This is a genomic window from Sphingomonas sp. (genome assembly GCF_017304615.1).
Classification (GTDB): domain Bacteria; phylum Pseudomonadota; class Alphaproteobacteria; order Sphingomonadales; family Sphingomonadaceae; genus Sphingomonas.
On the sequence record NZ_JAFKLZ010000001.1, the window covers coordinates 673862 to 729574 of the forward strand.

Here is a 55713-nt window from a genome sequence, read left to right on the forward strand (position 1 = left end):
TTCAAGTTCGCGGACGGGCTTTCCTGGGCGATGGGCGGCGAAAGCGGGCGCATGCGGACGGAAACCGACTTGCAGCGGTGGCGGACCGCGCGTGGCGCCGCCGGGCAGATGCCACCCACCGGTTTCCCGCGGGACAACAAGTTTTAAGTCGCTGATTTCCCAAACAAGCTTCAGGCCGCTTTAACTAATCTGCGCTAGCGCGGCGGGAATGGTGCTCGGATTTTCCCGTTTGAAAACCAACCCCCGCATTTCCGCCGAGCCCGCGGAGGGTGCGCTGCACCCCGGCGACATCCCTGGTATCGCCACGTCGATCGAACTGATACCGGTGGCGCTGGCGCTGATCGGACCCGGCACCAAGGGGGTCGTGATCGCCGCCGCCAATAGTGCTTTTCGGCGGGCGGGGCTGGGCAGCGGCGAGGGCCAATCGCCACTGATCCAACACCTTGGCGACCGGCTGTCGCAATTCCTCGCCAGCGACAACGACCGCGAGGAATTTTCCTGGGAGTTCGGCAGTGCGGTCGATTGTCGGCACTTTCGAGTCGTACTCGCGCGCCGCTCCGCCAAATCGACCCATTGTTTCATCACCTTGACTGATCACACCGGCGAACTGCGCACGGAACGCAATTTACGCCGCGAAATGATGACCGATAGTCTGACCGGGCTGCCCAACCGCGCCTCGTTCAGCGAACGGTTGGAAGAACGGATCTCGGCGGGCGGCGGTGCGACGCGCTATGCCGTGCTGGTCATCGATCTCGACCGGTTCAGCCGGGTCAATGCGTGTATGGGCTCGATGGCCGGCGACGAACTGCTGATTACCGTAGCGCGTCGCGTGAAGGGCGCGTTGCGTGCGGTCGACGTGCTGGCGCGGACCGGCGGGGACGAGTTCGGTATACTCCTGACACTGGAACAGGGGGCCGGGGAAGCCGACCAAGTTGCGCAGCGGATCGAGACGGCGCTGGCGTCTCCCTTTCGGATGTCCGACTTCGAGATCCGCGTCGCGTGTTCGATCGGTATCGCGTTCGGCAGCGATGAGATCGACGATCCGGAAGACTTGATCCGCCACGCACAGTTCGCGGTCAAGCGTTCCAAGGCGTCGGGCCATGCCGAGCGCTATCAGACGCTGGCGTTCGACGCCGAACGCGCGGCGTTCGGGATCGAGACCGAATTGCGCCGCGCGATCGAACAGGGCGGGCTGCGGCTGACCTATCAGCCGATCTGCGATCTCGCATCGGGCCGGATCGTCGCGTTCGAATCGCTCGCGCGCTGGACCGGCGAGAACGGTCAGGAATATTCGCCGAACGACTTCATCCCGGTCGCGGAGGAATCGGGCCTGATCGTGCCGCTCGGCCGTTGGGCGCTGAACGAAGCGGCGAGGACGTTGCGCGAATGGGATATTCGCGCGGGCGGCGGCTGCGGGGTCAAGTTCGCGGTCAATTTGTCGGCAATCCAGCTTCATCGGGACGACGTCGCTCCCGCCGTCGAAAGCGCACTGATGGCACACCGGCTTGCGGGCAGCCGGTTTACGCTCGAACTCACCGAAAGCGCGCTGATCATGGATCCGCAACGCGTCGCCGATACGATGCACGCATTGAAGCAGCTGGGCACCACGCTGGCGATGGACGATTTCGGGACGGGCTATTCGAACCTCGCCTATCTGCAGAAGCTGCCGATCGACGTGCTCAAGATCGACCGTAGTTTCGTGACCGGCATGCTGGCCGACCGCGACAAGATCGCGATCGTCCGCGCGATTCTTAGTCTCGCCCAGGCGCTGGGACTGGATACGACCGCGGAAGGGATCGAGACCAACGAACTTGCCCAGACGCTGACGGCGCTCGGCTGCACCTTTGGTCAAGGCTATGCTTATGCCAGGCCACTCGAGGCCGATGCCGCCTACGATTTCCTGATGGCGTCCAACACCTGAGCGACCTCCTCGTCGGCGATGACGGCGACGCGGTCGATGTCGGGAAAACCTTCCGCGATCCAGCGTTCCTCGATCCGGTGCAGCGTCCGCGCGACATCGGGGCCTGCGGTGAGACCTTTCGCGACGAGCTGGCCGCCCGAGATCAGCAATCGCGGCGGCGTCCAGCCCCGCAACGCCTCCAGGCTGTTACCTGACAGCAGCAGGCGATCGACCGCTTGTTCCATGCCCAGCCGATAGGCGAGTTCACGAGGCGACGCATCGACTGGCAACACCGCACTTTCGAGGCGGCGGCGCTGCAAATTGGAAAGCTTGAGCCGCGCGCCAACGGCGGTCGCCGCTGCGGGGTCATCGAGCAGGAGCGAGGCGAGCCGGCGGACCGGGTCGGGCTCGATTTCCGCCGCCTTTTCCCGGTTTGCCAGCGCCTCAAGCCGCGCCGCATCGCCGATCTCCGGCAGTACAGGCGCGAAAATTCCATGCTTCAGCATTAGCGCGACGACTTCCGGCGCGCGCGGTGCGACGAGCAGGCGGAGCAATTCGTTGGCGATCCGTTCCCGCGACAGCGCCATCAAGTCGTTGGCGCGATCTGCACACGCCGCCAGCCCCGCCGGATCGGGTGTATCTCCGAACCGCGCGAGGAAACGGAAGAAACGCAGGATTCGGAGGTGATCCTCGGCGATGCGCTTTAAGGGGTCGCCGATGAACCGGACGCGACGCGCCGCCAAATCCGCGATGCCGTCGAAATAATCGAATATCTCGCCGCTGACGGGATCGGCATAGAGCGCGTTGATCGTGAAATCGCGACGCGCCGCATCCTCGCGCCAGTCGTCGGTGAAAGCGACCGTCGCGCGCCGGCCATCGGTATCGAGGTCACGTCGGAGCGTCGTGACTTCATAGACGCCGTCGCTGGCGACCGCGGTGATCGTCCCGTGTTCGATCCCGGTCGGTACTGCCTTGATCCTGGCCGCTTCCAACAGGTCGATGATGCGATCCGGGGCGTGTGTCGTCGCAAGATCGATGTCGGCCGTGTCGATCCCGAGTATGGTGTCACGGACCGCGCCGCCGACGATCCGCGCATTGCCTGGCCCGAGCGCATCGACCAGGCGCTGCAGCCCCGGATGATCGCGCCATGCGGCGGGGGGGAGGATCACGTCGCCCATCGCAGCCGCCTGGAGAGATTGACCAGCATCGCCGCCGTCGCGCCCCAGATGCGGCGATCGCGCCAGTTGATTTCGTAGTAGGTGCGCATTCGGCCCTGCCATTCGGTGCTGACCTGAATCTGATTCATCGAATCGAGCACGAAGGCGAGCGGCACTTCGAACACGTCGGCGACCTCGGCTTCGTTCGGACGATAGGTGAGGCCCGGCGCGATCACGCCGATGACCGGCGTCACCGTATAGCCGGTGACGGTGAGGTAAGGGTCCGCCGCGCCTACCAGATCTACCGCACCGCGGGGCAAGGCGATCTCTTCCTCGGCCTCCCGCAGGGCGGCGGCGGCGGCATCTGCATCCTCCGGATCGATGCGCCCGCCGGGGAAGGCGACCTGCCCGGCGTGGCGGCGGAGCGTATCGGTGCGCTGGGTCAGGATCACGCCGGGTTGCGTCTGATCGGTGATTGCCACTAGCACGGCGGCCGGCGCCGGCGTCCCTCCACTAAACGACCCTCCATCGCCCGGCAGCAGCACGGGGGCGTGATCGTCCGCCGCCAGCGCCGCGCGCAATCGATCGGCCAGCGTCATTCGGCTGGCTCCAGCGGAAAGAAGGCGCCGTCGCTCCACACGCCAAGGGTTTCGTCGTTGCCGGCCAGCGCGCGTTCGGCGATGTCGTAATAGACGCTGCGCACCACCAATGCCTCGAGCCCACCGCGCACGCGGAGGTACGGGCGAGGGCCGTCATCGGCCTGGACGAAACGCAGGGGATGCTCCGGCCCGGCGGTCACGAGGTCACCGGTGTTGAGGCGGAATGCCAGGCTCGCGTCGCGGCCCTCGCCCTCCGCTTTCATTTCGACCGCGACGAACGGCGCATCCTCGACCGCGATGTCGAGCTTTTCGACCGGTGTGACGAGCACATAGCCGCCATCGGGTTCGCGCCGCAGGATGGTCGAGAACAGCCGGACCATTTCCTGCCGCCCGATCGGCGAGCCCATATGGAACCACGTCCCGTCGCGCGCGATCCACATGTCGCTGTCGCCGCAATGCGTCGGGTGCCACTTGTCTACCGGCGGGAGCCGCTTTTCGCTTGCCAGCTGTGCAATGTCGGCGAGCGACAGGCTGGCGAGGTCGGGCGGCGGCTCCATCGGCATGGGCCACCGCTAGGCGAGCCGACGTTACGCCGCAACCGCCACGCGCGGGCCGAGAATGCCGCCGATCGCGGGAACATCCGAGCCGCGCGCGAGCAGGCGATGCCGTTCGACCGGCCCCGGCAAGCGCCAACCGTGAGTCGCGTCGGCGCTGAATCCCCAGAAGCGGCCGTAATATTCGGGATCGCCGATCAGCATCATCGCGCCGTCGAGATCGAGTTCTACCGCGGCGTCGAGCGCCTGGTGGACCAGTTCCTTGCCCAGCCCGCCGCGCTGCCGCGCCGGCTCGACCGCGACGGGGCCGACCAGAACGATCGGGTGAACGCTGCCGTCATCGCCGTTGATCTCGACCGGCCAGCACTGGATCGTGCCGGCCAGCGCGCCGTCCTCGACCGCCGCTAAGCTCAGTTCGGGGATCGGCGTGACGCCAGCGCGCAGGCGATAGGCGGTCCTGCCGTGCCGGTCTCGGCCGAACGCGCGGTCCAGCAACGCCTCGACGGCGGCGGGATCGACGGTCGCGATCGGCACGAACTCCAGCACTTCGGTCTCCTCTGCGCGGACGGAATGTCCGGGGCGGGCGCGTTTAACGGCATCGCGACTTAACGCAAGGAGAACCGGGGTTGATCGCGCGGGGCGGGCAGGGCAGGGGCGCGAGCGATGACTGACCGCTTGCAACTGCACGTCCACGATCTCGAAGTGATGGTGCTGACCGGAATCTATTCCGAGGAAACCCACTTGCCGCAGCCGTTGCGGATTTCGGTGACGGTGGATCTCGATGTGCCGGACCGATTCGGCCCCGAATCACCGCTGACCGAATCGAAGAATTATCTCGACTTGAAGCACGCGGCGACGACCGCGCTGCCGGCAGGCGTGCATTTCAAGCTGGTCGAAGCGGTCGCCGAGCACATTTGCGAAACATTGTTTCTGCAGGACAAGCGAGTCGCGCGGGTTGAGGTCGGCATCATCAAGCTGGCGATCGCCGAGGCCGGCGAATCGATCGGCATCACGTTGGTTCGCATCCGCCGCTAGCTGCGGCAGTTCCCTAAGTCCTTCTGCACCAGTGCATAATCGTCCCGGGCCGCGGCGGCGTCGGCGGGATCGAGTCCGGCCAGCATCTCGGTGGGCAGCATGCGCGGCAGACCGCATGCGAGGCGATACCAGAGGAACGTGTCGCGCCGTGGCGGGGGCAAGGCGTTATCCACTACTTCGCTCAGCGACACCGTCCACACAGGCGGCTGGTCCTGCTTGCGGATGATCGACAGCGAAATCGGATGCCCGCTGGTCTTGAGGAATATCTGCGTTTCCCCCTCGCCGGGCAAGGTGCCGGCAGCGTGGAAGGCATTGCTGATGCCGGTAATGGCGGGCGGAGAATCGGCGCCGGATAGATCGGTTGCGATGCCGCGCGCGGTCGCCTCGGTGGCCGGACTCCAGACGAGCTGCGCGTCGTTCGAAACGAGCTGGATCTGGTCGGCAGCCGTCGCGACCGGCCGCGCGAAAAGCAGCACGCGCTGCTTCTTCAGGTTGGGCACGCTGCCGCGCAAATCCAGTTTGACATCATAAAGATAACCGACGCGTGGCGGCACCGCACCCGGTCCGCGGATCAACGCGATCACGTCGACCGTGACATACAGCCGGGCATAGCCCACCGGCACGTTGGCAGCCTCCGCTCCCTTGATCTTCACGACGCTCCGGATTGCGCCGTCGATTACCATCGGTGCAGTGATCACGAGATCCGCGATGGTGGCGTAGCGATAGGAGGGCGCTGGCGCGGTCGCAGCCGCGGGCGTCGCCGTCGCTTGCCAGGGAAACGCTATGGCCAACGCCAGCGAGGCGGGGAATCGTATCATGGGAACACTCGACATTGCGAAAGGGTTAGAGGAAGGCATCGTCTCGAAACAGAAATAATTCTGCGGCAGTGCGTTTGATAGTTTGTTGCGTCCGACAAAGCGTTTGCGTCGGTCATAACGTGGCGATAGAGACTCGCGTTCTGCCCGGTCTGGCGTTAGCCGAAGGGTTCGTTGCTGGCCGGTTAACGGTCCGCGATACGAGGGTCGGGTCTAGGGAGTTGGTTTTCTGAATGGCATATGCTGATCGTGATACTACCGGCAGCCGCATCGTAGCGATCGTTATCTGTTCGCTGATCGTTGCGGCGTTCGGCTACGCCTTCGTGACCGGTCTGGCGTCGAGTGTCGCCAAGAAGGTCGCGGAGAAACTGAACACATTCGACGTGGCGCCGCCGCCGCCGCCGCCGCCGCCAGACAAGCCGCCGCCCCCGCCGCCAGACCAGCCGAATCTGCCGCCGCCGCCGACGGCGCCGCCGGTGTTCAATTCGCCGGTGCCTGCGCCGGTGACGTTCCCGCCGCAGCCGCCTCAGCCGCCGACGCTGGCTCCGCCTGCGCCGCCGGCCCCTCCGGCCCCGCCCGCGCCGCCGGCCCCGCCGCGTATCGCGACGCCGGTGAAGCCTAGGGGTTCGATCGGCAATTGGTTCCCGCAGGATTCGTACCCGGCGGCTGCGAAGCGCGCAGGTGCCCAGGGTCGCGTGTCGGTACGCATCGTGATCGGGACGAACGGACGCGTGACGAATTGTCAGGTGACGGCATCGAGCGGCAATTCCGATCTTGATGATACGACCTGCCGTCTCGCCATACGCAACGGTCGATTCGACCCTGCGAAGGATGCCGAAGGCAATCCGATCGAGTCGACGTATCCGATCCCGGGCGTCCGCTGGGAATTGAAGGACGAATAAGCCATTGCCGGGCGCGGCTTTCCGCGTCCGGCCCCATTATGATTTGACGACGATTTATAGAGGAAGCATCGAATGAGCATTTCCATCCTTAATGCTGGCGCCTCGGGGAGCGCCGCTGAACAGTTCGGCGTTTGGAACGCGCTCCAGCAGGGCGGTTTCATTTCGTGGGCGGTCGCATCGATCCTGACGATCATGCTGTTCTTCTCGCTGTTCATCATGTTCACGAAGCTGTTCGAACAGCAGAAGATCATGAACCAGGCGCGCCGCGTGAAGGCGAGCTTCTGGAACGCGAATTCGCTGCGCGAAGGCGCAGCGAAGCTCGAAAAGAACTCGGCTTACAAGCAGCTCGTCGACGACGGCCTGGCCGCTCAGGAACAGCACAGCCGCTTGACCGATCCGGTCGAGGCGCACGATTGGCTGCACGGTTCGCTGCGTCGGTCGGAAGACACGATCAACTCGCAGCTCGGCGGCGGTCTTGCCTTCCTCGCGACGGTCGGCGCGACGGCACCGTTCATTGGACTGTTCGGTACCGTGCTCGGCATCTACCGCGCGCTGATCAAGATCGGTGAAGAAGGTCAGGCTTCGATCGACAAGGTCGCCGGCCCGGTCGGCGAGGCGCTGATCATGACGGCCTTCGGTCTGGTCGTCGCGGTTCCCGCGGTGCTTGCCTACAACTGGCTGCAACGTCGTAACAAGGCGATTTCGGAAGACCTCAGCTCGTTCTCGAACGACGTGCTCGGCTATCTCGCCTCCAACGGTGCGGTCCGTCCGGCGTCGCGCGCGGTGAAGGCTGCTCCGGCGGCGAAGCCGGCGACCACGACGGCCGGCCAGACCGGCGGCGTGCCCGTCAAGCCGGGTTCGTGATCAGCGGGAGGAGTTGCTCCTCCCGCCCCGACACCCCGCCGGTATGGCGGGGTGACAAGAATTAAGGATAGGAAAGCTAAATGGCGTTCAGTTCTGGAGGTGGGTCCGACGACACCCCCATGTCGGACATCAACACCACGCCCTTGGTGGACGTGATGTTGGTCATGCTCATCATCTTCCTCATCGCCGTTCCCGTGATCGTACAGAACGTCAAGTTGAAGCTGCCGGACGTGAAATACGACCCGACCACGACCAAGCCCGAAAACGTATCCCTGTCGATCACGACCGACGACAAGGGCGAGTGCGCGGTTTATTGGGGCATGACCCGGATGGGTCACCAGGAACTGTTCGACAAGGCCAGCAAGAAGATGAAGGCCGACATCGAGCGGCTGGAAGCGGCCGGCCCGATCGATCCCGACAAGATCCCGGAAGTGCACATCCGTGGCGACGTCAACGTTCCCTACAAGTGCGTCGGCGGGGCGATCTACACGATGCAGAGTGCGGGCTTTATCAAGGTCGGCTTCATTTCGCAGCCGCCGCCCCGCGGCGGTCCTGCTTCCTGACGCCTTCCCCCGCGACATTACGGAGTTTTGAATCATGGCAATGAGTGGCGGCAGGGACGATGGCTCGCCGATGATGGACCTCAACATGACGCCGATGATCGACGTCCTGTTGGTGCTTCTCATTCTGTTCATCATGAGTATCCCGATGCAGACGCATGCGGTGAAGGTCGATCTGCCGGTCCAGAATAAGGATAACAGGCCGCCTCCGGTCGAACCGCAGAAGAACAAGATTATCATCTACGCGGATGACCGGATGACCTGGAACGGCACCGAGATTGCGAACGAACAACAGCTTGCACAATATCTCGAAGCGACCAAGCAGATCGTGCCCGAGCCCGAACTGCACTTCCAGCCGTCACCGGACGCGCGCTATGAGAAGGTCGATAAGGTGCTGGCGGTGATCAAGCGGTCGGGCATTACGAAGCTCGGCTTCATCGGCAACGAATATTACGCCAACGAATTCTGACGCTTCCTCGTCGGATGAAGAAAAAGGGCGGTCGCGCGAGCGGTCGCCCTTTTTCGTTTTCCGCCGGCCTTTTGCTGCTCCGCGCGAACCAGCCTAGCAATCGCGCTTTTTTCCGGATGGCTTCGTTGCGCTCGCAAGATCGAACTTGGGCTTCGGCGCTTACAGCCTCGGCAGCGTCACCCCGCGCTGGCCCATATATTTCCCCGCGCGGTCGGCATAGCTCGTCTCGCACGGCTCGTTACCCTGCAGGAACAGGAACTGGCACGCGCCCTCATTGGCGTAGATCTTGGCGGGCAGGGGAGTGGTGTTCGAAAATTCGAGCGTCACGTGGCCTTCCCATTCGGGTTCGAGCGGAGTGACGTTCACGATAATCCCGCACCGCGCATAGGTCGACTTGCCGAGGCAGATTACCAGCACGTCGCGAGGCACGCGGAAATATTCGACCGTGCGGGCCAGGGCGAAGCTGTTGGGCGGGATGATGCAGACGTCGGTCTTGCGATCGACGAAGCTGTTCGCGGCGAAATCCTTGGGATCGACAGTCGCCGAATCGACATTGGTAAAGATCTTGAACTCGTCCGCCACGCGCGCGTCATAGCCGTAGGAGGACAGGCCATAGCTGATGCACCCTTCGCGCCGCTGCGCCTCGACAAACGGCTCGATCATGCCGTGTTCGGTGGCCTGTCGGCGAATCCAGCGGTCGGAGAGGATGGACATGCGTTGATCGTTCCCTTCGCGCGACGATGCTGCCTGGCGGCGTGGCGGGCAAGGCGGCCTTGCGTGAAAAGTTGTGGACGGCGTCACGCCATCCCGAGGTTCGCCGGGCCGAAGGCGTGGGGCAGGAGGTCCGATAGGCGATATTCGGCGATTGGCCCGCCGGTCAGTCCCGAACAATAGATTGCGAGGTCGCGCTTGCCGAGCTGTGCGGCCTCGTTGAGGATCTGGCGGCAGCGGCCACATGGAAGGATCGGTTCGACGCCGCCTATCTCCCTCATTCCGCCGACGATCCCGACCGCGACGATCTCCGCCAGCCGCCCGGCGGCGCTGGCGGTCGCCGTGGCGACCGTCTCGGCGCACAGCGACAGGCCGTAGCTCGCATTCTCGAAATTCGCGCCGCCGATGACCGAGCCGTCGCTCATCAGCAGCGCGGCGCCGACCGAAAACCCCGAATAGGGCGCGTAAGCGTTCTTCGCCGCCTCGCGCGCCGCCTCGATCAATCGTTCACCGTCACTCATTTCGCCACCACATCCCAATTGACCGGTTCGCTGACGCCGTCGATCCGACGCATATCGCTCGCACGCCACATCCGCCATGGCCGTGCGGCATAATCGGGCGCGAAGAAGTTCTGCGCGCTCCACACCGGGCGGTCGATTGCCTCGGTAATGTGGTACCGGGAGTCGAACGCGCGGCTGACGAACAGGATGACCGGCCGCCGAGTGTTCGCCTCGACGACTGCCAGATAGCGGCTCAGGGCGGCAACGAGGGTTTCGCGGTCGGGGCGCGTGTCGCAGCCCGCTGCGAAATCCAGCGATACGGCCGACGGTAGGGCGGCTGGGTCCTTAGGCACGGTCGTATTGAAATTGTTCGCCTGCTCATCGGCGCCTCGGCACAGCGACCAGACGTGAACAGCGCCGCGCCGCATCCCGGCGGCCGCCGCGCCGCGCCAATTGTCTTCGAACGCCGCGTCGCGGTCCGTTCCCGATGTCGCGGCGATATAGCCGAATTTCGCGCCCGCCGCTTGGACCGCAGCCCAGTCGATACTGCCGTTCGCCGCCGACACGTCGATCCCCTGAAGATCGTAGTCCGCATCGGACGGACGCCAGTTGAGCGCGTACAGATACAGCGTCCCGGCAAAGACCACCGTAATCGCCGCCAGTACGGCCCACCATCGGACACGCGCCACGTCTCAGGCCCGGATGTGCAGCACGCAGATCAGCGTGAACAGCCGCCGCGCAGTGTCGAAATCGACCTCGATCTTGCCGGACAAGCGCTCCCGCAACAATTCGGCGGCATCGTTGTGGATGCCGCGCCGCGCCATATCGACCGTCTCGATCTGCGAGGGGCTAGCGTGACGAATCGCGTCGTAATAGCTGTCGCAGATCGCGAAATAGTCCTTGATAGGGCGGCGCAGCGTACCGAGCGACAGGATCAGCGTTTCGAGCCGCGACCCGTCCTCGCGCGCCAGGTCGAGCACCAGACGCCCTTCCTCGACTCCAAGGTTCAGGAGATATGGCCCATCATAACCGTCAGGATAGTCGCGATGCGGTCGAAAGCTGTTTTCCTCGATCAGGTCGTAGATCGCGATGCGGCGTTCCTGCTCGACATCGGCGCTGCGCCACACGATCGTGCGCTCGTCGAGCTTGATGTCCTTGATGCGATGGTTGGCCACGCCCACGCCCTATCGCTATCTCACGGCTTTATCCACACGGGCGTTGACCGGGCCATCGCAACGCAGTTGATGGTGGCATCAACCGGCGTAGAAGCGGAGTGATGGCCACCGCGATTCATTCCCTGACGACGACCGAACCCCAAACGCTCCCGCAAAATGTGGAGGCAGAGGCGGCGTTGCTGGGCGCGATGATGATCGACAATCGCATCGCCGACGACACCGACCGGCTGACCGCCGATCATTTCTTCGAACCGCTGCACGGGCGAATCTTCGCCGCGATCAAGAATCTGCGCGAACATGACATGACGGCGACGCCGGTCACGTTGCGCCCGATGTTCGAGGCCGACCCGGCGATGAAGGAACTCGGCGGGCCAGGCTATCTCGCCCGGCTGACCGGCTCGGGCGCGGGCCTGATCGGCGCGCGGCAGTTCGCGCAGCAGATTTACGACCTGGCCATGCTCCGCACGCTGATCCAGGTCGGGCGCGACTTGGTCGACAATGCGATGGACACCTCGCAGGAGGTCAATCCGCGCGCGCAGATCGAGGCAGCCGAAGAGGAACTGTTCAAGGTCGCGGCCGATGGCGGCAGCGAATCGTCGGTCAAGACTTTCGCCCAAGCCAGCACCGCGGCGATCCAGATGGCCGATCGGGCGCTCAATTCGGGCGGCGGCGTGTCGGGCGTCACCACCGGCCTGAGCTCGGTCAACGCCAAGATGGGCGGGTTTCACCGGTCCGACCTGATCATTCTCGCCGGGCGCCCGGGCATGGGGAAGACCTCGCTCGCGACCAACATCGCGTTCAACGCGGCGCAGCGTTACATGCAGGACGAGATGGACGGGATCGATCCGAAACAGCGGATCGGCGCCAAGGTCGCGTTCTTCAGCCTGGAAATGTCCGCCGACCAGCTCGCGACGCGCGTTCTGGCCGAACAGTCGCGGATTTCGAGCCAGGACCTGCGCATGGGCAAGATCAGCCAGGCTGAAATGGACCGGCTGGTGGTGACGTCGGGCGAATTGCAGAACCTGCCGTTCGTGATCGACGATACCGCGGGCCTGACGATCGGCCAGCTCCACACGCGGATGCGCCGCCTGCAGCGGCGGCATGGTGCCGATGGCATCGGGATGGTCGTCGTCGATTATCTCCAGTTGCTGACCGGCAGCGGGTCACGCGCCGGCGACAATCGCGTGCAGGAGATTTCGGAAATCAGCCGCGGGCTGAAAACCCTTGCGAAGGACTTGAACGTCCCGGTGCTGGCGCTGTCACAGCTCAGTCGTGCGGTCGAACAGCGCGAGGACAAGCGGCCGCAGCTTTCCGACCTCCGCGAATCAGGCTCGATCGAACAGGACGCCGACGTCGTGCTATTCGTCTATCGCGAGGATTATTACATCGCGGCGAAGGAGCCGAAGAAGCCGGTCGACGGCGACGACGTGAAGGTGTTCGAAGATTACGCCAAGTGGGGCCAGGACATGGAACGGGTCCATGGCCTCGCCGAACTGATCGTCGCCAAACAGCGTCACGGATCGACCGGCAAGGTAATCCTGAAGTTCGAGCCGCAATATACGTTGTTCAGCGACTATGCCGGGGATTATACCGGGCCGGCGTACGAATAAGCTTCGCACCCGAGCGCTATTGTGTCTGTCACCCCGGTTGTTCGAGCGGCTGACGTAGCGGGACCCCGGCTCAAGGCCGGGGTGACGAAAACGAGATGCCGACTGTCAGAAAACCGGTTCTTCGCCCGGTTTCTCAGGGACGTGGATGCCGCATTCGGTCTTGTCCCAGCCGCGCCAGCGGCCCGCGCGCGGGTCTTCGCCGGGCTGAACTTTCGAGGTGCAGGGCTGGCAGCCGATCGAAGGATAGCCATCTGCCTCAAGCGGGTGGCGCGGCAGATTGTGCTCGGCGAAATAGGCGTCGAGATCGCCCTTCACCCAATCTCCGAGCGGGTTGACCTTCAGGCGGCCGTCCTCGATCTCGAACCGCGCGATGTTCTGGCGAGTCTGCGACTGAAACGCCTTGCGTCCCGAAATCCAGCTATCCAGCCCGGCCTTGGCGCGCTTGAGCGGCTCAACCTTGCGGATTTCGCAGCAGCCGTCGGGGTCGTAGGACCAGCGCAGCTGCTGGCTATCCTTCGCCGCCAGCACGACCGGATCGGGGGTGATCGTGCGGCTGTCGCTGAGCCCAAACGCCGCCATCAGTGTGTCGCGATACGCCAGGGTCTCTGGAAACATGCGGAGCGTGTCGACGAAGATCACCGGCGTCGCGGGATTGGCGCGCGCTGTCAGGTGGAGCAGCACTGCGCTCTCGGTTCCGAACGACGACACGACCGCGGTGTTGCCGAGCGTGCCGTCGGCGAACAACGCCTTCAGCATCGCCAGCGTATCAACGCCCGCGAAGCGCGCGTTCAGCGCGTCCGCATCGGCCTGCGTAAAGGCGGGCGCGGTGTCGATGACGTCGATCTTTCGCGCCACGCTAGCCATGCCGCAGCTTCCACACCGGCACAGCAGCGTCAGCGGCGGCCTGATAGTGAAATTCGTAGCGATCGAGCGAGGCCTTGAGCACGACCGGGTCGATCGGCGCTTCGGGTGCGAAGCTGTCGAAGCCACAGCGGCGCATGAACGGCACCTGGTCGACCAGGACGTCGCCCGCCGCGCGCAACTCGCCAGCATAGCCCGCTTCGCGCAACACGCGCGCCGACGAATAGCCGCGCCCGTCGCGATAAGCTGGGAACGATACTTCGATTAGCGCGAGGCGGTCGAGGAAGGGGAGTAGCGCGCGCGCATCATCGCCTGACTCCAGCCGCACCGCGGTCGCGTTGGTCTGGTCGGCGAGGAATGCGTCGAGCGTCACCGCGGGTTCGTCATGCGGCGCGTCGTCGCGGAAGCGCAGGAAATCGGCATCAGCCATAGATCGCCTCCTTGAACGGCTCGAACCCCACGCGGCGATAGGTGTCGAGGAAGCGTTCCCCCTCCGCGCGCACCGCGAGATATTTGTCGGTCACGCGCTCAACCGCATCGACGATGCCGTCCTCGTCGAAACCGGGACCGGTGATCTTGCCGAGGCTGACATCCTCCGCGCCCGATCCGCCGAGCAGCAGCTGGTAGTTTTCGGTGCCTTTCTTATCGACCCCCAGGATGCCGATATGCCCGGCATGGTGGTGGCCGCAGGCGTTGATGCAGCCCGAAATCTTGAGCTTGAGTTCGCCCAGTTCGCGCTGGCGGCCAAGATCGGCGAAGCGCGTCGCGATCTTCTGCGCGACGGGGATCGAGCGCGCGTTGGCGAGGCTGCAATAATCGAGCCCCGGGCACGCGATGATGTCGCTGATCAGGTCGAGATTGGCGTCGGCGAGTTCGGCGTCGTTTAGCGCCTGCCACACCGCATACAGATCGGCCTTGCGGACATGCGGCAGGACGATGTTCTGCGCGTGGGTGACACGGAGTTCGTCGAACGAATAGCGCTCCGCGAGGTCGGCCATCACGTCGATCTGGTCAGCGCTGGCGTCGCCGGGGATGCCGCCGACCGGTTTCAGGCTGATGTTGACGATCGCATAACCCGGCGCCTTGTGGGGTTTGACGTTCTGGTCGAGCCACACCGCGAAATCGGGATCGCTGCGGTCGATGTCATCGCTTGCGCTTGCTTCGAACGCAGGTTCGCCGAAGAAGGCGGTGATGCGGTCGAGTTCGGCCTGTGGCGGATCGATGCCGAGCGCCTTCACCAGCGCAAACTCTTCCTCAACCTGGCGGCGATATTCGTCGGCGCCGAGTTCGTGGATCAGGATCTTGATCCGCGCCTTGTAGATATTGTCGCGCCGGCCGTAGCGATTGTAGACGCGCAGGCACGCCTCCAGATAGCTCATCAGATCGTCGGCGGTGACGAAGTCCTTGATCAGCGGCGCGATCATCGGGGTGCGGCCCATGCCCCCGCCGACATAGATCGCGGCGCCAAGCACGCCGTCACGCTTCACCAGCTGGATGCCGATGTCGTGAAGCCGCATCGCCGCGCGGTCCTCATCGGCGGCGATCACCGCAATCTTGAACTTGCGCGGGAGGTAGCTGAATTCGGGGTGGAACGTGCTCCACTGGCGGAGCAGCTCGGCCCAAGGGCGCGGGTCCGCTACTTCGTCAGCCGCCGCACCGGCGAACTGGTCGGACGAGATGTTGCGGATGCAATTCCCGCTGGTCTGGATCGCGTGCATCTCGACCGTCGCGAGGTCGGCGAGGATGTCCGGCGCATCCTCAAGCTTGATCCAGTTATACTGGATGTTCTGGCGCGTCGTGAAATGCCCGTAGCCGCGATCGTACTTGCGCGCGATATGGCCGAGCATCCGCATCTGGCGGCTGTCGAGCGTGCCGTACGGCACCGCGACGCGCAGCATATAGGCGTGAAGCTGGAGGTAGAGGCCGTTCATCAGCCGCAACGGCTTGAACTGATCCTCGGTGATCTGTCCGGCAAGGCGGCGACGGACCTGGTCGCGGAATTCGTCGACGCGCGCATCGACGATCGCCTGGTCGTAGGTATCGTATTTGTACATCAGCGAAATTCCACCGTTCGCCCTGAGCTTGTCGAAGGGCGTGCCAAGTTCACGTGCGTAGACAGGCTCAGCACGAACGGGTTGATGAGCGACATCAAATCACCCAGCTGCCGGCATTGGGATCGCTCGGCTTCAGCGTGAGGTCGGGGCGCACGGTCGGGCCGAGCGCGCGGATGCGGTCCTTGATATGCGCGGGGCGGGGGCCGTCCGGCGTCGTCTCGGCATCGATGACGTAAGCGCCATTGACGCGCTGCGCGCCGGATTCGGTCTGCAGGATCGCTTCGCCCTTCTCGCCGACGTCAGCTGCGTCCTCGACATGGCGCGACCACCCGCTGCCGGTCCACCAGGTCACGTCGCCGGTTGCGAGATCGTTGCCGGTCAGCAGCTTCATGCGGCTGCCTCCGCCATCCGTGCCCAGCGTGCGAGCTTGTCCTCGGCGTCGGACAGTTCGACCACCTCGCCGACAACGATGATCGCGGGACTCTGCACTTTCTCGCGTTCCACCATCGGGCCGAGATCGGCGAGCAGGGTCTTCATGGCGCGGCTACCCGCAAGCGTGCCCTTTTCCAGCACCGCGACCGGCATGTCCGGCGCGACGCCGTCCGCCATCAATTTGTCGGCGATGTCGGGGCAAGTCGCGACGCCCATATAGATGACCAATGTCCGCCCCTTGCCGGCCAAGCCGGACCAGTCCTGATCGGCGAGTCCCTTGCACTGGCCGGCGACAAAGCTGACCGCCGATGAATGATCGCGGTGTGTTAGTGGCAACATCGCCTCAGCCGCACAACCGAGCGCGGCAGACACGCCGGGGATCACCTCGACCGGCAGGCCGGCGGCACGGACCGCTTCGACCTCTTCGCCCCCGCGGCCGAAGATGAACGGGTCGCCACCCTTCAGTCGGACGACGATCGCGCCAGTTTTTACATGAGCGACGATAAGGGCGTTGATGCCGTCCTGCGGTACCGTGTGCTTCGATCGCGACTTGGCAACCGAAATGCGATGCGCGTCAGGCGCAAGGTCGAGCACGCGCGGGTCGATCAGCCCGTCATGAACGACGACGTCGGCGGACTTCAACGCCTCCACCGCACGCACGGTGAGCAGGCCGGGATCGCCCGGACCGGCGCCGACCAGGATGACGCGCCCGCGCGCCTGCGGATCGAGTATGCTTGCCATGGTGGCGCAGATGCGCCCGCCGACGCGCCGCGGCAACCGATGGATGCTTGGCCGTGGCCTAGCGAAACTTTCCGCGGTCGTTCGCCGCGGCGGCCAATTCCCGCGCGCGGCGCTCGAGCCGGATAGCTTCGTCGATCAAGTCGGCGGCGAAGGCGGAATCTTCCTTGCCCATCGCAATATCCAAGCAGTTTCCGGCTTCGATATGGAGGCGAACGGCGCGGGGCGGGGCAGTGATTGTGGCCGGTTTGGTAATCATATCAGCGTCTTTGCGGACCACCATAATGCCGCAACGCACCGGGAGTTCCCGGGCGTTGCGACAGCGTGTTGGTTCGCTTTTATTCCTCGCGCTGACCCATCAGGCCGAGGAGCAGCTGAAACATGTTGATCAGGTTCAGGTAGAGCGACAGCGCCCCCATGATCGCCATTTTGTCGAGCGCTTGATGTCCGCGATATTCGACGAACTCGCTCTTGAGGCGTTGCGTGTCCCAAGCCGTGAGTCCGGCGAATACGACGACGCCGACGATCGACACCAGCATCTGCAGCATCGACGAGCCGAGGAAGATGTTGACCAGGCTGACGCCGATCACCGCGATCAGCCCGACCATCAGGAACGATCCGAGTCCGGTCAGGTCGCGCTTCGTCGTATAGCCCCACAGGCTAAGCCCCGCGAACATCGCGGCGGCGGTGAAGAAGGCGCTGGCGATGCTGGTGCCGGTGAAGACGAGGAAGATGCTCGCCATCGATACGCCCATCACCGCGGCGAACGCGAAGAAGGCGGTGCGCGCGCCGGCGGTCGTCATCCGGTCTACCCGGAAGCTGAAGAACATCACGAACGCGAGCGGCGCGAAGATCGCCACCCACTTCAACGGCGTGCCGAAGATCAGCGCCGACAACGGCGGCGTCGCCGCGACCGCGAGCGCGACCAGGCCGGTCAGCGCAAGGCCGAGCCCCATGTTACGATATATGCCCAGCATGTAGCTGCGCAGATCGGCGTCGAACGCCGCGCTTGCCTGGTTGAGGCGGGAAAAGGGGGAAAAGGTTTCCATGTGTCCAGGCTCCAGGTCAGATGGTCGCGGGGCGGCGACTGAGCACCACCCGTGCGACGCGCCGCATTTCGGCGGCGTCGGGGATGTGACGGAACAGGCGATCCTTGATCGCCAGGCGGCGTTTCTTGAGGTCGCGGACGCGAAGGGTATTGGGCGTAATGCGCGCCAGTTCGCGGCGAATCTCGCGGTTGATGAGCTGGTGGGCGGCGATCAGCCGCTCGATCATATTGGACATGCAAGCCACTCCATCGATGGTTCATCGATCGAGGTTGATCCGGTGCTTTAGGTGGGGAGCCTTTGGGCCAAAACCGAACCTGCACCGAGTTCACCTCGATGCGGTCCGACATCACGAAGGCTTTACTAAGCCCTCGCCAGAGGGGCCCGGTCCGCAGACATTAAACTAGGGAAATTGCGGAAAGTTTCAAGCCGTATCGCGGTCAGGTGTCGTCCGGCTCATATTCGCGCAAGCCGACGCCGATCGACGCCCGTGCCGCGTCGGCTTCGTTCGACACGACCGGATAGGCGCAATAATCGGCGGCGTAATAGGCGCTGGGGCGGTGGTTGCCCGACCAGCCTATCCCGCCGAACGGCGCGCCCGAGCTGGCGCCGTTGGTCGGCTTGTTCCAGTTGACGATGCCGGCGCGGGCGTTGGCCCAGAACCGGTTATAGAGGTCGGGCGTCTGGGTGATCAGGCTCGCCGACAGGCCGTAGCGCGTGTTGTTCGCCTCGATCATCGCGACGTCGAAATTATCGGTGCGGATGACCTGGAGGATCGGGCCGAACAGTTCGATGTCGGGCCGGTCGTCGAGCGCGGTCACGTCGAGGATGCCGGGTGTCAGGAACGGAAGGTCAGGCTGCGGGCGCTGCATGTGGCGGATCGGTTTCGCACCGCGCAGCACCAGTTCCAGGAAACTCTCGCCGAGCATGTCGGCCGCCTCGTTGTCGATCACCGGTCCCATGAAGGGCGCCGGATTGTCATGCGGGGCGCCGACGATGAGCTTGTCGACGATCTTCCCCAGTTCGGCGATCAGCGGTTCGTAGAGCGCGTCGTCGACGATCAGGCGCCGCGCCGCCGTGCAACGCTGTCCCGCGCTCGTGAAGGCCGACTGCACGACCAGGATCGCCGCGGCGTAGAGATCGGGCGTATCCCACACGATGATCGGATTGTTGCCGCCCATTTCCAGCGCGAGGATCTTCTCCGGCCGCTCGGCGAACTGGCGATTGAGCGCGATCCCGGTGCGGGCCGAGCCGGTGAACAGCAGCCCGTCTATGTCGGCATGCCCCGCCAGCGCCTTGCCCTCCGCGGGGCCACCGATCAGCACGCGTGCGCAGCCTTCGGGCACGCCAGCCTCGCGCAGGCAGTCAATGAGGAACGCGCCCGACGCCGGGGTCTTTTCGGACGGCTTGAACACCACGGCATTGCCCGCGATCAGCGCCGGGACGATGTGGCCGTTCGGCAAGTGCGCCGGGAAATTGTAGGGGCCGAGCACCGCGAGCACGCCGTGCGGCTTGTGGCGCAGCGCCATGCGGCTGCCCATCGGCGCGTCCATCCGCCGTTGCCCGGTGCGTTCGGAATAGGCAGAGACCGAAATATCGACCTTGGCGATGACCGAATCCACTTCGGTCCTGGCTTCCCACAGTGGCTTGCCGGTTTCGCGCGCGATCAGGTCGGCGAAGGCGTCGGATTTCGCCCGGACGACATTGGCGTAACGGCGCAGCGTTTCGATACGGAAGGTGACGGGTTTCGCCGCCCATTCCGCCCAGCTTGCCCGGGCGATCGCGACCTCGGTGTCAGCATCGCCGATCGCGCCGCGCCACAGCTCGGCGCCGGTTGCTGGTTCGTGGGAGATGATCTCGGCTGGCATTCGCGTATCGTCCTAGCGAGTTGCCGGGGCCGCGGCTAGCGCCGCGCCCATCTCGCGTATGGCGTCGACCTTTACGTAGAGCGGGGACCAATCGTCGTTTTCCGCGATGGCGGCCCAGATCGCCTCGACTTCCTCGATCAGCATCGAACACGGTTCGCCTGCCCAATATGGGTGGCTCCGGTCGGTGCGGGGGGAATAGGCGGCCAGCGCCGCGCGTGCCTCTGCCCATTCTTCCCCGTAGCTTCCCGGTAATACGCGGCCGAACGAGTCGAAGAAGAATCGGTCGATCGGTGTCGAGGTCGATCGGAGAACAGGTTCGATCGTCTGGACGAGCGCGCGGTCGGTCTCCGCGTCGCGGGGAGCCAGACCGAGCCGCCACAGTATCGCGTCGCTGACCGCGCGCTGATAGCGGTCGCCGAACGTGTCGAGCACGGCGATCAGCGGCTCCGCGTCGCAGATCGGGCGCAGCGCCACGGCGAGCTGCATCGCGTCCCAGTGGATCGCCTCGGGTTGGCGTCCGAACGCGTAAAGCCCGGCATGGTCGAAATACGCGGCGGTGAAGGCGGGGTCCCAGGTCGGATTGAAGCGCCACGGGCCGTAATCGAAGCTTTCGCCCGTGACGTTGATATTGTCCGAATTGAGCACGCCGTGGACGAACCCGGCGGCCATATAGCTTGCGGCGAGCCTCGCGGTGCGCTGGACGACGAGATCGAGCAGGCGGATGGGTGCGTCATCGCCGGGCTCCTCTTCGTAGAGGTGGCATAGGACGTAGGCGGTCAGTGCGCGCAGGCTGTCGTCTTCGCGGAAATAGGCCAACCGCTGGAACATGCCGATGCGGATATGGCTGTGGCTGAGCCGGACCAAAACTGCGGAGCGCGTGGGCGAGGGTTCGTCGTTGCGATCGAGCGCCTCGCCGGTCTCGATCAGCGAGAAACTGCGCGAGGTCGGCACGCCAAGCGCTTCGAGCATTTCGGTCGCCAGTATCTCGCGCACGCCTCCCTTCAGCGTGAGACGGCCATCGCCGAATCGGCTGTACGGCGTTTGCCCCGATCCCTTGGTGCCCAGGTCCATCAACCGTCCCGCGCCGTCGCGCATCTGCGCGAACAGGAACCCGCGACCGTCGCCGATTTCCGGGTTGTACACGCGGAACTGATGGCCGTGATAGCGGAGCGCCAGTGGCTGCTGCAGCGTGTCGTGCAGGGGCTGAAAGCGTCCGAAATGCGCGGTCCATTCGTCGTTGTTGAGCGAATCGAGTCCGACCTCGGCCGCCGCGCGATCGTTGCGGAAGCGCAGGATAGTCTGCGGAAAATCCGCTGCCGCGACGCGATCGTAGAATGCGTCGCCCAGTTCGAGGATCGTGCTTTCGGGCTGATAAGCTTGCGGCGAGGGAGGCATGCGGCAATATGGCGGCGTCGCCCAACAGGACGCAACCATGCCAGCTTATGAAAATCGTTACTGGGAGTCCGACGACGAAGTGCGGCTGCACTATCGCGACTATCCGGGGCGGGAGGACCGCCCGCCGATCCTCTGCATGGCCGGGCTGACTCGCAACGCCCGCGATTTCGAGGATGTGGCGGAGCGGCTGGCGGGGGAATGGCGGATTATCGCGGTCAATTTCCGCGGGCGTGGGGGCAGCGGCGCGGCCAAGGATCCGATGACCTATGTCCCGACGACCTATGCCAGGGACGTCGAGGCGCTGCTCACGGAGCTAGGCATCGACAGTTACGTCGCGTTCGGCACCTCGCTCGGGGGGATCGTGACCATACTGCTCGCCGCCAACGCGCCGGAAAAGCTCGCGGGCGCCGTGCTTAACGATGTCGGGCCGGAGATCGAGGCGGCGGGACTATCGCGGATTCGCACCTATGTCGGCAAATCCAATGTCTGGCCGACCTGGATGCACGCCGCGCGCGCGGTGCGCGACGGGAACGCCGACGTCTATCCGAATTACGGGATCGAGGACTGGCTGGCGATGGCCAAGCGGCTCTATCGCCTCAACAGCGCGGGCCGCATCGTGCTCGACTATGACATGAAGATCGCCGAGCCGTTCCGGGTGCCGGGCAATGAAGCCGGCCCGGACATGTGGGCGGCGTTCGACGCGCTCAGGAAGGTGCCCACCCTGATCGTGCGTGGGGCGCGGTCCGATGTGCTGGGTCAGGCGACGGCGCAGAAGATGGTCGCGCGGCTCGACGACGCCGAACTCGTGACCGTCCCCGATGTCGGCCACACGCCGATGCTGACCGAGCCCGAAGCCGTTACGGGCATCGACCGCCTGCTGGCCAAGGTCGCGAAGGAGCGCGTCAGCGCCTGACGCCCTTGCTTGATCGTCGGCGCCGACGCTAGGGGGCGTGCGTGCCCGCGCCGCTCAACATCCTTCATATGCATTCGTCGTTCGATCTGGGCGGCAAGGAAGCGCGTGCGGTTCGGCTGATGAACGCGTTCGGCGACCGGGCGCGGCACACGATCGTGTCGGGCGTGCCCGATGCGCTGTCGGCGCGCGATGCGATCGCCAAGGGCATATCCTATGAAATCGCCCAGAACCCGCCGCCCTTGACCGGTCCGCCGACGCCCGGCCGGTTCGAGGCGATCGCCAAGTTCATGCGGCGTTTCGATCTGGTGCTCAGCTACAATTGGGGTGGTATCGACGCGGTGATGGCGAAGCGCGCCTTTCCCAAGGGCGCGCCGCCGGTCATCCATCACGAGGACGGCTTCAACGCCGACGAAGCGGTGCGCCTGAAGGCGCGGCGGACGGTCTATCGCCGGATCGCGTTCGGCGCGGCGCACGCCGTGGTGGTGCCGTCGGTGACGCTCGAGCATCTCGCCAAGACGGTGTGGAAGATCGACGCACCGCTGCTCCACCGCATCTCCAACGGCATCCAGACCTCGCTCTACGCGCGCCAGCCCGATCCCAAGGCGATCCCCGGTTTCGAGCGCAAGCCGGGCGAGATCGTGGTCGGGGCACTGGCGGGGCTTCGGGAGGTCAAGAACCTGCCCGCCTTGGTCCGCGCGGTAGCGGGGTGCTCGGCGCGGATAAGGCTCGTCATCGTCGGCGATGGGCCGGAGCGCGAGAAAATCCTGCGGACCGCAGCCAACATGGCGATGACCGATCAGCTCGTCATGCCCGGCTTCCTGCCCGATCCGCACCGTTACATCGGCCTGTTCGACATCCTGTCCAACTCGTCGCTGAGCGAGCAATTCCCGATCTCGATCGTCGAGGGCATGGCGGCCGGCCTGCCGATCGCCGCGACCAATGCCGGCGACATGCTGCATATGGTCTCTCGCGAGAACTGGCCGCTGATCGACGAGCACCGCAACGAAGTCGGCCTGCGCGACGTGATCCAGGCCGCGGCGGAAAATCCGTCGGGGCGAGCGATCGTCGGCAAGGCAAATCGGGCCAAGGCCGTCGCCGAATATGACGAAAAGGCGATGATCGCGGCGTATCGCACGCTTTACGAAGGCGCGGTGAATAGGCCAGGGGCCTTAACCTAGCTACCGTATTTACTCGCACGCATGGCACGAGACGCTATAGCGATGCGTTACTGTTCAGGAGATCGATGTGTTCAAGGGCGTGAAGCCGATCATCTATAACGGCCGGGAGGTCTGGCCGCTGGTGGAAGGCGGCAAGGGCGTCGCCGCGACCAACCATGCCTCGGCTGGCGCGTGGGCGGCGGCGGGCGGCATCGGCACGGTGAGCGCGGTCAATGCCGACAGCTACGATCCCGACGGCAAGATCATTCCCCAGGTCTATCGCGCGCTGACGCGGCGCGAGCGGCACGAGGAACTGATCGAATACGCGATCGAGGGCGCGGTCCAGCAGGTCAAGAAGGCGTTCGACATCGCCGGCGGCAAGGGCGCTATCAATATCAACGTGCTGTGGGAAATGGGCGGCGCGCAACGCGTGCTGCACGGCGTGCTGGAGAGGACGCGCGGTCTCGTCGCGGGGGTAACGTGCGGCGCTGGCATGCCGTATAAATTGTCCGAGATCGCTGCGTCCTACAACGTCAACTACCTGCCGATTGTCAGCTCCGGCCGCGCGTTCCGCGCGCTGTGGAAGCGGGCTTACTCGAAGGCGGCGGAATGGCTCGCGGCGGTGGTTTACGAAGACCCGTGGCTCGCCGGCGGGCATAACGGCCTGTCCAATGCCGAGGACCCGCTGAAGCCGCAGGACCCGTATCCGCGCGTCAAGGAACTGCGCGAGACGATGCGCGAGGGCGGCATTTCCGACGACGTGCCGATCGTGATGGCGGGCGGCGTCTGGTATCTGCGCGACTGGAACGACTGGATCGACAACCCGGAACTCGGCGCGATCGCTTTCCAGTTCGGCACGCGTCCGCTGCTGACGCAGGAAAGCCCCATTCCGGAAGGCTGGAAGGCCAAGCTGACGGACATCGAGCCGGGCGAAGTGCTGCTCCATCGCTTCTCGCCGACCGGCTTCTATTCGAGCGCCGTGCGCAATCCGTTCCTGCGCAACCTCGAAGCGCGGTCGGAGCGCCAGATCGCCTTTTCCGCGCAGGAAGCGGGTGACCATACCTTCCAGCTCGACGTCGGCGTGAAGGGCAAGAATTTCTGGGTGACGCGCAACGACCTCCTCCGCGCCCGCGAATGGTTCGGCCAGGGGTTCACCGACGCGCTCAAGACGCCGGACAATACTTTGGTGTTCGTGACGCCTGAGGAAAAGGCGATCATCCGCAAGGATCAGGCCGACTGCATGGGATGCCTCAGCCAGTGCGCCTTTTCGTCATGGAAGGACAGCGAGACCAACTCGACCGGTCGCCTCGCGGACCCGCGCAGTTTCTGTATCCAGAAGACGCTGCAGGACATCGCGCATGGGGGCGACATCGACCAGAATCTGATGTTCGCGGGTCACGGCGCGTACAATTTCAAGAAAGACCCATTTTATTCCAACGGCTTCGTGCCTACCGTGAAGCAACTGGTCGATCGCATCCTGACTGGCGACTGACCGCAGCGCCGCTATCGCGCGGCCAAGACATGGTTAATTGCCCGGCAACCATGAAGCGTTAGCCTTGGCGGGATGAAGCGCGCGCTCGTCATCCGCCACGTCGATCATGAAGGCATTGCCGGCTATCGCGAGCCCATCGAGGCGGCGGGATACGAAATCCATCGCGTCGCCGCGCATCACGCCGGGTGCGCGGCGCTCGACATTCTGTCGCCCGATCTGATCATCGTGATGGGCGGGCCGATGGGGGTCTATGACACCGATCGCTATCCCTGGCTGAACGATGAGATCGCGGTGCTGCGGCGGCGGATCGCGACGGAGCGGCCAGTGCTGGGCGTGTGTCTCGGCAGCCAGTTGATCGCAGCGGCGCTCGGCGCGCCTGTCCGCAAGGGGCCGGCGCGCGAGATCGGGTTCGCGCCGCTGACCCTAACAGACGCGGGTTCCGAGAGTCCGTTGCGGCACTTGGCCGCGACCGACATGCTGCATTGGCACGGCGATACGTTCGACGTCCCCGAAAGCGCCGACCTCCTCGCCACCACGCCGCTCTATGCGCAGGCGTTCGCGCGCGGACGCCATCTGCTCGCGCTGCAATTCCACGCCGAAATGGGCGAGGACGAGCGGTTCGAGCATTGGCTGGTCAACGACGCTGCGGATATTGCCGAGGTTGGAGAAACGCCGGAAACGCTGCGCGATGCACATATCGAGAAGGGACCGGCGGCAGTTGCCGCGGGCCGCGCGATGATCGCCGAATGGCTGGCCGGGTTGGGCTAGAGCCACCCCTCCAGCACCTGGTCCGGCGGGCGGTCCCCATCGGCCCATTGCTGGATATTGCGGATGACGCGTTCGCCGGTCGCGATGCGCGCTTCGTAGGTGGCCGACCCCATATGCGGCAGCAGCACGACGTTCGACAGCGCGAGCAGGCGCGCGTCGATTGCCGGTTCGTGCTCGAACACGTCGAGCCCCGCGCCGGCGAGTCGCCCCGCCTCCAGTGCGTCGATCAGCGCAGCCTCGTCGATCGCGGTCCCGCGTGAGGTGTTGATCAGATAGGCTTCGGGCTTGAGCAACGCTATGCGGCGCGCATCGATGACATGCTCGGTCTGGTCGGTGTGCGGCGTGTGGATCGTCACGAAATCCGATTCCGCCAGCATCTCGTCGAGATCGGCATGCCACGTCGCGCCGAGTTCACTCTCCAGCGCCTCCGGCAAGCGATGGCGGTTGTGATAGTGGATCGCCAGCCCGAACGCGCGCGCGCGCGCCGCGACCGCCTGGCCGATCCGTCCCATTCCGACGATGCCCAGCGTCTTGCCCCCGATCCGGTGACCCAGCATCGCGCCGGGGCTCCAGCCGCTCCACTGGCCCGACCGCGCGAGCTTCTCGCCCTCGGCCAGCCGGCGTGGCACCGACAGGATCAGCGCCATTGTCATATCGGCGGTGTCGTCCGTCAGCACGCCCGGCGTGTTGGTGACCAGGATACCGCGCGCGCGCGCCGCCTTCAGGTCGATATGATCGACACCGTTGCCGAAATTGGCGATCAGCTTCAGCCGGTCGCCCGCCGCCTCGATAATGTCCTCGTCGATCATGTCGGTCACGGTCGGGACCAGCACGTCGGCGTCCTTGACCGCCGCGATCAGTTCGTCGCGCGTCATCGCGATGTCTTCTCGGTTCAACTGCGTGTCGAACAGCTCGGCCATGCGGTCCATCACCGCGTCGCTCAGCTCGCGCGTCACGATTACTCGAGGTTTTCGTCTCGAATTGGCCATGCCCCAAGGCTTGGCGCTGGTTTTGGCGGAGGTCAATCGGTTGATACGAAACGGTGCTCCGCGATAGGATGGCGACTCGATCGGGCAACAGGGGATTCAGCATGCGGTACGCCGCGGCATTGGTGATCATGGCGGGGGTTCTGGCGGTGCCGGCGGTGGCGGCGCTGGTAGAAAAGAAGCCGCCTTACTTCGCCTCGCTTCAGGCGAAGGAGGTGCGGATGCGCACCGGGCCGGGTCGCAATTACCCGATCAGCTGGAAATATGTCCGTCCCGGATTGCCGGTGAAGGTGATCGAGAATTTCAAGGAAAAGGGCGTCGGCGCGGCGTGGCGCAAGGTGGAGGATCCCGGCGGCACGCAAGGCTGGATGCAGGCCAATCTGGTCAGTGACGCCCGTACCGCGATCGTGATGGGCGACACCGTCGACCTGCGCGAAAGCCCGAGCGTCGGCGGCAAGGTCAACTGGCGCGCGGCGCGCGGCGTGGTGGGCCGGATCAGCCAGTGCGGCAGGGGCTGGTGCTATCTCGACGTGAAGGGGCGCGGCGGCTTTGTCGAGATCAGCCACATCTGGGGCGTCGATCCGACCGAAGCGCTGGAATGATGCGGATCGAACGCGACAATCTGTCGCGGCCGCAAGTCGCGGCGCTGGTTGAGTACCACCTCCGCGAGATGCACGCGCACTCGCCTGCCTGCCAGGTCTTCGCGCTCGACAGTTCGGGGCTCAGCCGTCCCGACGTGACCGTCTGGACGGTGTGGGACGACGCCGACTTGCTCGGCATGGGTGCGATGAAGCGGCTCGACGACGAGCATGGCGAGCTGAAATCGATGCGGACCGCGCCGGGCGCGTTGCGGCGCGGCGTCGCACGGGCCGTGCTCGAACACATGATCGGCGAGGGCAGGGCGCGTGGCTATCGGCGGCTGAGCCTCGAAACGGGAAGGACGGAGCCGTTCGAGGCTGCGCATGCTTTGTATCGGTCGTTCGGATTTACCGAAACCGGTCCGTTCGCCGACTATAGCGACACCAGTTTCAGCCGGTATTTCGTGCTCGAGCTGTAACCGGACGGCTCGGCCGATCCGCCCACTGGCGTCGCGCGCTCCAATCTGGCAGCAATCGCCCCGTAAACTGGCGGAGAGACCGATGAAGGTTAGGCTGTTGAGTGCGGTTGCCTGTGTGGCGTTGGCGGCCTGCACGTCGTCCCTGCCCACGAACAATGTGACGGCGGCGACCAACACGGCGACGCCGGCGCCCGCCACCGAGCCTTGGGGTGAGTTCCGCGATGCCTTTATCGACGGCGTGTTCAAGCTCGATCCCGCCTTCGCGGTCTATCAGGGCAAGCACGATTATGATGGTGGCATCCCCGACTGGAGTCCTGCGGGCCTGAAGGCGCAGGCCGATTTCCTCCGGAAGGCGATCAGCGATGCGCAGGCGTACGACAAGGCCAAGTTGTCGAAGCAGGATGCGTTCGAGCGCGACTATTTGATCCAGGTCGCGCGTGGGAAGCTGTTCTGGCTGGTGGACGCCGACCAGCCGCACAGGAATCCGGCTTATTATGTCGGCGGCGGGCTCGACCCCAACGTCTATATCGCGCGCAACTATGCCGATCCGAAGACGCGGATGACCGCGATCATCAAGTTCCTGCGTCAGGTGCCGTCGGCCGCCGCCAATATCCGCACCAACCTCAAGACCCCGATGCCGGCGAGCTTCATTCAATATGGCGTCGCTGGGTTCAGGGGCTTCGCCGACTATTACACCGGAGACGCGAAGAAAGCGTTCGCGCGCGTGCACGACAAGCAGATGCAGAAGGATTTCACCGACGCATCGACCGCGGCGTCGAAGGCGATGACCGACCTCGCCAACTGGCTCGAGGGGCAGAAGGGTTCGGCAACGCAGGACTTCGCGCTGGGCGCCGACAAGTTCCAGCGGATGCTGCTGGAGACTGAAGGCGTCGATACCCCGCTCGACCAACTCGAGGCGGCGGGTCGCGCCGACCTGAAGAAGAACCAGGACGCGCTCAAGGCGGCGTGCGACAAATACGCGCCGCGCAAGACGCTGCAGGCGTGCATGGACAAGATGAGCGCCAACAAGCCGCCGAACCTTGATCCCGTGGCCGAAGCACGGCGGCAGATCCCGATGCTCAAGGCGTTCGTGCTGGCTCACGACATTGTCTCGGTTCCCGGGACCGAACAGGCGCTGGTCGAGGAAAGCCCGCCCTATAACCGGCAGAATTCGGCCTATATCGATCCGCCCGGGCCGTTCGATAAGGGGATTCCGTCGGTCTATTATATATCGCCCCCCGACCCCTCGTGGTCGAAGGAAAAGCAGCTCGGCTTCGTGCCCGGCAAGATGGACTTGCTATTCACGTCGGTTCACGAAGTGATGCCGGGGCACTTCGTCCAGTTCCTCCACGCCAACCGCTCGCCGTCGCTCTTCGGCCAGTTGTTCGTCGGCTACGCGTTCGCCGAGGGCTGGGCGCATTATGCCGAGGAAATGATGTGGGATGCCGGGCTCAATGACGGCGACCCGGAAACGCATATCGGCCAGATCAGCAACGCGCTGCTGCGTGACTGCCGGTTCCTGTCGGCGATCGGGATGCACGCGCGCGGGATGAGCCAGGCGGACTCGTACAAGATGTTCCGCGAGCAATGCTATCAGGACGAAGGAAACGCCGACCAGCAGGCGGCGCGCGGGACGTACGATCCGGCCTATCTTAACTACACGATGGGCAAGCTGATGATCCGCAAGCTGCGCGACGACTGGATCGCGACGCGTGGCGGGCGGAAGGCGTGGAAGGAGTTCCACGACCAGTTCCTGTCGTTCGGCGGCCCGCCGATCCCGCTGGTCCGCGCTGTGATGATGGGGGGAGAGGCGAAGGCGGTCTTTTAGCGCGTCGTCTTAAGTGTCGGCACTTCGTCCTGCACCTCGGTCCGCTGCGGGTTGCGGATCGAGGGGCGAAGGCGTGCGATGCTGCAAAGGCCGGCGACCACGCACAGGCCGACCGACACGAGCGGCGGCACGCGGCCCGAGCCGATCTGCATCGCCAGCAGCAGCGCGACGACGGTCGCGCCGGTCGTCTGCCCGGTCAGGCGGATCGTCGATACCAGGCCACCCGCCGCCGCCGCTCGATCGCGTGGGGCGCTGCCGATGATCAGCCGTGCATTGGGCGGCAGGAAGGTGCCGAACCCCGAGCCGCATAGCGCCATCCGCCACGCAATATCGAAATAGCTGGGATGCTCAGGCAGGAACGCGATCAACAGCAAAGCTGCGATGCTGATGCACATGCCGATCCCGCCTAGCAGCCCGGCGGGTATCCGGTCCGACAGCCACCCGGCTAGGGGCGCGACGATCATGTTGGTCAGCGGCCACGGCGCGATCGCCGCGCCGACCATCGCCGCGCTGAACCCGAATTCCTGCGTCAGACGGAACGGCGTCGACAGCAGCAGCGTCATCGACGCGATGAACGCGGTATAGGCCCCGATCACCGACAGCGCGATGACCGGCCGGCCGAGCAAGTCGAGCGGCAGGATCGGATTTGCATCCTCCTTCTCACGCCTGACGAAATAATAGCCGACCAGCGCGCCAGTCGCGACGATCGCGGCGGACACTACCGGACTGTTGCCATGGACCGCGCTTTCCGCCCCGCCAATGACGAGACCGAACATCGCCGCGCACATCACCGCGCCCAGCACGTCGAAATGCGCATGCCGCGGCTTGGGGTCGGGCAGAGCGCGACCGAGCATCAGGCTGAGCAGCGCGAACGGGATCGCGCAGGCGAATACCCACGGCCACGGCGCCACGGCCAGCACCAGACCCCCGATCGTAGGCGCGGCGGCAGCCGAGCTCGACACGATTACCGAATTGATGCCTAGGCCGCGCCCAAGCTGGCTCGACGGATAGGTCGACCGGATCAACGCCGACGACACGCTGAGCGCGCCCGCCGCGCCGATCGCCTGCGCCGCGCGGACGATCAGCAGGAACGGCAGGCTCTTGGCGAAGAAACAAAGCAGGGTCGCGACGGTGAAGATCAATTGGCCCGTTTGATACATCCGCTTGAGTCCGATCCGCTCGCCGAGACCGGCGAACGGCAGGAGCAGCATCACGAGCATCAACTGATAGATCGTCACGATCGACACAACCGAACTCGACTCGACGCCCAGGTCGCGCGCGATGCTGGGCAGCGCGACGTTGGCGATGCCGCCGTCGATGATGATCAGCGCGGTGCCGCAGCACAATGCACCGATCGCGCCGTAGCGGCGGGGCAGGGGCAGGCCGTCGCTTTTGGCGGGTTCGATCTCGGGATGCGCGCTCATGCCGGGGTCCAGTCCGGCGGCGCAAGTTCGAAGCCGCCGAAATCGAACCCCGGCGTCACCACGCAACTGACCAGCGCCCAGCCTTCACGCGGTTCGGCCGCCTGCCAGGCGTTGGCGGGCACCAATATCTGGGGATTGGCCGGGTCGAGCAGGTGTTCCACCGTGGTGTCGCCGTCATGGATCAGCAACGTCAGCGGATGCCCATCGTTCCAGATCCACAATTCAGCGGCATCGACCCTGTGCCAGTGCGATCGCTCGCCCGCGTCGAGCAGGAACAGGATTGCCGTCGCCAAGTCGCGTCCGCCGCGCGGATCGGGCTGTCGCATCGTCTCGCGATACCATCCGCCCTCGGGGTGCGGCGACAGCGCAAGCGCGGCGACCAGGGGATGTGCGGGCATTGCCTTCCCTCATGCCGATTTCGCGCGCGGAAGCAACGTCGGCGGATTAACTCGCATCAAGATCAATTTCGGGAACAGGTCGGGTCGCTCGGCGGTTGTGTCGCCAGCGAAACTAAATCTGAAAGGTGGCGATCATGGGTAAAGGCATTCTGTTGTGGCTGTTGGGCATTCCCATCCCCATCATCATCCTGTTGTTGCTTTTCTGGCATTGATCGCCTGCCGGCCGTCTTGGATTGAGGCGGCCGGCATGCTTTGATCGGGGGATGCTGAGCCAGACGCTGCGCCGCTTGCCCGCGATCCTCGCCGGATTGGGTTTGGTCCTATCGCCGATCGCTGCGGCGACCACCGTTATACCCCTGTCAGCCGTCGATCCGTTCATCGGAACAGGCGGGGAAGGGCATACCTTTCCCGGGGCGGTGGCGCCGTTCGGGATGGTGCAATTGTCTCCTGACACCGACGCGACGTGCGAGATCCGCAAATGCTACCCGCACGCTGCTGGTTATCGGTACGAAGATCCGACGATCCAGGGCTTCTCGATGACCCATTTTTCGGGCGCGGGACATTCGGATCTTGGCGATTTTCTGATGATGGCGGTGTCGGGCGATGTGGTGCCCCTGGAACCCGGCGACGCTGCAAAGCCGGGAAGCGGCTACCGCTCGCGCTTCAGCCATGACGGCGAAGTCGCGAGCCCCGGTTACTACGCCGTGACACTGACGGATGCCGGGGTCCGCGCGGAGATGACCGCGGGGACTAGGATCGGGGTCCAGCGCTACACGTTCGGCAAGGAAAAACCGGCACACCTCGTCTTCGACCTGCGTTCCAGCCTGTACAATTATCCCGGCAAGGTATCGTGGTCGTCGATCCGGCTGCGGCCCGACGGCACGGTGACCGGGGGGCGTGAGACGCGCGGCTGGGCGCCGGGGCGCAAACTGTTCTTCGCGATGCGCTTCTCGCGGCCCTTGCTCGGCCATGAGTTCAAGAACACCGAGACGAACGTGCCGTATCGCGGGTTCAAGGGACCGGGTCGGTCGGGTAGCGACATCGCCGAGTTGAAGGGCCGGGCGCTGGTCGTGCGGCTCGATTTCGGGACGCTCGACGCACCGCTGGAGGTGAAGGTCGGCATCTCGACGGTCGACGAGGACGGTGCGATCGCCAACCTCGCCAGCGAGCCGGGCGATTTCGATGCGATCCGCGCACGGACCGAAGCGGCGTGGAGCAAGGCGCTGTCGGTGCTCGACGTGCAGGCGAGCGGCAAGATGCGGCGCACCGTTTACACCGCGCTCTATCACGCGTTGATGGCGCCGAGCGTTCTGTCGGACGCGGATGGCCGCCATCGCGGGCCGGACGACCAGATCCACAAGGCGGAAGGCTTCACGTTCCGCTCGACCTTTTCGCTGTGGGACACGTTCCGCGCGGAGCATCCGCTACTGACGATCGTCCAGCCGCCATCGACCACCAGTGACGTCGTCCGCTCGCTGATCGCCAGTCGTGAGGCGAGTCCCTACGGCGTCCTCCCCGTCTGGCAGTTTCAGGGGCAGGAGACGTGGACGATGATCGGCTATCATGCCGTCCCCGTCATCGCCGACGCGTACCTGAAAGGGATTACGGGGTTCGATGCCAAAAAGGCGCTCGACGCGATGGTCGCTAGCGCAACCTATGCCCCTTACGGTGGGCTCGGCGACTATATGCAGTTGGGCTATGTGCCGATTGATGGCGAGCCGGAGGCGGCGTCGAAGACGGTCGAATATGCCTATGACGACTGGACGATCGCGCGGATGGCGCGGGCGATGGGGCGGATGGACGTCGCCGCGACGTTCGAGAAGCGTGCGGCCTATTGGCGCAATTCGTTCGATGCCAAGACTGGCTGGTTGCGCGCGCGCAAGGCGGACGGGAGCTTTCGCGTGCCGTTCGGTCCGACCGCGATCAACTATGGCTCCGATTATACCGAGGGCAATGCTTGGCAATATTCGTGGTTCATGCCGCACGATCAGGGCGGGCTGATCAAGCTGCTCGGCGGCGACGCGGCGACCGTCCGGAAGCTCGACGCGATGTTCGATTTCGACGTGTCGAAACTCGACTACAGCCATGCCGAGGACATTGCCGGGCTGATCGGTCAGTACATCCACGGCAACGAGCCGAGCCACCACGTCGCCTATCTCTATGCCTTCGCCGGCGCGCCGTGGCGGACGCAGGCCCGGCTGAAGCAGATCGTCGCCAGCCAGTATAACGATACGCCCAAGGGGCTGTCGGGCAACGACGACATTGGCCAGATGTCGGCGTGGTTGGTCTTCACCGCGCTCGGTTTCTACCCCGTCGCGCCGGGCAGCGGGCAATATGTCATCGGCCGCCCGTTCGTCGATCGCGCGACGATCGACCTGCCCAACGGCAAACGCTTCACGATCGTCGCGGACGGGCTGAGCGACGCCAATATCTATGTCGGATCGGTCACGCTGAATGGAAAGCCGTTGACTCGTGTCTATATCACGCATGACGAGATCGAGCGCGGCGGCGAGCTTCGCTTTACGATGAGCGCGATCCCGAACAAGGCGTGGGGCCGGAGCATCGCCGCGCGCCCCTATTCGATGAGTGGATATTGAGATGACTGACCGGCCCGTCCGCATTCCCGGCCCCGACCACCCGATCACGATCGAGCATAACCCGAAGCGAGTGGTCGTGACCGCGAACGGCGCGGTCATCGCGGATACCCGCAACGCGCTGATCCTGCGCGAGGCGAGCTATCCGCCGGTTCAGTACATCCCGCGCGGCGACGCGGTGATGGCGGCGCTCGCCCGGAGCGACCGTGCCACCTATTGCCCGTACAAGGGCGAGGCGTCCTATTTCTCCATCCCCGGCGTCGACCGCGGGGAGAATGCGGTGTGGACCTACGAAACGCCGTATGACGCGGTCGCCGCGATCCGCGATCACTTGGCTTTCTATCCCGATCGCGTCACCATCGAGGAAATCGACTGACGTTCTTGCTGCACCGCAACATGAATGCTATATCAACTTACATGTACCTGACCGAGAAAGCCGAGCCGATGCCGAGCGGCGCGACGCCCACGATCCTTCAGGCGATCGTCACGAAACATTGCGTGACCGCGACGTACAACCGCGCGCCGATCGTGCTCGCGCCGCACGTCCTGTTCATGAAGAACGACGCACTGCATGTCGGTGGGGTGACGCTGGAGCGCGACGGCATACCGCCCAAGGAATACAAGATGGGCGTGTTCAAGCTCGACGGGCTGGGCACGATCGCGATCACCGACCGCCCGTTCCAGACCAGCGAATTGTGGGACCCGGCCGACGAACGATTCGTCGCGCAGCCGCTGATGACGGTCGAGCGCTAGCCCAAGCGCTGCTCCCTGTGCCAAGGTCGCCGCGGTGACCGAGGACAGCTCCAAAACCACGCTTTTCCGCCCCTGGCTGTGGCCAGCGCTCGGCTTGCTCGTGGTGTCGTTGGTTGGGCTCGGCGCGTATCTGGCGGATGAGCTGATCGAGGGCGAAAGCTGGGCGATCGACCAGCGGCTGTTGATGGGCCTGCGCGTGCCCGGCGACCTGCAGCAGCCGATCGGGCCGCATTGGCTCCTGCAAGCAGCGATCGACGTTTCCGCGTTGGGTGGACCGACCTTGCGAATCCTGTTCGGCGGGGCGGGGCTTGCCTGGCTGCTGTATCGCCGACGGCGGGCGGAGGCGGGGTGGATCGCGGTGTCGCTGATCGGTGCGGCGCTCCTCAGTTCCGTCCTGAAATACGCCATCGGCCGTCCGCGTCCGGAACTCGTGCCGCACCTGGCGTACGTCACCGACCCCAGCTTTCCGAGCGGCCACAGCCTTGGCTCCGCCGCGCTCTATCTGACCCTCGCGCTGATGCTGGCGGAGGATGCCAAGAGCTGGGCGGCGCGCATCGCGATCGTCGGGTTCGGCGCGCTGCTCGTGCTGCTGATCGGGTGCAGCCGCGTGTATCTGGGCGTGCATTGGCCGAGCGACGTGCTGGGCGGGTGGAGCTTCGGCGCCGCCTGGGCGCTGGCGGTGTATGCGGCGAACCGGTGGCTGCGGCGGAGGCGGCAGGGGCCTAAGGTCACACCAGGGTCACACTGACGCGGTTTCCGGCTGAGGTCGCGCCCTTCGCACGGCGGCGAAAAATTTGTTGGATCGCCGCTTAACGCCGGGGGATGGAAAGCGGGGTGGGGCTGACGGAGGGGTATCCGAGGGCGCATCGGCCAGGGTAGAGCAGGGGAAATCCTACATTGGAAGCGGGACGCTACCAGGCGTCACCACGGCTGGGCCGCGCCGTCGGCGGAAATGGCGATCCGGTTCGAACAGGCGTTCGGGCTGAGCGCCGACACGCTGATGCGGAAGCAGCGGCGCACGATCTGGCGCGCGTGCGGGCGGAGGGTGGTGTCGTTGGGGTGGAGCGGGTGGCGGCTTAGGCCACGCTCGTTTATTGGCCTTAATCTAGAACTGAAACGGAGTCTGCGATGCAGGGTCAGTGGGTTGGAGCAACAGAAGGAGACACGATCGGAAATCTGATCGTGGATTTGGACGATGAGCATAACCACTTTCGTGGCACCGCTCGATTATTCGCCACTGGCGAGCCCGGGATTGTTTGCGAGATTAAGACAGCTGATAGGTCGCCTAAGCAACAACTAGATTTCGTTCCCTTGCTTTGGATGCCAGAGGGCCAGCCGCAAATTGTGACCAGGGAAGTTATTTCGGACCTCCTACCCGACGTTAGTTTTCCGCGGACCGCCGATGTTACCCTAGAATTGATTAGTAAGAATGAACTCGCCGTAAAATGGGTTAGCGATGTTGGAACTGCTGGCCACGCATCTCTAATAAAATCTCGTGCCGAAGACCCCTCTAAACTAGAACCGATAAGCGAGATTCTCACTTGGAAGGAGTTCAAAGATTTCGGGGTTAGCCAGGAACCCGGCAAATTTATATTTCGAGGGCAGCCGGAGGCTTTTAAACTAAGGACGGCGTTTCATCGAACGCATCGAAAAGATTTGGTTAGATTTGTAGCAGAAGACATTCCACTGGCTCGCAAGCTGCTGACTTCGCAAACTAAACACCTATTCGATCTTTCGAAACCAGAGCAGGTTGGCGCTTTTTATAATTTACTTCAGCATCATGGTTATCCAACACCATTGTTGGACTGGACCTATTCACCATTTGTCGCCGCCTTTTTCGCCTATCGCAGAAGGCCACGGGATGCGCCCAGCGATAAGGTGCGCATTTTCGTCTTCGATAAAGCCGCCTGGGAAAGCGATTTCAGACAGCTGCAGGCAGTAAATTTTGCTGAGCATCACTTCTCCATTCTCGATGCGCTGGCAATCGAAAATCAACGGGCTACACCGCAACAGGCCCTATCAACTCTTACGAATGTTGATGACGTCGAGAGCTATATAGCTTTTCGGGAAAAAGAACGCGGGAAGACATATTTATATGCAGTTGATTTGCCAGCAGATCTTAGACGGGAAGTGATGGTAGAGCTTAGTTTCATGGGCATTACGGCTGGAACGCTATTTCCTGGATTAGATGGCGCTTGCGAGGCCCTTAAGGGGCGCCTGTTTCACCAGCAGTTGGCCAAATAGAATTTCTCACCCTACCGTCACAAAACTATCCATCACGCGCTTCCGCCCGGCCGCTTCGAATTCGATTTCCAGCTTGTTGCCTTCGATCTCCTCGATCGTGCCGTAGCCGAATTTCTGGTGGAACACGCGCATCCCGATCGCCACGTCGGACCGGCCCTTGTTGCCCAGGCTCACCGCGCTGGCCCGGGCCTCCACCACCCGCGCCGGTTCGCGCGTGAAGGTGCGGCTGGTGAAGCTGCCCCCGGGTTTGGCGAAGTCCACCCCCGCGGCGCGCTGCCACCCCGGGCCGCGGCCCGTGCCGCGCGCGACGTCGGCGAAGGGGTCGGCGCGTTCGCTCCAGTTGGCGCGCCACAGGCTCTCGCCGCCCGCCATGCTGCTTTCGCTGTCGATATGCGCTTGGGGCAATTCGGCGACGAAGCGGCTGGGGATGCTCGACGTCCATTGGCCGTAGATGCGGCGGTTGGCGGCGTGGATGATCGTCGCGCGGCGGCGGGCGCGGGTGATCGCGACATAGGCCAGGCGGCGTTCCTCCTCGAGTGAGGCGAGCCCGCCTTCGTCGAGCGAGCGTTGCGAGGGGAACAGCCCTTCCTCCCACCCGACCAGGAACACGGTGTCGTATTCCAGGCCCTTGGCGGCGTGGATCGTCATGATCGTGACCTTGGCCTCGTCGGCGGCGGCGTCATTGTCCATCACGAGGGAGACGTGTTCGAGGAACGCGCCGAGATTTTCGTATTCCTCCATCGCGCGGACGAGTTCGGTCAGGTTTTCGAGGCGGCCGGCGGCCTCGGCCGATTTCTCCGCCTGCCACATGGCGGTGTAGCCGCTTTCGTCGAGGATCTGGCGGGCGAGGTCGGGGTGGGGGAGTTCCTGCGCCATCTGCCGCCAGCGCGCGATGTCGCCGACCAGGTTGCCGAGCGCGCGGCGCGCCTGCGGGGTCAGTTCATCGGTGTCGAGGATGCGCGCGGCGGCGGTGGTAAGCGGGACGCCTTCCGCGCGGGCGAGCTGGTGGACCTTCGCCAGCGCCTTGTCGCCCAGGCCGCGCTTGGGCGTGTTGACGATGCGTTCGAAGGCGAGGTCGTCGGCGGGCTGGGCGACGACGCGGAGGTAGGCGAGCGCGTCGCGGATTTCCTGACGCTCGTAGAAGCGGAAGCCGCCGACGATGCGATAGGGCAGACCGATCGCGATGAAGCGGTCCTCGAACTCGCGAGTCTGGTGCTGCGCGCGGACCAGGATGGCGATGTCGTCGAGGTTGGTACCGTTGCGCTGCGCGGCCTCGATCTCGTCGCCGACGCGGCGCGCTTCCTCGGGGCCGTCCCACACGCCGAGCACCTTCACCTTCTCGCCCGCGTCGAGTTCGGTCCAGAGTTGCTTGCCGAGCCGCCCGCTATTGTTGGCGATCACGCCCGACGCCGCGCCCAGGATATGCGGGGTGGAGCGGTAATTCTGTTCGAGGCGGATGACCTTCGCGCCCGGAAAGTCCTTTTCGAACTTCAGGATATTCTCGACCTGCGCGCCGCGCCACGAATAGATCGACTGGTCGTCGTCGCCGACGCAGCACAAATTCTTGCGTTCCTGAGCGAGGAGGCGGAGCCAGAGATACTGGACGCTGTTGGTGTCCTGATACTCGTCGACCATGACGTATTTGAAGCGGCGCTGATAGTCGGCGAGCACCTCGCGGTGGGTGCGCAGGATCGTCAGCATGTGCAGCAGCAGGTCGCCGAAATCGCAGGCGTTGAGCGCCTTCAGCCGCGCCTGGTACAGCGCGTAGAGCTCCCCGCCGCGGCCGTTGGCATAGCGTTCGCTTTCGCCCGCCTGGATGTCGGCGGGGACCAGGCCCTTGTTCTTCCACTCGTCGATCAGTCCGCCGAGCTGGCGCGCGGGCCAGCGTTTCTCGTCGAGGTCGGCGAGCTGGATGATCTGCTTGAGCAAACGAAGCTGGTCGTCGGTGTCGAGGATCGTGAAATTGGGGTGCAGCCCGACGAGTTCGGCGTGGCGGCGCAGCATCTTCGCGCCGATCGCGTGGAACGTGCCGAGCCACGGCATCCCCTCCACCACGTCACCGACCAGCGCGCCGACGCGGTGCCGCATCTCGCGCGCGGCCTTGTTGGTGAAGGTGACGGAGAGGATCTCGGACGGCCACGCCTTGCGGGTGAACAGCAGGTGGGCGAGCCGCGCGGTCAGCGCGGCGGTCTTGCCCGTGCCCGCGCCGGCGAGGACGAGGACGGGGCCTTCGGTGGTGAGCACGGCGTCGCGCTGCGGCGGGTTGAGGCCGCGCAGATAGGGGGGATCGTCGGGCAGGGTCTGGGCTTGAGTCACGCGTGAACACTTAGGGAACGGGGGGCGGAGGGGCAACTGTCTGAGCCGCCGGCAAAGCCGTCGGCCGGATCGGCTTGCAGCCGTCCGCCGGCCGTGCGCGGTGCTGCGCTGCGCACACCGGCGCGGGCGTGGCCGCGCCTGCACCCGCGCATAAAAAACGGGGCGGCCCGGGAGAGCCGCCCCGCAGTTCGGGGAGGATCGGCAACGGGGGAAAGCCGATCCAAGTCGCGGCCGGCAAGGGAAAAGCGACCGCGCGACAGCTTAAATAGACCCCGTTCGTAACCGATCAATGTCGCAATTGTTGCAAATTGTCGCAGTGCCTGGCGGCTACCAGGAGTTGATCGTCGTGACGCTCCCTGGCTCTGGATCGTCCGGCGCGGTGACTTTCGGTGCTGGATGCTTTGCGACGCGTCGCGACGGTGCGAGCCGCAACGGCGGTTGCGGCACGGGAGCGGGCGACGGAGACGCGGTGGGCGTCGGGCGTGGGGCGATCGGAATCGCGGTGGCGCTGGGCGAGGCGGACGGCTTGGGCTGATCGGCGGGCATTGCGCACGATCCGATCGCCAGACCGATCGCGATCGCTCCCGTCAGGCCGACGCCTGCGACGATCCAGCCGCGCCTGACCATTGTGCGTGTCGCCCTGTCAGGAAGGGTCGCCAGCGGGCGGCGTAACGGGGAGCGGGGAGGGTGGCGCGTTAGCGGTCGACGGATCCGCAGCGGTGCCGGGCGGATCGCTGCTGGCCGGACCCTGCATTTCGGGCATCGGTTCGTTCGAGGGCGTCGGCTCGCCGTTCGTCGATCCGGCGTTGCTGATCTGCGGCGCGGCGTCGGGCTGGGCGTCGACTGCTACGTCGGCGGCGGACGGGTGCGGCGCGTTGGGATCGCCGCCGATCAGCTTCGTGCCCGCCGATGCCGTTGTGACCCCAGCGGCGCCATCGGTCGCGCGGAACGCGAGCAGGCCGATAAGCAGCCCCGCCGTTACGACGAGACCCAGCATGATCATGAACTGGCGATCGTTCATTCCATTTCTCACGGGAGCACTCATGCGAACACGATAGCGTCTAGTGGTGAAGATTTCGGCAATGTCGCGGCAGTGCGCGGAACCGGCGGCGCGCAGATCGGTTGTCGAAATCGTCGCTGCACTGCAAAAAAAGATTGCATGTTCGTTCGAACGAACTAATTGGCGATGCGTGGTTCAGCAGCGACTCCTGGACATTGCCATCGAGCAGTTCGGCCAGCACGGGCTGGAGGGCGTCAGCACGCGCGAAATCGCGGCGGCGGCGAACACCGCAATGTCGTCGATCACCTATCATTACGGCGGCAAGGAAGGTCTCTATCTGGCCGCCGCGGACGAAGTCGCCAAGCAGATGGGGTGTGACTGGCAGATCGACATGTTCGAGGCTGTGGTCGCGTCGGGCGATCCGGCGGCGGCGCGCGAAGCCATCGCTGATCTTACGCGCGGTTTCCTCCAGCAGCTGCAACAGCCGCAGAGCAACGATTGGGCGTTGTTCATCATGCGCGAGCAGCTTCAGCCGACCGAGGCGTTCGAGCGAATCTATGCCGGCACGATGGGCCAGACAGGAAAAGTGCTGGTCGACTTGATCTGTGTCGCGACTGGTGTTCAGGACGGCCAGGCGGCGCGGCTCGCGGCTATCTCCCTGTTCGGCCAGGTGCTGGTGATGAAGGCCGCGCGCGCGATGTGCCGCAAGATGCTCGAGCGTGAGACGCTGAGCGAAGAAATCATCGACGAATATGCCACACGGGTCGTGGCCAACATCGACGCCATCCTCGACCGGATGATCGCCGAGCGACAGGAGCAAGCATGAGCGAGGACAAACCCGCCGACGCGGCAGAAGCGCCCGGCACCGACGACGCGGCGGCCGCAGAAGCCAAGACGCCGATCTTCCGCAACCCGACGTTCTGGATCATCACGATCGTGGTCGTCGCGGCGCTCGCGATCGGTGGCTTCCTTTACTACCGGCATAGCCGCCAATTCGAAACGACTGACGATGCGTTCGTCGACGCGCATATCGTGCGGATCGCGCCCGAAGTGGCGGGGACGCTGATCCAGGTCGCCGATCTCGACAATCGCCACGTCAAGGCGGGTGATCTGCTCGCCGTGATCAAGCCGAGTGGTCCGCAGGCGCAGCTTGCCGAGGCGCAGGCCGGGATCGATCAGGCGACGGCGCAATTCAGCCAGGCGCAGGCCCAGATCGCCGCCGCAATCGCGACGCGCGACCAGACGCAGTCGCAGGCGCTCGCGCCGATCGCCGCCGCGACCAAGGCGGCGCAGGATTTGGCCCGCTACGAAAGCCTGGCGAAGATCGATCGGTCGGCGGTCGCCTCGACCCAGCTCGATCAGGCGCGTGCCAATGCACGCTCAACCGCGGGGCAGGCCGCCGCTGCTCGCAAGCAAGTGTCGAGCGCCGATGCGCAAATCGCGGTCGCGCGCAAGGCCGCCGACGCTGCCATGGCGATGATCGCCGCGCGGCGCGCGCAGGCCGATCAGGCGCGCGTGACGATCAACAACCTGCGCCTGACCGCGCCGGTATCGGGGCAGGTCGTGAACCGCTCGGTCAATGTCGGCTCCTACGTCGCGCCCGGCACGCAATTGCTGGCGATCGTCCCCGATACGATGTGGATCACCGCGAATTTCAAGGAAACCCAGCTCAAGGACATGCGCCTGGGCCAGGAAGTCACGATCAAGGTCGATGCCTTTCCCGACGTGAAGTTCCTCGGCCGAGTGGATTCGATCCAGCGCGGCGCGGGCCAGGCCTTTGCACTGCTCCCTCCGCAGAACGCGACCGGCAACTACGTGAAGGTGGTGCAACGCGTGCCGGTCCGGATCACCTTCCTGGTCGGCAAGGACGATCCAGACCCGCGCAACTATCCGATCGGGCCGGGCATGTCGGTGGTGCCCACGGTCAAGGTGCGCTGAGATGGCGAGCGCCGCCGCGACGGCGGACGACGCGCCGAGAAAAGAACCGGCGCAGGACGGCTGGGACAATAGCCGTTCGGCGGCGGGGCCATACAACCCCTGGCTGATCGTCGCGATGATCTCGTTGCCGACGTTCATGGAGGTGCTCGACACCTCGATCGCGAACGTCAGCCTCGATCACATCGCCGGCGGCCTGTCGATCTCGACCGACCAGGCGACCTGGGTGCTGACCAGCTATCTGGTCGCGAACGCGGTGGTGATCCCGATCTCCGGCTGGCTGTCTAACGCGATCGGGCGGAAGCGTTACTTCCTGATCTCGATCGCGCTGTTCACCCTGTCGTCGCTGATGTGCGGGCTCGCGCCCAATATCGGCACGCTGATCCTTGCGCGCGTGTTGCAGGGGATTGGTGGCGGCGGACTGGCGCCGGTCGAACAGGCGATGCTGGTCGATACATTTCCGCCCGAAAAGCGCGGCATGGCGATCGCGGCGTTCGCGATCGTGGTAGTGGTCGGGCCGGTGCTTGGGCCGACGCTGGGCGGCTACATCACCGAAGTCGCCAGTTGGCATTGGGTGTTCCTGATCAACGTGCCGTTCGGGATCATCGCGTTCTTCCTGGCGGACATCTTCGTCGACGAACCCGAACAGGTGAAAAAGGATCGCGCCAAGATGCTCGAGGGCGGGCTGCGGATCGACGTGGTCGGCGTGATCCTTGTCGTGCTCGGCCTCGGCTTCCTCGAACTGACGCTCGATCGCGGCGAGCGCGAGGACTGGTTCTCCAGCGGAATGATCGTCGCGACGGCGACGATCTCGGCGGTGTCGCTGGCGGCGCTGGGCTTCTGGGAATGGCGGCAGAAGAACCCTGTCGTGGACGTGAAGCTGCTGAAGAACCGCAATTTCTCCGCGACGCTGATCATCATGGGCGTGACCGGCTTGATCCTTTACGGCACCACGCAGTTGATCCCGCAGATGCTGCAGCAGGTACTGGGCTACAGCTCGTTCGATTCGGGGCTGGCGCTGACCTTCGGCGGCATCGCGACGGTGCTGATGGTGCCGTTTGCCGGCGCGATGGCGGGCAAGGTCGACGTGCGGTTGCTGCTCGGCGTGGCGTTGCTCATTCAGGCTGGTGCGCTGTGGCACATGACGCACATGAGCGCCGACATCACCTTCTTCGATGCCGCGTTCGCGCGCACGTTGCAGGCCGTCGGGTTGCCGTTCCTGTTCGTGCCGATCAATGCCGCGGCCTATAACGGCCTTGCGCGCGAGAGTACCGCGCAGGCCTCCAGCATGCTCAATGTCGCGCGCAACGTGGGCGGGTCGATCGGTATCTCGATGTCGCAATCGTGGCTGGTCGGCGCGACGCAGACGCGGCAGTCGCAACTGGTTGAGAACCTCAACCCTCTCAATCCGAACTATACCGACTGGATGGCGCGCGCGAAAGGCGTGTTCGCCGACACGTTCGACCCTAACGCGATTCCGACCGGCGTGCTGTATCAGCAGGTCGTGCGTCAGGCGGCGATGATGGGATTCCTCGACGTCTTCCGGTCACTGATGATCCTCGTGCTGGTGCTGACGCCGACCGTGTTTTTCCTGCGGGGCGGGAGAAGCGCAGGCGGCGGAATGGGACACTGAAAATGATGAAAAAACCGATCCTGATCGTGTCTATGCTGGCAGTCACCGCCTGCACCGTCGGCCCCAATTACACCAAGCCCGACATCGCGGTGCCGGCTGCCTTCGCCAGCGCGCAGGACGCGCCGCCGCCGGGGCAGGCGATCGACCCGGCGCGGTGGTGGGAGGCGTTCGGCGATCCGACGTTGACCGGGCTGATCGACCGTGCGCTGAAGGACAATCCCGAGATCGCCATGGCGGCCAGCCGGGTGCGAGAGGCGCGGCTCGGCGAAATCCAGGCGCGCGCGCAATATAAGCCGACGGTCGATGCGACCGCGAACGCGACTGACGTCAAGTTCAGCAAGAATGCCGGCTTCTCCTCGCTCGCGCGCGCCTTTTCCGGCGGCGGCGGGCAAGGGGGCGGTACGACGGGCGGGGTCGCGCTGCCGGGCGACAGCATCAAGACGTTCGCGGTGGGGTTCGACGCGAGCTGGGAGATCGACGTTTTCGGCGGCGGGCGGCGTGGCGTCGAGGCGGCGCTGGCGCGTACCGAAGCGGCCGAATGGAACCGCCGCGACGCCGCGGTGATGCTCGCCGCCGAAGTCGCCGACGCGTACTTCGCGATGCGGCTCGACCTCGATCAGATCGCCGTGCTGGAAAGCGAGATCGAACGGCAGAGCCGGGCGCTGCAGATTGCCGGCAATATCGCGAAGGTCGGCCTGGCCCCGGACATCGACGTGACGCGCCAGAACGGCAACATCACCGCTACGCGCGCGCGGCTCGAACCGCTCAAGGCCGATCTGGACGTGCGCAAGCATGCGCTGGGGGTGCTGCTGGGGCAAAGCCCGGACGCGCTGCTCGGTGAATTGTCCGGTCCGTTGCCTGCGCTCGCCGCGACGCCCACCATTCCGGCTGGTCTGCCGAGCGATCTGCTGCGCCGCCGCCCCGACATTCGCGCGGCGGAGCGCAACCTAGCCGCATCGACCGCCGACATTGGCGTCGCCGTGGCCGATCTCTATCCCCGGTTCAGCCTGACCGGGATCGCGCAACTGATCTCGACCTCGCTGTCCAGCCTGTTCGCCGGCGACAGCCTGCAGCTGACCGGCACGGGCGCGGCGACCTTCCCCTTGTTCGACTGGGGTCGGCGCAAGGCGACGGTCGGGGTGCGTCAGGAACAGCGCGAACAGGCGTACCAAGCGTATCGAACCGCCGTCCTGCAAGGGCTGCGCGACGTCGAGGACGCGTTGACGCGGATCGAGGCAGAGCGGCGGCGCAACGCGTTGCTGCGGCAAGCGCTGGCCGATGCCGATCGATCGGCGGCGGCGGATCAGGCGCGCTATCAGTCCGGGCTGGTCGCGCAGGATACGGTGATCAATACGCAGGTCGATGTGCTGCGCGCGCGAGAAAACCTGGCTGCGAGCGACGCGCAGTTACGGCAGTTGAGTGTTGCGTTGTTCAAGGCGATCGGTGGCGGCTGGTCCGAAACGCCAGCCGGCTAACTATTTTAGGCGGATCGACGTCGCTTGGTCGACCCGTTCGGCCATGCTTGTTGCCGATTCGAAATGGTTAACAAATAGTTAATTTCGCATGATTTTTGGTCAGCAAGACCGTCTTTCGGGCGTTCCCATGATCTGGATAAAGAGCGACCCGCCTCCGCTGGTATCCTGATGTAAAATCAGGAAAACCGGCGGGAAGCGGGCCGTCTAAATCGCTTTACCAGGGGCGAATCTGATCGCCGTGGATAAGCGCAATGAGAAACGCGAGCATTGCTTTACTCCTAGTGCGCCCACCCCGGGCACGGCTCATGGTTAATTGAAATTTAACCAAAAAGCAATCGGTTCCATGGGAAGTCCGTGTCGAGCCGTTGTTGAAATTGCGGCGATTTTTAAGGGTTCCTTCAGTCCGAACGGGTATCGCCCTGAGCCATGTCGCGTGCGCGCATACCGAACGAAGAGGCCGTCAAACGGTCTTCCCGGCCCGACGGAGGGGGCATCCGCCGTACCCGCAACCGCCGGACGACGCCGGCGGTCGAGGTCTCTTCCGCCAAGCCCTGGATGGCGCAGGCGCTGCTCCAACTAACCAATCAGACCGCGTTGCGTCGGCTGCTTGGCGTCGCGCGGTCGAATGGCGTTGCGTTCGACGTCGCCGACCGCATCGCCATCTTGCTTCCGCATGCGGTCGTGACCGTTGTCGGGCGATGGACGATCGAGGTTGAGACTTCGGTCGGTGACTCGGGAGACCTTCATCGGTTCGCGGCGGTACTCGCGCGAGCGGGCGGGGATCCTTTCGATCTCGACGGCGAGCACCATGTGATCGACCTTGCGATCGGCGTTGCGGCAGGTTCGCCGGGCTTAATCGACGAAATTCGGCTGACCGAAGAGGTCGAAGACGCGCTGATCCAGTCGCGGGCCGACCACGCGCCCGTGGTGCGCGATCTCTCGCTGATCGATCCGATGGTCGATGCGATGGCGCTGAAGCGCGATCTGGCGGGCGCGGTCGATCGCGGCGAACTGTTTCTGCAGTATCAACCCAAGGTCCATGTCCGTCATCAGCAAGTCGCCAGCGCCGAAGCGCTGTTGCGGTGGCGTCACCCGAAGCGCGGTCTGATCCTACCCAACGATTTCATCCCGCTCGCCGAAAATACTCGCGACATAGATCGCATGACCTTGTGGACGATTGAGCAGGTGATCGCCGACCAGCAGAAGCTGCGGGCCGACGGTCAGGAGATTACGGTCTTCATCAACATTTCCGGCCAGCTACTGAGCAACGCGAAATTCGTCGAACGGGTCTGTGAGATCGTCGCAGCTACCGACGTGCAGCTCGGGTTCGAAATTACCGAGACCTCGGTGATCCGCGATCCCGTGAGTGCGATCGCCAACCTCAACATCTTCGCGGATCACGGCATCGCCATCGCGATCGACGATTATGGCGCCGGTCTGTCTAGCCTGGCTTATCTGAAGCAGCTTCCCGCGCGCGAGCTGAAGATCGACAAGATGTTCGTGCTGCAACTAACCAGCAGCAACCGCGATCCGTTGATCGTGCGATCGACGATCGACCTGGCGCATGCGCTGGAGATGGAAGTGACCGCCGAGGGCGTCGAGACGCCCGCCGCGCTTGCGCTGCTCAGCGTGATGGGGTGCGACATGATCCAGGGCTATTTGATCAGCCGTCCGGTCGAGATCGACGCGTTCCGACAGTTCATGCGCGATCACAAGGGCGCCGCACTAGTCGATTCCGCGCGAGCGACCTTCCGCGCCGGCGCTTTTCGCCGCGTCGCCTGAAGCCTTAGCGGGGTTTTAACCGGCGGCATGCAAGGTGCCCGCACGATGACGGCGCGCCACGTCCATCTTTTGATCGTCCTGCTCGCCGCATTGCTGTTCGGCGTGGCGCCAGCCGTCGCACAATCGAATGGCAATGCGGGCTTCGACGCGACCGTCGCCGACGCCCGCGCCAGCATGATGACCGACCCTCAGCAAGCGATCGTCAAGGCAAAGGCCGCGCGTGACATTGCCGATGCCGGTCCGGCGGCCGATCGCGCGACTCGCGTCGCGACGGCACAATGGCTGGAGGGGGAGGCGCATCTTCGCCTGAACGACCCGAAGGCCGCGGGTCCGCTGATCGAATCTGCTTACGCGACGCTCAAGAACCTCCCGGCGACCAAGCTGAAGGGCGACGTGCTGCGCTCTCGCGGCGGCTATCACGCCGCGACTGCCAATGTCGCCGCAGCGCTGGCCGACTATCAGGCCGCATTCGAAATCTACCGCGCGATCAACGACGCGCGAAGCCAAGCGATCGCTCTGCTCAGCATCGCCGGCCTCTATCAGGATGCGGTGGACTATAAGTCGGCGCTGGCCAAATATAGCGAGGCGCTGAGCCTCTACCGCGGCGACCCGCAACTGCTGGTTGCGATGTACAACAATCGCGGCGACGTGCTGAAGGAACTGGGCCAGTACGACAAGGCGGAAGCTGACTTTCGCGCAGCCCTGAAGCTGGCGCGCGATCTCGACAGCACGGTGATGCAAGCGCAAGTACTGCGCAACCTAGCCTGGACGCAGTTGCGCGCGGGCAAGGTCGACGCCGCCGACCAGACCGTGGCGGCGGGCTTCCGGCTGCCGCGCGACCGCGACAGCGCCGGATCGACTGCGTTGTTCTGGTCGGTTGCGGCGCAAGTCTCCCTGCAGCGAGGCAATCTCGAGGAGGCGCGCGCGCGGATCGAGCGTGCCTTTGCCGACGTCAACGTCGCCGAACCGACGATGGTGTGGTGGCAGGCGCACAAGACCGCGTTCGACATCTACAAGAGGCTTGGCGACAACGGCCGCGCGTTGGTCCACCTCGAAGCGCTCAAACAGCTCGACGACGCCAGCAACAAGGTGGCCGCGTCGTCCAGCACCGCGCTGGCCGGGGCCAAGTTCGACCTGTCGAACAAGGAGCTGAAGATCGCAAAGCTCCAGGCTGACGACGCCAAGAAACAGGCCGAGTTTGAGCATGCACAGGCGACAACGCAGCGCTGGATCTTCATTGGGTCGGGCGTGACCGCGGTGGTCATCATCGGCATGCTCGGCTTCGGCTTGATTACGATCCGCAAGAGCCGGGATCAGGTACGCGCCGCCAACGTCGATCTCGCATCGACCAACGTCGCGCTGGGCAAAGCGCTGGCGGCGAAGACCGAGTTCCTGGCGACCACCAGCCACGAAATCCGCACGCCGCTCAACGGCATCCTCGGCATGACGCAAGTCATGCTCGCCGACCAGAAGCTCGATCCCGGCATGCGGGACCGCATCAACGTGGTGCACGGCGCTGGCGTCTCGATGCGCGCGCTGGTCGACGACATTCTCGACGTCGCCAAGATGGAGACCGGAAACCTGACGGTCGAAAAGGCGCCCGTCGATCTGCCCGCGATGCTGCGCGACGTGTCGCGGATGTGGGAGGATCAGGCGCGGGCCAAGGGCCTGACCTTCGACCTCGACATCAGCGGCGCGCCGGGCCGGATCGAAAGCGACCCCGCGCGGTTGCGCCAGGTAGTGTTCAACCTGCTGTCCAACGCGCTCAAGTTCACGCAGGAAGGGTCGATCCACCTTTCTTCGAGCGTTATCGCGGGTGGGGAGGGTGAGCAGGTCGCGATCGTCGTCCGCGACACCGGGATCGGCATTCCGGCCGAAAAGCTCGATCTGATCTTCGAATCGTTCCGTCAGGCCGACGCCGGCACCACGCGCCAGTTCGGCGGCACCGGCCTCGGTCTCGCGATCTGCCGCAACATCGCGCAGGCGATGGGGGGAGACGTGACGGTCGTAAGCGAGGAGGGGCGGGGATCGACCTTCACCTTCGCCGTGCCGCTGGTGCGCATCGCGGACGAAGCGCCGGTCGCGGCGGACGACGGCAGCGGTGCGCTGTTGATCGTCGACAAGAACCCGATCAGCCGCGCGATGTTGAAGACCCTGTTCACCCCGCGCGTCGCCGCGGTGAAGGTCGCGGGGTCGATCGAGGAAGCAAAAGCGGCGATTGTTGAAGGCGGTATCGATCGCGTGTTGACCGACGAGCTTACCATCGCGATGAACGGCGACGCAGTCGATGGCGTTCGCGCGCTGACCGGCGCGCCGCTGTCGTTGCTGTGGACCAACCCCGACGACGACGTGCGCGCCCGGTTCGCGGCGGCCGGCGTGGATCAATTGATCGCAAAACCGATCGCTGGCGCAGCTTTAGTACAAGAAATCGTTACGGCGGCAGTGAATGATGATATTGCTAGCCAGGCCGCATGAAGGCTAGGGGAGTCGTAATGTCGCAACACACCTCCCCATTGGCGGCACGCGAAAAGGCCGAACGATGAACGTGATTTTCATCGAGGACGATCCGATGAACCGGCGCGTCGTCGGCGACATGCTGAACGTCGCGGGCGCGGCGATGACCGAGGCCGAAAGCGGCGAGATCGGACTCAAGCTGATCGACGAGAACGATTTCGACATGGCGCTGATCGACCTGCGCATGCCGGGGATGGACGGGATCACCGCCATCGAGAGGATTCGCCAACGCGACGACGCCAAGGCGAAGCTGCCGATCATCGTCGTCACCGCCGACACCGCGATCGACCTGCGCGAGCGATGCCTGGCGGCCGGCGCGGACGAAGTGCTGTTCAAGCCGGTCGCCATGGACGCGCTGTTCGAAGCGATGGGCCGCATCTTGGCGGGCGGCGAGGGGGACATGATCCTCTAGAACGGCGCGTCGCCTGTCGGTTTGCATTTAGCCTTCCCCGCATCTCCCTCGTGCGCGAATTTTTGCACACCGGGTATTTGCACGAAACGTCCCCGATTTAGCGGCCGCTTTGCACCACGCGTCCCCGATTGGAATTCCGTCCTTCGCACGCCATCTTGGTTCCGCAGAATCCGGTGGCACCTCAGGCGGCTAGATCGGCACTGCGCGAGGTGCTGTGACTGCGAGGAGGGGCAAGCCATGATCGAGGGTCAGGACGAGCTGCGGGACCTGTTGCCCGACGCGTTCTCGAAGCAGCTGCTCGATGGCGGTCTCGACGTTCTGGGGACGGCAAACCCGATCAGGGCCCATCTCTTTGCGGCAGCGATGCGGGAAGTGATTACCTATTTGCTGCACACGATGGCTCCAGACGACGACGTGCAGGCTGCGTCGTGGTTCAAAGCGGAGGCGGACAAGCCGACGCGCCGACAGCGCAGCACGTTCGCGGTCCAAGGCGGCCTCTCCGACAGCCTCGTGACGAAGCTCGGCATCGATGCCTCGGAGATGCATCGGCAGATGGCGGCCGAGATGGCGGAGCTCAACAAGCGAACTCACGTAAAGCCAGGCACGCTGCTGTCGGAGGCCAATGAGATCGAAGAGTTCGCAACCGACGTCGTCGCGGCGGTCGCCGAGTTCCTGCAGGCCGTGGCCGACATGCGTGATGCAGTCGCTGACGCGGTGATCCATGGAGCGAGCGAGCAAGTGTTCGAGTCGTTCCTCCAGGAATCGAACGACATGATCGACCTGCTGTCGACGCATTCGTTCGTCGAGCAGGTCGATGTGTTGGAGCTGAGGGTCGTGAAGATCGGCGCGCACGAGATCACATACGAGGCGGAGGGGACCGTCTACGTCGAGCTCAACTACGGGTCCGGGTCAGACCGTGCCGCCGGCGACGGCGCGACGATGAACGACGACTATCCGTTCAAGTGCCGGCTGACGGGTGGGGTTGAGAAGCTCGTAGAATTGCATGACGTGTTCGACATGGAGGTCGACACGTCCTCTTTCTACGAGGATGGGGAGGAGGAGTGACGCATCCGTTCGTCGACCAGCCGTCGGGCTCGCGGGTGCTGGTGGTCGCAAGGTTCGACATGGTGCGGCTCGCCGCCGACCTGCGGACCGATGGCAGGCATCCCGACCTCGTCAAGGCGGTGGAGCGCGCGGCGTCTGCTGGCTCGACCCGCGACGACCTTCGGACCGCTCTCGTGTCTCTCGATCGCATACTGGAGATGCAGGCCGAGACGGGCGACGACGGAGCGGTTGCGGTGGCTCGGGGCGATGGCGTGGTGGCCGGAGCGTTGTTCACCCAGGCCGTCATTCTCTACGCGCGCGCCACGGCGACGGGATCCGACCGGCCCAAGCTGCTGGGCGAGGCGAAGCTCTCTGCGGAGGAGCGCGCGGTCCACGACGAGGCGATCGCGCTGCGTAGCGGCTGCATCGCGCACTTCGGACGTGGCGAGGACCTGACGGACGGCCCGATGTTCAGGGAGGCTGTCCTGTTCAACCTGCTCCTCGTCGATGGCGCACCCAAGAAGCAGGTCTCCGTTTTTTCGACGCGGGCACATCACAAGGTGGCGTTCGCGGCGCGTCTGGCGCCTCTAATTGAGCGGCGACTCAAGGAGATCGCCGACCGCATCGACCGCCTGTTCGAAGCCGTCGACGTCGAGCTGGAGCGTGCGGGCCGAGAGGACGCGGACCTGCGTGAGTCGATGGGACGCTACGAATTCGACGTCGATGCATTCGCCGGGTCGGCGGAAGGAGCGGCGGCTCTCCGCCTCCAGCTCGCGTCCGGCACCGCCATCGACATGGACTACGTCGTCAGGGTGCCGAAGCCGGCCGGCTGACCTGGCCCGTCTGCTGGTCAGGTCCGAAGAGCAGGTCGGCGACCTCCGAAATCGTCGTCGCCTCCTGCATATTGTTGGGCTTGATCACCCGGTGATTGTTCCGAAGCGGTCGCGCGCCGGTCGCGTCGGGTCGGGTGCTTCGCGCTACCGGTGCGTCAGGCGGAATGACGAAAGATGTGCCGAGCGGTCCGCCCAGGAAGCGGAACTTCTCCAGCGCATACGTGACGGGATCATAGGTGATCCAGACGAGACATCCGGACTGCTTGGTGGTCAGGAGGAGGCTGACGGTCTGGCGGCGCGTCCCGGACCCACGATACGACGATTTGAGCTGGATGTGGCGTGGAACGCCCCTGGTCTCGATGACGATGTCGTAGCCGTATGCATCGACGTCGCCGCGCAGCACCTCGAAGTCGATGTCGCGGCGGAGCAGCTCGGCGGTGAGATCAGCGAGGAAACGGTATTCCACGACCTTCTCGATCGTGTTCGATCGTTCGGGTCGGCCGAAGCCCTTCGGCGATGGTGCGTTCACGCCGTCACCATCGGCGGTTCGTCCGCACGGGACGCCCGTGCCGACCACGGCTGGTCGGTCCGGTTCATCACGATCAGGTCATCGGGAAAGCATCGCGCCTGGAAGGCGAGCGCATCGTCGAACCCGCCGTCGAGCCAGGTGTCGTACTCGCTCGGGTGGAGGAGCACCGGCATGCGGTCGTGGACCGGACGGATCGCCTCGTTGCAGTCGGTCATGACGCCCGAATAGACCGGGCCCCATTCGTCGCTGATCCGCCAGAGCCCGGCCCATGCGAAGATCGGCTGATCCTTGACGGTGAACCAGGTGCGCGTCTTGGACCCCTTCGCACCCTCCGCCTCGGAAAACCCCGTGAGAGGGATCAGGCAGCGCCACTCGGGCTTGCGGGCGAGTCCGACCCACATGTTCTTGGTCATGTCCGCGACGTTGTTGACCGGCTTGGGCTTGCTTTCGGGCTTCATGGTCTTGAGCCGGAGCGGAAAGCCCCAGGTCATCGACTGCATGATCATCGCTCCGTCATGCTTTCGAACGACCATTCCGGGGGCGCCTGGATAGACCTCCTCCGGAGCGTTGGACAGCGCGGGGACTTCGACGCCGAAGTGGGCGGCGACCTCGGCCGCGCTCTTCCGGACGGTGTAGAGATTGCACATCGCCGGAGCCTATCAGAACCGATGGACGTCAGGAATGGTCGTCGGAAAGGCCGGCGAACCAGTCCGCATACGGCGTGTTCCGCGCCATGTGCCGGTTGAGGTCCGGAGCACCGTCGTCCCACCAGACGGGCCCGCGCTCCCCGAGTGCGCGTTTCGCACGGTCGACTGTGGCGTGTGCTTCGCTTTCGGCCAGTTCGTCGGATGAGCGCTTTGCGGCGCCGATCGCGCGGCGCGCTTCCATCAGCTGGTCGACAAAGCTCTGGCGTTCGCCGGCGTCAAGCGTCGGGTCCGACATGCGCCAGAGCCGCCCGCGAACGACGAAGTAGCGGCCGTCCGGCGTCACCGGATGCCCGCCTGCGAGGCGATTGTCAGGCTGCAAGCCGACGCGCCTTCTCGGTGAAGCTGCGGAACGTGATCGACCAGCGCGTCCGCTCCATCGGCGAGATGCTGTGCTCCCATCCTAGCCTTGCCTCGCCTGCGAGACGGTAGATCGATCTTGGGGCGAGCGGTGCCGATGCGCGGTCGAAGCCGACGGGCCGCCTGCGGCGGAAGCGCATCGTGGCGGGCTCGCCCAGCGATACGCCGATGACGTCCTCGAACACGGGCCGGTCGCGGTGCCAGCCGATGCCGGCGCCCTGATCGTATCGGATGAGAAGCGCCTGCACGAGTTCGGGGGCGGACAGCGCCGCGAACGCGGCAGCGCGGTCGCGAAGCGGCAGCAGCCAATCCGGGAGCGGATCCGTGGCCTCGAACCGGTTGTTGTCGAAGTCGTAGAGCCAGCCGAACGAGCGGGTGAGGCGGTTGCCGAGCCAGCCTTGGAAACGGAACGGCGACAGGGCCTCGGCGTCGATCCGCGCCATCAGGTCGGCCTCGTCGGACGCGTCGATGAAGTCGTCCAGGATCGATAGTCCGGGAATGATGGGCGTGTCGAAGAGATCGGTCATCGACGTGGACGCTGCGACCATCGGGGGAGACGGTCGTCAGAGAAGCGCAACTTGGGTCTTGCCGGATGCTGGCGGCTTGCCGCTGCGCCAGCGATCATCGGTGTGTTCGATGATCGTCCGCCCGGTGGGCAGGGGCGGTCGGAACTGGAAGGCGATCACGTCCTGGATCGTGCCGTGCAGCCAGCGCTCGTATTCGTGCTGGCCAAGCAGCGCCGGCTGCCGGTCGTTGTAGGGCTCGACAAGCGCGTTGGCGGACATCGTCATGCCGGCATAGACCGGGCCGAACTCGGGTGTGTTGCGGCAGAAGCCGGCCCACGCGGACAACGGCTCGCCGTCCACGGAGAACCAGGTCCGCGTCTTAGAGCCGGGGTCGCCGTCAGGATTGGCGAAGTGCGTCAGCGGAATGAGGCATCGATACTTCGGATCGACGACAAGGCGCTCCCACATCGGGTTGGTCAGATCGGCGAGCAAACCGAGACGCTGCGGCGGCTCGTTGCGGATCGCCATTTCGGTCGTCTTGCGCGGGAAGCCCCACGTCATCGTCCTCAGCACCCGCCTGCCGCCGACCTCAACCACCACGAGGCCGGGGTCGCCCTCGATCGTCTCGACAGGCACGTCCATGCTCACGCCGAGTTCGGTTCCGAACTGCAGGTTGATCTCGCTGATCGTCGCCGTGTTCGCATAGAGCCGTGACATGGCCCGAGTCTCCATTCGATTCCGACCCGCACTAGCACGGAACAAGTGGAGAACAAAATAGAGTAGGGCGGGTTCCGCCCGGCCTAGCGGCCCGTTGCGCCGGCGCCGAACCCGACCACCATGACTGATTGCCGCGCTCCCCCTTCGGCAAGCTGGCGGCGAGCGCCGGCGAGCGTGTATAGGTCGAAACTGTGGGCGCCACGGAGGCTAAGAAGAGTTAGAGCCGAGGTCGACATTGCGGAGAGGGACGTGTTGGAATTTCCTCGGTGGGACAGCTATTCCCGGTTTGCACGCGCGGTCAGGTCCTGTCGGCGCTACGTGCTCGGCGAAGACGAGCGCGACTTCCTAGCCACGGTGCTCGCGACGATTCAGGACCGTGACGTCGAGTTCAAGGCAGGCAAGATCTTCTATCGCGCGCAGCTGGGCGTCGAGATCGTCGATCGCGAGGACGACGAGGGCAACTGGGTCGGGGAGGACGTGGTAGGCTTCGACGCCGCGCGTATGAAGCCGCTTTCCGATCGGGCACGGGAGGGGCGCGCGAACCCCACCGGCATCCCGGCGCTCTACGTGGGGACCAGCGCCGAGACTGCAATCTCCGAGGTCAGGCCGTGGATCGGCGCCGACGTGTCGGTGGCGATGTGCCGGCTTCTGGGGCCGATGCGGACGCTCGACTTGACCAAGGGGCACGGAAAGTCGTCATTCGCAGGCGCAGTGTTCCGCCATGTCCTCGGAGACGGGCCGCTAACCGCCGAAGACAAGGCGAAGGCGGTCTGGATAGACATCGACAATGCTTTCTCGGAACCCGTGACCTCCTCCGACGACCGTGCCGACTACGCGCCCACGCAGGTCCTTGCCGAACTGTTTCGGAGCGCGGGGTATGACGCGATCGGCTACAAGAGCCACTTCGGCGACGATGGCGATCGGCGTGGCTACAATCTCGCTATCTTCGATCCCGGGATGGTGGAGATAGCGAGCTGTGTTCCGTATCAGGTGAAGTCGATCAAGGTAGTCGCGGAGCAGAACGGCACGCCGTGGACTAAATCGAGGGGGTGACGGGTGAAGGGATTGTTCTCCACGCTAGCGCTTCTCCTCGC

Annotated in this window: 61 protein-coding genes (2 of these 61 only partly in view); 32 read left to right on the forward strand and 29 right to left on the reverse strand. The window is 64.7% G+C overall.

What is annotated here, in order from left to right; all coding sequences use genetic code 11:
* Together parC and J0J06_RS03335 are read left to right on the forward strand one after the other, a co-directional pair.
* Positions 1-147: the final stretch of a DNA topoisomerase IV subunit A gene (gene parC / locus J0J06_RS03330; protein ID WP_294039929.1), read on the forward strand. The gene continues 2103 nt to the left of window position 1, outside the view; the window shows 147 of its 2250 coding nt (coding positions 2104-2250); its start codon lies beyond the left edge, outside the window; the stop codon is at positions 145-147.
* A 184-nt stretch (positions 148-331) separates the two neighbouring features.
* Positions 332-1921 carry a bifunctional diguanylate cyclase/phosphodiesterase gene (locus J0J06_RS03335; protein ID WP_294040819.1) on the forward strand — a complete coding sequence of 530 codons (1590 nt, stop codon included), beginning with the start codon at positions 332-334 and terminating at the stop codon, positions 1919-1921.
* On the opposite strand, the gene J0J06_RS03340 is transcribed toward J0J06_RS03335, so the two are convergent.
* From J0J06_RS03340 to J0J06_RS03355, 4 genes are read right to left on the reverse strand one after another with little or no spacing between them, the layout of a single operon-like run.
* The gene (locus tag J0J06_RS03340) at positions 1891-3078 is read right to left on the reverse strand and encodes a CCA tRNA nucleotidyltransferase (protein WP_294039930.1); all 1188 of its coding nucleotides are present in this window, start codon (positions 3076-3078) and stop codon (positions 1891-1893) included. The two genes, J0J06_RS03335 and J0J06_RS03340, sit on opposite strands and share 31 nt — an antisense overlap.
* Positions 3066-3656: a CoA pyrophosphatase gene (locus J0J06_RS03345; RefSeq protein ID WP_294039931.1), complete on the reverse strand. Its 591-nt coding sequence runs from the start codon at positions 3654-3656 to the stop codon at positions 3066-3068. The genes J0J06_RS03340 and J0J06_RS03345 overlap by 13 nt, the downstream gene beginning before the upstream one ends.
* On the reverse strand, positions 3653-4219 hold the full coding sequence (locus J0J06_RS03350) for a DUF1285 domain-containing protein (RefSeq protein ID WP_294039932.1): 567 nt from the start codon (positions 4217-4219) through the stop codon (positions 3653-3655). Before J0J06_RS03350 ends, J0J06_RS03345 begins: the two co-directional genes overlap by 4 nt.
* Before the next feature lie 24 nt (positions 4220-4243).
* Positions 4244-4756 (reverse strand): GNAT family N-acetyltransferase, encoded by a 513-nt coding sequence (locus tag J0J06_RS03355; RefSeq protein ID WP_294039933.1) that lies wholly within the window; start codon positions 4754-4756, stop codon positions 4244-4246.
* A gap of 117 nt (positions 4757-4873) precedes the next feature.
* Between J0J06_RS03355 and J0J06_RS03360 the strand changes: the two genes are divergently transcribed.
* Positions 4874-5245, forward strand: coding sequence for a dihydroneopterin aldolase (locus J0J06_RS03360; protein WP_294039934.1), 372 nt, complete (start codon positions 4874-4876; stop codon positions 5243-5245).
* Here J0J06_RS03360 and J0J06_RS03365 read toward each other — a convergent pair.
* Positions 5242-6063, reverse strand: a complete 822-nt coding sequence (locus tag J0J06_RS03365; protein ID WP_294039935.1) for a hypothetical protein — start codon at positions 6061-6063, stop codon at positions 5242-5244. The two genes, J0J06_RS03360 and J0J06_RS03365, sit on opposite strands and share 4 nt — an antisense overlap.
* Before the next feature lie 230 nt (positions 6064-6293).
* On the opposite strand from J0J06_RS03365, the gene J0J06_RS03370 reads away from it, so the two are divergent.
* The 4 genes from J0J06_RS03370 (at position 6294) to J0J06_RS03385 (ending at position 8855) form a co-directional block, all read left to right on the forward strand.
* Positions 6294-6962 carry an energy transducer TonB gene (locus J0J06_RS03370; protein ID WP_294039936.1) on the forward strand — a complete coding sequence of 223 codons (669 nt, stop codon included), beginning with the start codon at positions 6294-6296 and terminating at the stop codon, positions 6960-6962.
* Between the two features lie 72 nt (positions 6963-7034).
* Positions 7035-7826, forward strand: coding sequence for a MotA/TolQ/ExbB proton channel family protein (locus tag J0J06_RS03375; RefSeq protein WP_294039937.1), 792 nt, complete (start codon positions 7035-7037; stop codon positions 7824-7826).
* A gap of 80 nt (positions 7827-7906) precedes the next feature.
* On the forward strand, positions 7907-8389 hold the full coding sequence (locus tag J0J06_RS03380) for a biopolymer transporter ExbD (protein WP_294039938.1): 483 nt from the start codon (positions 7907-7909) through the stop codon (positions 8387-8389).
* Positions 8390-8423: 34 nt separating this feature from the next.
* The gene (locus tag J0J06_RS03385) at positions 8424-8855 is read left to right on the forward strand and encodes a biopolymer transporter ExbD (protein ID WP_294039939.1); all 432 of its coding nucleotides are present in this window, start codon (positions 8424-8426) and stop codon (positions 8853-8855) included.
* A 159-nt stretch (positions 8856-9014) separates the two neighbouring features.
* Here the strand turns inward: J0J06_RS03385 and dcd are convergent, their stop codons facing one another.
* The 4 genes from dcd to J0J06_RS03405 all read right to left on the reverse strand — a co-directional run bounded on the left by dcd (position 9015) and on the right by J0J06_RS03405 (position 11241).
* Positions 9015-9569: a dCTP deaminase gene (gene dcd, locus J0J06_RS03390; protein ID WP_294039940.1), complete on the reverse strand. Its 555-nt coding sequence runs from the start codon at positions 9567-9569 to the stop codon at positions 9015-9017.
* Positions 9570-9652: 83 nt separating this feature from the next.
* Positions 9653-10087 carry a cytidine deaminase gene (locus tag J0J06_RS03395; RefSeq protein ID WP_294039941.1) on the reverse strand — a complete coding sequence of 145 codons (435 nt, stop codon included), beginning with the start codon at positions 10085-10087 and terminating at the stop codon, positions 9653-9655.
* Positions 10084-10755: a GH25 family lysozyme gene (locus J0J06_RS03400; RefSeq protein ID WP_294039942.1), complete on the reverse strand. Its 672-nt coding sequence runs from the start codon at positions 10753-10755 to the stop codon at positions 10084-10086. The genes J0J06_RS03395 and J0J06_RS03400 overlap by 4 nt, the downstream gene beginning before the upstream one ends.
* Before the next feature lie 3 nt (positions 10756-10758).
* Complete coding sequence (locus J0J06_RS03405) at positions 10759-11241, reverse strand: UPF0262 family protein (RefSeq protein WP_294039943.1); 483 nt, start codon at positions 11239-11241, stop codon at positions 10759-10761.
* Positions 11242-11342: 101 nt separating this feature from the next.
* On the opposite strand from J0J06_RS03405, the gene J0J06_RS03410 reads away from it, so the two are divergent.
* The gene (locus J0J06_RS03410) at positions 11343-12851 is read left to right on the forward strand and encodes a replicative DNA helicase (protein WP_294039944.1); all 1509 of its coding nucleotides are present in this window, start codon (positions 11343-11345) and stop codon (positions 12849-12851) included.
* A gap of 105 nt (positions 12852-12956) precedes the next feature.
* On the opposite strand, the gene J0J06_RS03415 is transcribed toward J0J06_RS03410, so the two are convergent.
* The 10 genes from J0J06_RS03415 to J0J06_RS03460 form a co-directional block, all read right to left on the reverse strand.
* Positions 12957-13715, reverse strand: a complete 759-nt coding sequence (locus J0J06_RS03415; protein ID WP_294039945.1) for a phosphoadenylyl-sulfate reductase — start codon at positions 13713-13715, stop codon at positions 12957-12959.
* Entirely contained in the window at positions 13708-14142 is a 435-nt protein-coding gene (locus tag J0J06_RS03420; protein WP_294039946.1) for a DUF934 domain-containing protein, read from the reverse strand. Before J0J06_RS03420 ends, J0J06_RS03415 begins: the two co-directional genes overlap by 8 nt.
* Positions 14135-15766: a nitrite/sulfite reductase gene (locus J0J06_RS03425; RefSeq protein WP_294039947.1), complete on the reverse strand. Its 1632-nt coding sequence runs from the start codon at positions 15764-15766 to the stop codon at positions 14135-14137. The genes J0J06_RS03420 and J0J06_RS03425 overlap by 8 nt, the downstream gene beginning before the upstream one ends.
* Positions 15767-15860: 94 nt before the next feature.
* A complete protein-coding gene (locus J0J06_RS03430; RefSeq protein WP_294039948.1) occupies positions 15861-16157 on the reverse strand; it encodes a DUF2849 domain-containing protein in 297 nt (98 codons plus the stop codon).
* The gene (gene cobA, locus J0J06_RS03435) at positions 16154-16939 is read right to left on the reverse strand and encodes a uroporphyrinogen-III C-methyltransferase (protein WP_294039949.1); all 786 of its coding nucleotides are present in this window, start codon (positions 16937-16939) and stop codon (positions 16154-16156) included. The genes J0J06_RS03430 and cobA overlap by 4 nt, the downstream gene beginning before the upstream one ends.
* 58 nt (positions 16940-16997) lie before the next feature.
* Positions 16998-17219: a hypothetical protein gene (locus J0J06_RS03440; RefSeq protein ID WP_294039950.1), complete on the reverse strand. Its 222-nt coding sequence runs from the start codon at positions 17217-17219 to the stop codon at positions 16998-17000.
* Between the two features lie 55 nt (positions 17220-17274).
* Positions 17275-17985 (reverse strand): Bax inhibitor-1/YccA family protein, encoded by a 711-nt coding sequence (locus J0J06_RS03445; RefSeq protein WP_294039951.1) that lies wholly within the window; start codon positions 17983-17985, stop codon positions 17275-17277.
* Between the two features lie 16 nt (positions 17986-18001).
* The gene (locus J0J06_RS03450; RefSeq protein ID WP_294039952.1) at positions 18002-18220 is read right to left on the reverse strand and encodes a YdcH family protein; all 219 of its coding nucleotides are present in this window, start codon (positions 18218-18220) and stop codon (positions 18002-18004) included.
* A gap of 202 nt (positions 18221-18422) precedes the next feature.
* Positions 18423-19850, reverse strand: coding sequence for a succinylglutamate-semialdehyde dehydrogenase (astD, locus tag J0J06_RS03455; RefSeq protein WP_294039953.1), 1428 nt, complete (start codon positions 19848-19850; stop codon positions 18423-18425).
* 12 nt (positions 19851-19862) lie between these two features.
* The gene (locus J0J06_RS03460; RefSeq protein ID WP_294039954.1) at positions 19863-21245 is read right to left on the reverse strand and encodes a protein adenylyltransferase SelO family protein; all 1383 of its coding nucleotides are present in this window, start codon (positions 21243-21245) and stop codon (positions 19863-19865) included.
* A 37-nt stretch (positions 21246-21282) separates the two neighbouring features.
* On the opposite strand from J0J06_RS03460, the gene J0J06_RS03465 reads away from it, so the two are divergent.
* The 4 genes from J0J06_RS03465 (at position 21283) to J0J06_RS03480 (ending at position 25575) form a co-directional block, all read left to right on the forward strand.
* On the forward strand, positions 21283-22158 hold the full coding sequence (locus tag J0J06_RS03465) for an alpha/beta hydrolase (RefSeq protein ID WP_294040820.1): 876 nt from the start codon (positions 21283-21285) through the stop codon (positions 22156-22158).
* Positions 22159-22199: 41 nt separating this feature from the next.
* On the forward strand, positions 22200-23336 hold the full coding sequence (locus J0J06_RS03470; RefSeq protein WP_294039955.1) for a glycosyltransferase family 4 protein: 1137 nt from the start codon (positions 22200-22202) through the stop codon (positions 23334-23336).
* A gap of 67 nt (positions 23337-23403) precedes the next feature.
* Complete coding sequence (locus J0J06_RS03475) at positions 23404-24807, forward strand: nitronate monooxygenase (protein ID WP_294039956.1); 1404 nt, start codon at positions 23404-23406, stop codon at positions 24805-24807.
* Positions 24808-24879: 72 nt separating this feature from the next.
* On the forward strand, positions 24880-25575 hold the full coding sequence (locus tag J0J06_RS03480; RefSeq protein WP_294039957.1) for a glutamine amidotransferase: 696 nt from the start codon (positions 24880-24882) through the stop codon (positions 25573-25575).
* On the opposite strand, the gene J0J06_RS03485 is transcribed toward J0J06_RS03480, so the two are convergent.
* Positions 25572-26564, reverse strand: coding sequence for a D-glycerate dehydrogenase (locus J0J06_RS03485; RefSeq protein WP_294039958.1), 993 nt, complete (start codon positions 26562-26564; stop codon positions 25572-25574). The two genes, J0J06_RS03480 and J0J06_RS03485, sit on opposite strands and share 4 nt — an antisense overlap.
* 101 nt (positions 26565-26665) lie before the next feature.
* On the opposite strand from J0J06_RS03485, the gene J0J06_RS03490 reads away from it, so the two are divergent.
* From J0J06_RS03490 to J0J06_RS03500, 3 genes are all read left to right on the forward strand, one after another.
* Positions 26666-27163, forward strand: coding sequence for an SH3 domain-containing protein (locus J0J06_RS03490; RefSeq protein ID WP_294039959.1), 498 nt, complete (start codon positions 26666-26668; stop codon positions 27161-27163).
* The gene (locus tag J0J06_RS03495) at positions 27160-27618 is read left to right on the forward strand and encodes a GNAT family N-acetyltransferase (RefSeq protein ID WP_366931192.1); all 459 of its coding nucleotides are present in this window, start codon (positions 27160-27162) and stop codon (positions 27616-27618) included. Before J0J06_RS03490 ends, J0J06_RS03495 begins: the two co-directional genes overlap by 4 nt.
* Before the next feature lie 82 nt (positions 27619-27700).
* Positions 27701-29446, forward strand: a complete 1746-nt coding sequence (locus tag J0J06_RS03500; RefSeq protein ID WP_294039960.1) for a DUF885 domain-containing protein — start codon at positions 27701-27703, stop codon at positions 29444-29446.
* Here J0J06_RS03500 and J0J06_RS03505 read toward each other — a convergent pair.
* Together J0J06_RS03505 and J0J06_RS03510 are read right to left on the reverse strand one after the other, a co-directional pair.
* Positions 29443-30870: an MFS transporter gene (locus J0J06_RS03505; RefSeq protein WP_294039961.1), complete on the reverse strand. Its 1428-nt coding sequence runs from the start codon at positions 30868-30870 to the stop codon at positions 29443-29445. The two genes, J0J06_RS03500 and J0J06_RS03505, sit on opposite strands and share 4 nt — an antisense overlap.
* On the reverse strand, positions 30867-31268 hold the full coding sequence (locus J0J06_RS03510) for a cupin domain-containing protein (protein ID WP_294039962.1): 402 nt from the start codon (positions 31266-31268) through the stop codon (positions 30867-30869). Before J0J06_RS03510 ends, J0J06_RS03505 begins: the two co-directional genes overlap by 4 nt.
* A gap of 263 nt (positions 31269-31531) precedes the next feature.
* Between J0J06_RS03510 and J0J06_RS03515 the strand changes: the two genes are divergently transcribed.
* From J0J06_RS03515 to J0J06_RS03535, 5 genes are all read left to right on the forward strand, one after another.
* Entirely contained in the window at positions 31532-33865 is a 2334-nt protein-coding gene (locus J0J06_RS03515) for a GH92 family glycosyl hydrolase (protein ID WP_294039963.1), read from the forward strand.
* Position 33866: 1 nt separating this feature from the next.
* Positions 33867-34238, forward strand: coding sequence for a DUF427 domain-containing protein (locus tag J0J06_RS03520; RefSeq protein ID WP_294039964.1), 372 nt, complete (start codon positions 33867-33869; stop codon positions 34236-34238).
* Positions 34239-34279: 41 nt separating this feature from the next.
* Positions 34280-34615, forward strand: coding sequence for a hypothetical protein (locus J0J06_RS03525; protein WP_294039965.1), 336 nt, complete (start codon positions 34280-34282; stop codon positions 34613-34615).
* 34 nt (positions 34616-34649) lie between these two features.
* Positions 34650-35363, forward strand: a complete 714-nt coding sequence (locus J0J06_RS03530; RefSeq protein WP_294039966.1) for a phosphatase PAP2 family protein — start codon at positions 34650-34652, stop codon at positions 35361-35363.
* Positions 35364-35743: 380 nt separating this feature from the next.
* The gene (locus J0J06_RS03535) at positions 35744-36859 is read left to right on the forward strand and encodes an FRG domain-containing protein (protein ID WP_294039967.1); all 1116 of its coding nucleotides are present in this window, start codon (positions 35744-35746) and stop codon (positions 36857-36859) included.
* A 6-nt stretch (positions 36860-36865) separates the two neighbouring features.
* Here the strand turns inward: J0J06_RS03535 and J0J06_RS03540 are convergent, their stop codons facing one another.
* A complete protein-coding gene (locus J0J06_RS03540) occupies positions 36866-39175 on the reverse strand; it encodes an ATP-dependent helicase (RefSeq protein WP_294039968.1) in 2310 nt (769 codons plus the stop codon).
* Between the two features lie 316 nt (positions 39176-39491).
* Between J0J06_RS03540 and J0J06_RS03545 the strand changes: the two genes are divergently transcribed.
* Positions 39492-39710, forward strand: a complete 219-nt coding sequence (locus tag J0J06_RS03545) for a hypothetical protein (protein WP_294039969.1) — start codon at positions 39492-39494, stop codon at positions 39708-39710.
* A 108-nt stretch (positions 39711-39818) separates the two neighbouring features.
* Here J0J06_RS03545 and J0J06_RS03550 read toward each other — a convergent pair whose 3' ends face one another.
* Positions 39819-40220, reverse strand: coding sequence for a hypothetical protein (locus J0J06_RS03550; RefSeq protein WP_294039970.1), 402 nt, complete (start codon positions 40218-40220; stop codon positions 39819-39821).
* A 145-nt stretch (positions 40221-40365) separates the two neighbouring features.
* On the opposite strand from J0J06_RS03550, the gene J0J06_RS03555 reads away from it, so the two are divergent.
* The 9 genes from J0J06_RS03555 (at position 40366) to J0J06_RS03595 (ending at position 51803) form a co-directional block, all read left to right on the forward strand.
* Positions 40366-41001 (forward strand): CerR family C-terminal domain-containing protein, encoded by a 636-nt coding sequence (locus tag J0J06_RS03555; protein ID WP_294039971.1) that lies wholly within the window; start codon positions 40366-40368, stop codon positions 40999-41001.
* Positions 40998-42113, forward strand: a complete 1116-nt coding sequence (locus J0J06_RS03560) for an HlyD family secretion protein (protein ID WP_294039972.1) — start codon at positions 40998-41000, stop codon at positions 42111-42113. The genes J0J06_RS03555 and J0J06_RS03560 overlap by 4 nt, the downstream gene beginning before the upstream one ends.
* Before the next feature lies 1 nt (position 42114).
* The gene (locus J0J06_RS03565; RefSeq protein WP_294039973.1) at positions 42115-43743 is read left to right on the forward strand and encodes a DHA2 family efflux MFS transporter permease subunit; all 1629 of its coding nucleotides are present in this window, start codon (positions 42115-42117) and stop codon (positions 43741-43743) included.
* A gap of 2 nt (positions 43744-43745) precedes the next feature.
* Positions 43746-45218, forward strand: coding sequence for an efflux transporter outer membrane subunit (locus J0J06_RS03570; RefSeq protein WP_294039974.1), 1473 nt, complete (start codon positions 43746-43748; stop codon positions 45216-45218).
* 426 nt (positions 45219-45644) lie between these two features.
* Positions 45645-47000: an EAL domain-containing protein gene (locus tag J0J06_RS03575; protein ID WP_294039975.1), complete on the forward strand. Its 1356-nt coding sequence runs from the start codon at positions 45645-45647 to the stop codon at positions 46998-47000.
* Between the two features lie 45 nt (positions 47001-47045).
* The gene (locus J0J06_RS03580; RefSeq protein ID WP_294039976.1) at positions 47046-49475 is read left to right on the forward strand and encodes an ATP-binding protein; all 2430 of its coding nucleotides are present in this window, start codon (positions 47046-47048) and stop codon (positions 49473-49475) included.
* 64 nt (positions 49476-49539) lie between these two features.
* Positions 49540-49926 (forward strand): response regulator, encoded by a 387-nt coding sequence (locus tag J0J06_RS03585; protein WP_294039977.1) that lies wholly within the window; start codon positions 49540-49542, stop codon positions 49924-49926.
* 237 nt (positions 49927-50163) lie between these two features.
* Entirely contained in the window at positions 50164-50991 is an 828-nt protein-coding gene (locus J0J06_RS03590) for a hypothetical protein (RefSeq protein ID WP_294039978.1), read from the forward strand.
* Positions 50988-51803, forward strand: a complete 816-nt coding sequence (locus J0J06_RS03595) for a hypothetical protein (protein ID WP_294039979.1) — start codon at positions 50988-50990, stop codon at positions 51801-51803. The genes J0J06_RS03590 and J0J06_RS03595 overlap by 4 nt, the downstream gene beginning before the upstream one ends.
* Here J0J06_RS03595 and J0J06_RS03600 read toward each other — a convergent pair.
* From J0J06_RS03600 to J0J06_RS03620, 5 genes are read right to left on the reverse strand one after another with little or no spacing between them, the layout of a single operon-like run.
* On the reverse strand, positions 51778-52332 hold the full coding sequence (locus tag J0J06_RS03600) for a hypothetical protein (RefSeq protein WP_294039980.1): 555 nt from the start codon (positions 52330-52332) through the stop codon (positions 51778-51780). The two genes, J0J06_RS03595 and J0J06_RS03600, sit on opposite strands and share 26 nt — an antisense overlap.
* Positions 52329-52979, reverse strand: a complete 651-nt coding sequence (locus J0J06_RS03605; protein WP_294039981.1) for an SOS response-associated peptidase family protein — start codon at positions 52977-52979, stop codon at positions 52329-52331. The genes J0J06_RS03600 and J0J06_RS03605 overlap by 4 nt, the downstream gene beginning before the upstream one ends.
* Positions 52980-53007: 28 nt before the next feature.
* Positions 53008-53322 carry a hypothetical protein gene (locus J0J06_RS03610; protein ID WP_294039982.1) on the reverse strand — a complete coding sequence of 105 codons (315 nt, stop codon included), beginning with the start codon at positions 53320-53322 and terminating at the stop codon, positions 53008-53010.
* A 25-nt stretch (positions 53323-53347) separates the two neighbouring features.
* Positions 53348-53923, reverse strand: coding sequence for an alpha-ketoglutarate-dependent dioxygenase AlkB (locus J0J06_RS03615; RefSeq protein ID WP_294039983.1), 576 nt, complete (start codon positions 53921-53923; stop codon positions 53348-53350).
* A gap of 36 nt (positions 53924-53959) precedes the next feature.
* Positions 53960-54619, reverse strand: a complete 660-nt coding sequence (locus tag J0J06_RS03620) for an SOS response-associated peptidase family protein (RefSeq protein WP_294039984.1) — start codon at positions 54617-54619, stop codon at positions 53960-53962.
* 318 nt (positions 54620-54937) lie between these two features.
* Between J0J06_RS03620 and J0J06_RS03625 the strand changes: the two genes are divergently transcribed.
* Positions 54938-55672, forward strand: a complete 735-nt coding sequence (locus tag J0J06_RS03625; RefSeq protein WP_294039985.1) for an RES family NAD+ phosphorylase — start codon at positions 54938-54940, stop codon at positions 55670-55672.
* A 3-nt stretch (positions 55673-55675) separates the two neighbouring features.
* A protein-coding gene (locus J0J06_RS03630; RefSeq protein ID WP_294039986.1) for a hypothetical protein crosses the window boundary here: on the forward strand, positions 55676-55713 show its beginning. It continues 544 nt past the right edge of the window; the window shows 38 of its 582 coding nt (coding positions 1-38); the start codon lies at positions 55676-55678; the stop codon falls past the right edge of the window.

Coding starts and splice junctions, on each gene's coding strand:
- J0J06_RS03550 (WP_294039970.1), bottom strand. CDS start 40,220: ATGAGTGCTCCCGTGAGAAATGGAATGAACGATCGCCAGTTCATGATC.
- J0J06_RS03375 (WP_294039937.1), top strand. CDS start 7,035: ATGAGCATTTCCATCCTTAATGCTGGCGCCTCGGGGAGCGCCGCTGAA.
- J0J06_RS03365 (WP_294039935.1), bottom strand. CDS start 6,063: ATGATACGATTCCCCGCCTCGCTGGCGTTGGCCATAGCGTTTCCCTGG.
- J0J06_RS03420 (WP_294039946.1), bottom strand. CDS start 14,142: ATGGCTGATGCCGATTTCCTGCGCTTCCGCGACGACGCGCCGCATGAC.
- J0J06_RS03480 (WP_294039957.1), top strand. CDS start 24,880: ATGAAGCGCGCGCTCGTCATCCGCCACGTCGATCATGAAGGCATTGCC.
- J0J06_RS03525 (WP_294039965.1), top strand. CDS start 34,280: ATGTACCTGACCGAGAAAGCCGAGCCGATGCCGAGCGGCGCGACGCCC.
- J0J06_RS03590 (WP_294039978.1), top strand. CDS start 50,164: ATGATCGAGGGTCAGGACGAGCTGCGGGACCTGTTGCCCGACGCGTTC.
- J0J06_RS03360 (WP_294039934.1), top strand. CDS start 4,874: ATGACTGACCGCTTGCAACTGCACGTCCACGATCTCGAAGTGATGGTG.
- J0J06_RS03585 (WP_294039977.1), top strand. CDS start 49,540: ATGAACGTGATTTTCATCGAGGACGATCCGATGAACCGGCGCGTCGTC.
- J0J06_RS03425 (WP_294039947.1), bottom strand. CDS start 15,766: ATGTACAAATACGATACCTACGACCAGGCGATCGTCGATGCGCGCGTC.
- J0J06_RS03340 (WP_294039930.1), bottom strand. CDS start 3,078: ATGGGCGACGTGATCCTCCCCCCCGCCGCATGGCGCGATCATCCGGGG.
- J0J06_RS03440 (WP_294039950.1), bottom strand. CDS start 17,219: ATGGTGGTCCGCAAAGACGCTGATATGATTACCAAACCGGCCACAATC.
- J0J06_RS03505 (WP_294039961.1), bottom strand. CDS start 30,870: ATGAGCGCGCATCCCGAGATCGAACCCGCCAAAAGCGACGGCCTGCCC.
- J0J06_RS03560 (WP_294039972.1), top strand. CDS start 40,998: ATGAGCGAGGACAAACCCGCCGACGCGGCAGAAGCGCCCGGCACCGAC.
- dcd (WP_294039940.1), bottom strand. CDS start 9,569: ATGTCCATCCTCTCCGACCGCTGGATTCGCCGACAGGCCACCGAACAC.
- J0J06_RS03370 (WP_294039936.1), top strand. CDS start 6,294: ATGGCATATGCTGATCGTGATACTACCGGCAGCCGCATCGTAGCGATC.
- J0J06_RS03395 (WP_294039941.1), bottom strand. CDS start 10,087: ATGAGTGACGGTGAACGATTGATCGAGGCGGCGCGCGAGGCGGCGAAG.
- J0J06_RS03570 (WP_294039974.1), top strand. CDS start 43,746: ATGATGAAAAAACCGATCCTGATCGTGTCTATGCTGGCAGTCACCGCC.
- J0J06_RS03430 (WP_294039948.1), bottom strand. CDS start 16,157: ATGAAGCTGCTGACCGGCAACGATCTCGCAACCGGCGACGTGACCTGG.
- J0J06_RS03450 (WP_294039952.1), bottom strand. CDS start 18,220: ATGTCCAATATGATCGAGCGGCTGATCGCCGCCCACCAGCTCATCAAC.
- J0J06_RS03515 (WP_294039963.1), top strand. CDS start 31,532: ATGCTGAGCCAGACGCTGCGCCGCTTGCCCGCGATCCTCGCCGGATTG.
- J0J06_RS03445 (WP_294039951.1), bottom strand. CDS start 17,985: ATGGAAACCTTTTCCCCCTTTTCCCGCCTCAACCAGGCAAGCGCGGCG.
- J0J06_RS03465 (WP_294040820.1), top strand. CDS start 21,283: ATGCCAGCTTATGAAAATCGTTACTGGGAGTCCGACGACGAAGTGCGG.
- J0J06_RS03535 (WP_294039967.1), top strand. CDS start 35,744: ATGCAGGGTCAGTGGGTTGGAGCAACAGAAGGAGACACGATCGGAAAT.
- J0J06_RS03605 (WP_294039981.1), bottom strand. CDS start 52,979: ATGTGCAATCTCTACACCGTCCGGAAGAGCGCGGCCGAGGTCGCCGCC.
- J0J06_RS03345 (WP_294039931.1), bottom strand. CDS start 3,656: ATGACGCTGGCCGATCGATTGCGCGCGGCGCTGGCGGCGGACGATCAC.
- J0J06_RS03410 (WP_294039944.1), top strand. CDS start 11,343: ATGGCCACCGCGATTCATTCCCTGACGACGACCGAACCCCAAACGCTC.
- J0J06_RS03580 (WP_294039976.1), top strand. CDS start 47,046: ATGACGGCGCGCCACGTCCATCTTTTGATCGTCCTGCTCGCCGCATTG.
- J0J06_RS03520 (WP_294039964.1), top strand. CDS start 33,867: ATGACTGACCGGCCCGTCCGCATTCCCGGCCCCGACCACCCGATCACG.
- cobA (WP_294039949.1), bottom strand. CDS start 16,939: ATGGCAAGCATACTCGATCCGCAGGCGCGCGGGCGCGTCATCCTGGTC.
- J0J06_RS03500 (WP_294039960.1), top strand. CDS start 27,701: ATGAAGGTTAGGCTGTTGAGTGCGGTTGCCTGTGTGGCGTTGGCGGCC.
- J0J06_RS03350 (WP_294039932.1), bottom strand. CDS start 4,219: ATGCCGATGGAGCCGCCGCCCGACCTCGCCAGCCTGTCGCTCGCCGAC.
- J0J06_RS03575 (WP_294039975.1), top strand. CDS start 45,645: ATGTCGCGTGCGCGCATACCGAACGAAGAGGCCGTCAAACGGTCTTCC.
- astD (WP_294039953.1), bottom strand. CDS start 19,850: ATGCCAGCCGAGATCATCTCCCACGAACCAGCAACCGGCGCCGAGCTG.
- J0J06_RS03380 (WP_294039938.1), top strand. CDS start 7,907: ATGGCGTTCAGTTCTGGAGGTGGGTCCGACGACACCCCCATGTCGGAC.
- J0J06_RS03510 (WP_294039962.1), bottom strand. CDS start 31,268: ATGCCCGCACATCCCCTGGTCGCCGCGCTTGCGCTGTCGCCGCACCCC.
- J0J06_RS03490 (WP_294039959.1), top strand. CDS start 26,666: ATGCGGTACGCCGCGGCATTGGTGATCATGGCGGGGGTTCTGGCGGTG.
- J0J06_RS03495 (WP_366931192.1), top strand. CDS start 27,160: ATGATGCGGATCGAACGCGACAATCTGTCGCGGCCGCAAGTCGCGGCG.
- J0J06_RS03385 (WP_294039939.1), top strand. CDS start 8,424: ATGGCAATGAGTGGCGGCAGGGACGATGGCTCGCCGATGATGGACCTC.
- J0J06_RS03415 (WP_294039945.1), bottom strand. CDS start 13,715: ATGGCTAGCGTGGCGCGAAAGATCGACGTCATCGACACCGCGCCCGCC.
- J0J06_RS03460 (WP_294039954.1), bottom strand. CDS start 21,245: ATGCCTCCCTCGCCGCAAGCTTATCAGCCCGAAAGCACGATCCTCGAA.
- J0J06_RS03620 (WP_294039984.1), bottom strand. CDS start 54,619: ATGTCACGGCTCTATGCGAACACGGCGACGATCAGCGAGATCAACCTG.
- J0J06_RS03615 (WP_294039983.1), bottom strand. CDS start 53,923: ATGACCGATCTCTTCGACACGCCCATCATTCCCGGACTATCGATCCTG.
- J0J06_RS03485 (WP_294039958.1), bottom strand. CDS start 26,564: ATGGCCAATTCGAGACGAAAACCTCGAGTAATCGTGACGCGCGAGCTG.
- J0J06_RS03565 (WP_294039973.1), top strand. CDS start 42,115: ATGGCGAGCGCCGCCGCGACGGCGGACGACGCGCCGAGAAAAGAACCG.